Annotated in this window: 62 protein-coding genes and 3 pseudogenes (1 of these 65 only partly in view); 53 read left to right on the forward strand and 12 right to left on the reverse strand. The window is 62.2% G+C overall.

Annotated elements, in window-relative coordinates:
* The 28 genes and pseudogenes from tuf to rplQ all read left to right on the forward strand — a co-directional run.
* Positions 1-297: pseudogene (tuf, locus tag X733_RS150620) on the forward strand (elongation factor Tu); the annotation flags it as partial.
* Positions 298-366: 69 nt separating this feature from the next.
* Positions 367-675, forward strand: coding sequence for a 30S ribosomal protein S10 (gene rpsJ / locus X733_RS150615; RefSeq protein WP_010909272.1), 309 nt, complete (start codon positions 367-369; stop codon positions 673-675).
* 61 nt (positions 676-736) lie between these two features.
* The gene (gene rplC / locus X733_RS150610) at positions 737-1,465 is read left to right on the forward strand and encodes a 50S ribosomal protein L3 (protein WP_023682606.1); all 729 of its coding nucleotides are present in this window, start codon (positions 737-739) and stop codon (positions 1,463-1,465) included.
* Positions 1,465-2,085, forward strand: a complete 621-nt coding sequence (gene rplD, locus X733_RS150605; protein WP_023818852.1) for a 50S ribosomal protein L4 — start codon at positions 1,465-1,467, stop codon at positions 2,083-2,085. Before rplC ends, rplD begins: the two co-directional genes overlap by 1 nt.
* Entirely contained in the window at positions 2,082-2,375 is a 294-nt protein-coding gene (locus X733_RS150600; RefSeq protein ID WP_023672751.1) for a 50S ribosomal protein L23, read from the forward strand. Before rplD ends, X733_RS150600 begins: the two co-directional genes overlap by 4 nt.
* Positions 2,376-2,398: 23 nt before the next feature.
* The gene (rplB, locus tag X733_RS150595; RefSeq protein ID WP_023706515.1) at positions 2,399-3,232 is read left to right on the forward strand and encodes a 50S ribosomal protein L2; all 834 of its coding nucleotides are present in this window, start codon (positions 2,399-2,401) and stop codon (positions 3,230-3,232) included.
* 16 nt (positions 3,233-3,248) lie between these two features.
* Positions 3,249-3,527, forward strand: a complete 279-nt coding sequence (rpsS, locus tag X733_RS150590; protein WP_006205463.1) for a 30S ribosomal protein S19 — start codon at positions 3,249-3,251, stop codon at positions 3,525-3,527.
* Positions 3,528-3,529: 2 nt separating this feature from the next.
* Complete coding sequence (gene rplV / locus X733_RS150585) at positions 3,530-3,919, forward strand: 50S ribosomal protein L22 (protein WP_006205462.1); 390 nt, start codon at positions 3,530-3,532, stop codon at positions 3,917-3,919.
* Positions 3,919-4,644, forward strand: a complete 726-nt coding sequence (gene rpsC, locus X733_RS150580) for a 30S ribosomal protein S3 (protein ID WP_023672753.1) — start codon at positions 3,919-3,921, stop codon at positions 4,642-4,644. Before rplV ends, rpsC begins: the two co-directional genes overlap by 1 nt.
* 26 nt (positions 4,645-4,670) lie before the next feature.
* Positions 4,671-5,084 (forward strand): 50S ribosomal protein L16, encoded by a 414-nt coding sequence (gene rplP / locus X733_RS150575; RefSeq protein WP_006205460.1) that lies wholly within the window; start codon positions 4,671-4,673, stop codon positions 5,082-5,084.
* A gap of 13 nt (positions 5,085-5,097) precedes the next feature.
* Entirely contained in the window at positions 5,098-5,298 is a 201-nt protein-coding gene (gene rpmC / locus X733_RS150570) for a 50S ribosomal protein L29 (protein ID WP_006205459.1), read from the forward strand.
* Positions 5,299-5,309: 11 nt separating this feature from the next.
* Positions 5,310-5,549: a 30S ribosomal protein S17 gene (gene rpsQ, locus X733_RS150565; RefSeq protein ID WP_010909280.1), complete on the forward strand. Its 240-nt coding sequence runs from the start codon at positions 5,310-5,312 to the stop codon at positions 5,547-5,549.
* Between the two features lie 72 nt (positions 5,550-5,621).
* A complete protein-coding gene (gene rplN, locus X733_RS150560; protein WP_006205457.1) occupies positions 5,622-5,990 on the forward strand; it encodes a 50S ribosomal protein L14 in 369 nt (122 codons plus the stop codon).
* Between the two features lie 12 nt (positions 5,991-6,002).
* Positions 6,003-6,317 (forward strand): 50S ribosomal protein L24, encoded by a 315-nt coding sequence (gene rplX / locus X733_RS150555; protein ID WP_013531428.1) that lies wholly within the window; start codon positions 6,003-6,005, stop codon positions 6,315-6,317.
* Positions 6,310-6,909: a 50S ribosomal protein L5 gene (gene rplE, locus X733_RS150550; RefSeq protein ID WP_023672755.1), complete on the forward strand. Its 600-nt coding sequence runs from the start codon at positions 6,310-6,312 to the stop codon at positions 6,907-6,909. Before rplX ends, rplE begins: the two co-directional genes overlap by 8 nt.
* Positions 6,910-6,936: 27 nt before the next feature.
* Positions 6,937-7,242, forward strand: coding sequence for a 30S ribosomal protein S14 (gene rpsN, locus X733_RS150545; protein ID WP_010909282.1), 306 nt, complete (start codon positions 6,937-6,939; stop codon positions 7,240-7,242).
* A 12-nt stretch (positions 7,243-7,254) separates the two neighbouring features.
* Positions 7,255-7,653, forward strand: a complete 399-nt coding sequence (gene rpsH, locus X733_RS150540) for a 30S ribosomal protein S8 (RefSeq protein WP_006205453.1) — start codon at positions 7,255-7,257, stop codon at positions 7,651-7,653.
* 41 nt (positions 7,654-7,694) lie between these two features.
* Complete coding sequence (gene rplF, locus X733_RS150535) at positions 7,695-8,228, forward strand: 50S ribosomal protein L6 (RefSeq protein ID WP_023682603.1); 534 nt, start codon at positions 7,695-7,697, stop codon at positions 8,226-8,228.
* 140 nt (positions 8,229-8,368) lie between these two features.
* Positions 8,369-8,728, forward strand: a complete 360-nt coding sequence (gene rplR / locus X733_RS150530) for a 50S ribosomal protein L18 (RefSeq protein WP_023682602.1) — start codon at positions 8,369-8,371, stop codon at positions 8,726-8,728.
* A gap of 154 nt (positions 8,729-8,882) precedes the next feature.
* Complete coding sequence (gene rpsE / locus X733_RS150525) at positions 8,883-9,446, forward strand: 30S ribosomal protein S5 (RefSeq protein WP_006333394.1); 564 nt, start codon at positions 8,883-8,885, stop codon at positions 9,444-9,446.
* 24 nt (positions 9,447-9,470) lie between these two features.
* A complete protein-coding gene (rpmD, locus tag X733_RS150520; RefSeq protein ID WP_006205449.1) occupies positions 9,471-9,668 on the forward strand; it encodes a 50S ribosomal protein L30 in 198 nt (65 codons plus the stop codon).
* A 22-nt stretch (positions 9,669-9,690) separates the two neighbouring features.
* Entirely contained in the window at positions 9,691-10,161 is a 471-nt protein-coding gene (rplO, locus tag X733_RS150515; RefSeq protein ID WP_023672760.1) for a 50S ribosomal protein L15, read from the forward strand.
* A 257-nt stretch (positions 10,162-10,418) separates the two neighbouring features.
* A complete protein-coding gene (gene secY / locus X733_RS150510; RefSeq protein ID WP_023672761.1) occupies positions 10,419-11,759 on the forward strand; it encodes a preprotein translocase subunit SecY in 1,341 nt (446 codons plus the stop codon).
* The gene (locus tag X733_RS150505) at positions 11,756-12,364 is read left to right on the forward strand and encodes an adenylate kinase (RefSeq protein WP_023818853.1); all 609 of its coding nucleotides are present in this window, start codon (positions 11,756-11,758) and stop codon (positions 12,362-12,364) included. The genes secY and X733_RS150505 overlap by 4 nt, the downstream gene beginning before the upstream one ends.
* Before the next feature lie 211 nt (positions 12,365-12,575).
* Positions 12,576-12,944: a 30S ribosomal protein S13 gene (gene rpsM, locus X733_RS150500; protein WP_006205445.1), complete on the forward strand. Its 369-nt coding sequence runs from the start codon at positions 12,576-12,578 to the stop codon at positions 12,942-12,944.
* A 127-nt stretch (positions 12,945-13,071) separates the two neighbouring features.
* Positions 13,072-13,461 carry a 30S ribosomal protein S11 gene (gene rpsK, locus X733_RS150495; RefSeq protein ID WP_006205444.1) on the forward strand — a complete coding sequence of 130 codons (390 nt, stop codon included), beginning with the start codon at positions 13,072-13,074 and terminating at the stop codon, positions 13,459-13,461.
* 102 nt (positions 13,462-13,563) lie between these two features.
* Positions 13,564-14,574 (forward strand): DNA-directed RNA polymerase subunit alpha, encoded by a 1,011-nt coding sequence (locus X733_RS150490; protein WP_023682599.1) that lies wholly within the window; start codon positions 13,564-13,566, stop codon positions 14,572-14,574.
* Positions 14,575-14,679: 105 nt separating this feature from the next.
* On the forward strand, positions 14,680-15,111 hold the full coding sequence (rplQ, locus tag X733_RS150485; protein WP_023818854.1) for a 50S ribosomal protein L17: 432 nt from the start codon (positions 14,680-14,682) through the stop codon (positions 15,109-15,111).
* A gap of 82 nt (positions 15,112-15,193) precedes the next feature.
* On the opposite strand, the gene X733_RS150480 is transcribed toward rplQ, so the two are convergent.
* A complete protein-coding gene (locus X733_RS150480; RefSeq protein WP_155924208.1) occupies positions 15,194-15,820 on the reverse strand; it encodes a hypothetical protein in 627 nt (208 codons plus the stop codon).
* A 134-nt stretch (positions 15,821-15,954) separates the two neighbouring features.
* On the opposite strand from X733_RS150480, the gene X733_RS150475 reads away from it, so the two are divergent.
* From X733_RS150475 to X733_RS150440, 8 genes are all read left to right on the forward strand, one after another.
* Positions 15,955-17,448 carry a DegQ family serine endoprotease gene (locus X733_RS150475; protein WP_023736687.1) on the forward strand — a complete coding sequence of 498 codons (1,494 nt, stop codon included), beginning with the start codon at positions 15,955-15,957 and terminating at the stop codon, positions 17,446-17,448.
* 47 nt (positions 17,449-17,495) lie between these two features.
* The gene (locus X733_RS150470; protein ID WP_023818856.1) at positions 17,496-18,806 is read left to right on the forward strand and encodes a replication-associated recombination protein A; all 1,311 of its coding nucleotides are present in this window, start codon (positions 17,496-17,498) and stop codon (positions 18,804-18,806) included.
* A gap of 183 nt (positions 18,807-18,989) precedes the next feature.
* On the forward strand, positions 18,990-19,820 hold the full coding sequence (locus X733_RS150465) for an aspartyl/asparaginyl beta-hydroxylase domain-containing protein (protein WP_023818857.1): 831 nt from the start codon (positions 18,990-18,992) through the stop codon (positions 19,818-19,820).
* 53 nt (positions 19,821-19,873) lie between these two features.
* Positions 19,874-20,248 carry a fluoride efflux transporter CrcB gene (gene crcB / locus X733_RS150460; RefSeq protein ID WP_023682593.1) on the forward strand — a complete coding sequence of 125 codons (375 nt, stop codon included), beginning with the start codon at positions 19,874-19,876 and terminating at the stop codon, positions 20,246-20,248.
* Between the two features lie 133 nt (positions 20,249-20,381).
* On the forward strand, positions 20,382-21,362 hold the full coding sequence (locus X733_RS150455; protein ID WP_023818858.1) for an RluA family pseudouridine synthase: 981 nt from the start codon (positions 20,382-20,384) through the stop codon (positions 21,360-21,362).
* A gap of 2 nt (positions 21,363-21,364) precedes the next feature.
* Complete coding sequence (locus tag X733_RS150450; protein WP_023818859.1) at positions 21,365-22,282, forward strand: DMT family transporter; 918 nt, start codon at positions 21,365-21,367, stop codon at positions 22,280-22,282.
* Between the two features lie 11 nt (positions 22,283-22,293).
* Positions 22,294-23,085, forward strand: coding sequence for an ATP12 family chaperone protein (locus tag X733_RS150445; protein ID WP_023818860.1), 792 nt, complete (start codon positions 22,294-22,296; stop codon positions 23,083-23,085).
* 178 nt (positions 23,086-23,263) lie between these two features.
* The gene (locus X733_RS150440) at positions 23,264-25,150 is read left to right on the forward strand and encodes an MFS transporter (protein ID WP_023818861.1); all 1,887 of its coding nucleotides are present in this window, start codon (positions 23,264-23,266) and stop codon (positions 25,148-25,150) included.
* Between the two features lie 93 nt (positions 25,151-25,243).
* Here X733_RS150440 and X733_RS150435 read toward each other — a convergent pair whose 3' ends face one another.
* Entirely contained in the window at positions 25,244-25,441 is a 198-nt protein-coding gene (locus tag X733_RS150435; RefSeq protein WP_023818862.1) for a DUF2735 domain-containing protein, read from the reverse strand.
* A gap of 316 nt (positions 25,442-25,757) precedes the next feature.
* Between X733_RS150435 and X733_RS150430 the strand changes: the two genes are divergently transcribed.
* Positions 25,758-26,798, forward strand: coding sequence for a glutamine synthetase beta-grasp domain-containing protein (locus X733_RS150430; protein WP_023688423.1), 1,041 nt, complete (start codon positions 25,758-25,760; stop codon positions 26,796-26,798).
* A 138-nt stretch (positions 26,799-26,936) separates the two neighbouring features.
* Here X733_RS150430 and glnA read toward each other — a convergent pair whose 3' ends face one another.
* Positions 26,937-28,346 (reverse strand): type I glutamate--ammonia ligase, encoded by a 1,410-nt coding sequence (gene glnA / locus X733_RS150425; protein WP_023672775.1) that lies wholly within the window; start codon positions 28,344-28,346, stop codon positions 26,937-26,939.
* Between the two features lie 58 nt (positions 28,347-28,404).
* Positions 28,405-28,743: a P-II family nitrogen regulator gene (locus tag X733_RS150420; RefSeq protein ID WP_006205430.1), complete on the reverse strand. Its 339-nt coding sequence runs from the start codon at positions 28,741-28,743 to the stop codon at positions 28,405-28,407.
* Positions 28,744-29,128: 385 nt separating this feature from the next.
* On the opposite strand from X733_RS150420, the gene X733_RS150415 reads away from it, so the two are divergent.
* Both X733_RS150415 and X733_RS150410 read left to right on the forward strand, forming a co-directional pair.
* Positions 29,129-30,682, forward strand: a complete 1,554-nt coding sequence (locus X733_RS150415) for a bifunctional ADP-dependent NAD(P)H-hydrate dehydratase/NAD(P)H-hydrate epimerase (RefSeq protein WP_023818863.1) — start codon at positions 29,129-29,131, stop codon at positions 30,680-30,682.
* Positions 30,679-32,679 (forward strand): hypothetical protein, encoded by a 2,001-nt coding sequence (locus X733_RS150410; protein ID WP_023818864.1) that lies wholly within the window; start codon positions 30,679-30,681, stop codon positions 32,677-32,679. Before X733_RS150415 ends, X733_RS150410 begins: the two co-directional genes overlap by 4 nt.
* Before the next feature lie 25 nt (positions 32,680-32,704).
* Here the strand turns inward: X733_RS150410 and X733_RS150405 are convergent, their stop codons facing one another.
* Positions 32,705-33,775 (reverse strand): M48 family metallopeptidase, encoded by a 1,071-nt coding sequence (locus X733_RS150405; RefSeq protein ID WP_023818865.1) that lies wholly within the window; start codon positions 33,773-33,775, stop codon positions 32,705-32,707.
* A 6-nt stretch (positions 33,776-33,781) separates the two neighbouring features.
* On the reverse strand, positions 33,782-35,314 hold the full coding sequence (locus X733_RS150400) for an acyl-CoA carboxylase subunit beta (RefSeq protein WP_023682585.1): 1,533 nt from the start codon (positions 35,312-35,314) through the stop codon (positions 33,782-33,784).
* Between the two features lie 441 nt (positions 35,315-35,755).
* Between X733_RS150400 and X733_RS150395 the strand changes: the two genes are divergently transcribed.
* Positions 35,756-37,159 (forward strand): DEAD/DEAH box helicase, encoded by a 1,404-nt coding sequence (locus X733_RS150395; protein ID WP_023738893.1) that lies wholly within the window; start codon positions 35,756-35,758, stop codon positions 37,157-37,159.
* 93 nt (positions 37,160-37,252) lie between these two features.
* On the opposite strand, the gene X733_RS150390 is transcribed toward X733_RS150395, so the two are convergent.
* Positions 37,253-38,233, reverse strand: coding sequence for an alpha/beta fold hydrolase (locus tag X733_RS150390; RefSeq protein WP_023698794.1), 981 nt, complete (start codon positions 38,231-38,233; stop codon positions 37,253-37,255).
* Between the two features lie 70 nt (positions 38,234-38,303).
* Complete coding sequence (locus tag X733_RS150385; protein WP_023698793.1) at positions 38,304-39,125, reverse strand: SDR family oxidoreductase; 822 nt, start codon at positions 39,123-39,125, stop codon at positions 38,304-38,306.
* Between the two features lie 214 nt (positions 39,126-39,339).
* Between X733_RS150385 and X733_RS150380 the strand changes: the two genes are divergently transcribed.
* The 6 genes and pseudogenes from X733_RS150380 to X733_RS150360 all read left to right on the forward strand — a co-directional run bounded on the left by X733_RS150380 (position 39,340) and on the right by X733_RS150360 (position 43,359).
* The gene (locus X733_RS150380; RefSeq protein WP_023816020.1) at positions 39,340-40,374 is read left to right on the forward strand and encodes a cysteine synthase A; all 1,035 of its coding nucleotides are present in this window, start codon (positions 39,340-39,342) and stop codon (positions 40,372-40,374) included.
* Entirely contained in the window at positions 40,374-41,117 is a 744-nt protein-coding gene (locus X733_RS150375; protein ID WP_023691265.1) for an alanyl-tRNA editing protein, read from the forward strand. Before X733_RS150380 ends, X733_RS150375 begins: the two co-directional genes overlap by 1 nt.
* A 95-nt stretch (positions 41,118-41,212) precedes the next feature.
* Complete coding sequence (sseA, locus tag X733_RS150370) at positions 41,213-42,064, forward strand: 3-mercaptopyruvate sulfurtransferase (protein WP_023818866.1); 852 nt, start codon at positions 41,213-41,215, stop codon at positions 42,062-42,064.
* Between the two features lie 5 nt (positions 42,065-42,069).
* On the forward strand, positions 42,070-42,633 hold the full coding sequence (locus X733_RS150365) for a GNAT family N-acetyltransferase (protein WP_023682574.1): 564 nt from the start codon (positions 42,070-42,072) through the stop codon (positions 42,631-42,633).
* A gap of 31 nt (positions 42,634-42,664) precedes the next feature.
* Positions 42,665-42,757 (forward strand): annotated as a pseudogene (locus X733_RS1000000170820) (OmpA family protein); the annotation flags it as partial.
* Positions 42,758-42,891: 134 nt separating this feature from the next.
* Positions 42,892-43,359 carry a DUF1203 domain-containing protein gene (locus X733_RS150360; RefSeq protein ID WP_023736671.1) on the forward strand — a complete coding sequence of 156 codons (468 nt, stop codon included), beginning with the start codon at positions 42,892-42,894 and terminating at the stop codon, positions 43,357-43,359.
* Positions 43,360-43,749: 390 nt separating this feature from the next.
* Here the strand turns inward: X733_RS150360 and X733_RS01000000166255 are convergent.
* Both X733_RS01000000166255 and ald read right to left on the reverse strand, forming a co-directional pair.
* Positions 43,750-44,968, reverse strand: a pseudogene (locus X733_RS01000000166255) (outer membrane beta-barrel protein).
* A gap of 205 nt (positions 44,969-45,173) precedes the next feature.
* The gene (ald, locus tag X733_RS150355) at positions 45,174-46,298 is read right to left on the reverse strand and encodes an alanine dehydrogenase (RefSeq protein ID WP_023818867.1); all 1,125 of its coding nucleotides are present in this window, start codon (positions 46,296-46,298) and stop codon (positions 45,174-45,176) included.
* A 155-nt stretch (positions 46,299-46,453) separates the two neighbouring features.
* On the opposite strand from ald, the gene X733_RS150350 reads away from it, so the two are divergent.
* Positions 46,454-46,927, forward strand: coding sequence for an Lrp/AsnC family transcriptional regulator (locus X733_RS150350; RefSeq protein WP_023668897.1), 474 nt, complete (start codon positions 46,454-46,456; stop codon positions 46,925-46,927).
* Here X733_RS150350 and X733_RS150345 read toward each other — a convergent pair.
* Positions 46,924-47,589 carry a 5-formyltetrahydrofolate cyclo-ligase gene (locus tag X733_RS150345; RefSeq protein ID WP_023818868.1) on the reverse strand — a complete coding sequence of 222 codons (666 nt, stop codon included), beginning with the start codon at positions 47,587-47,589 and terminating at the stop codon, positions 46,924-46,926. The genes X733_RS150350 and X733_RS150345 overlap by 4 nt on opposite strands.
* Positions 47,590-47,767: 178 nt before the next feature.
* Between X733_RS150345 and X733_RS150340 the strand changes: the two genes are divergently transcribed.
* Positions 47,768-49,033: an NAD(P)/FAD-dependent oxidoreductase gene (locus X733_RS150340; protein WP_023734042.1), complete on the forward strand. Its 1,266-nt coding sequence runs from the start codon at positions 47,768-47,770 to the stop codon at positions 49,031-49,033.
* A 140-nt stretch (positions 49,034-49,173) separates the two neighbouring features.
* Positions 49,174-51,153 carry a bifunctional 2',3'-cyclic-nucleotide 2'-phosphodiesterase/3'-nucleotidase gene (locus X733_RS150335; RefSeq protein WP_023818869.1) on the forward strand — a complete coding sequence of 660 codons (1,980 nt, stop codon included), beginning with the start codon at positions 49,174-49,176 and terminating at the stop codon, positions 51,151-51,153.
* Positions 51,154-51,213: 60 nt separating this feature from the next.
* Here X733_RS150335 and X733_RS150330 read toward each other — a convergent pair whose 3' ends face one another.
* On the reverse strand, positions 51,214-52,464 hold the full coding sequence (locus tag X733_RS150330) for a cyclopropane-fatty-acyl-phospholipid synthase family protein (RefSeq protein ID WP_023696084.1): 1,251 nt from the start codon (positions 52,462-52,464) through the stop codon (positions 51,214-51,216).
* 259 nt (positions 52,465-52,723) lie between these two features.
* Here X733_RS150330 and X733_RS1000000171310 point away from each other — a divergent pair, with 259 nt between their 5' ends.
* The 4 genes from X733_RS1000000171310 to kdsA form a co-directional block, all read left to right on the forward strand.
* A complete protein-coding gene (locus X733_RS1000000171310; RefSeq protein ID WP_023688440.1) occupies positions 52,724-52,858 on the forward strand; it encodes a hypothetical protein in 135 nt (44 codons plus the stop codon).
* A 113-nt stretch (positions 52,859-52,971) separates the two neighbouring features.
* Entirely contained in the window at positions 52,972-53,262 is a 291-nt protein-coding gene (locus tag X733_RS150325; protein WP_023682566.1) for a Dabb family protein, read from the forward strand.
* 55 nt (positions 53,263-53,317) lie between these two features.
* On the forward strand, positions 53,318-54,190 hold the full coding sequence (locus X733_RS150320) for a VOC family protein (protein ID WP_023818870.1): 873 nt from the start codon (positions 53,318-53,320) through the stop codon (positions 54,188-54,190).
* Positions 54,187-54,390, forward strand: partial view of a 3-deoxy-8-phosphooctulonate synthase gene (kdsA, locus tag X733_RS150315; RefSeq protein ID WP_023706540.1) — the 5' end (the start) only. The gene runs 675 nt beyond the window's last position; 204 of the gene's 879 nt are visible here — the first part of the coding sequence; it begins with the start codon at positions 54,187-54,189; its stop codon lies beyond the right edge, outside the window. Before X733_RS150320 ends, kdsA begins: the two co-directional genes overlap by 4 nt.

A 54,390-nucleotide genomic window follows, 5' to 3' on the forward strand; every position in this document is an offset into this window, starting at 1 on the left:
GGTACGGTGAAGCCGCACAAGAAGTTCGTGGCCGAAGCCTACATCCTGACCAAGGACGAAGGTGGCCGTCACACGCCGTTCTTCACCAACTACCGTCCGCAGTTCTACTTCCGCACGACCGACGTGACCGGCATCGTGTCGCTGCCGGAAGGCACGGAAATGGTTATGCCCGGCGACAACATCACGGTCGATGTCGAGCTGATCGTGCCGATCGCCATGGAAGAGAAGCTGCGCTTCGCCATCCGTGAAGGCGGCCGTACCGTCGGTGCCGGCATCGTCGTCACCATCAAAGAGTAATTTAGACTTAAACCGATCTGTCGCGGGCGCAGGATTTGCCCGCGCCGCGCCAGAACAAGGAAGTGACGCATGAACGGACAGAATATCCGCATCCGCCTGAAGGCGTTTGATCACCGCGTGCTTGACGCCTCGACGAAAGAAATCGTGTCGACGGCCAAGCGCACCGGAGCAAACGTCCGCGGCCCCATTCCGCTGCCGACGCGGATCGAAAAGTTCACGGTCAACCGGTCGCCTCACGTCGACAAGAAGAGCCGCGAGCAGTTCGAGATGCGCACGCACAAGCGTCTGCTCGACATCGTCGATCCGACCCCGCAGACGGTCGATGCTTTGATGAAGCTCGATCTGGCCGCCGGTGTCGACGTCGAGATCAAGCTCTAAGGGAATGAGAGCGCGGTAAGGGGCGGTGCCCCTGGCCCGGAACTCTAAAGGAATTGAACCGATGCGTTCAGGTGTGATTGCAAAGAAGGTGGGAATGACCCGCATCTATAATGATGCCGGGGAACATGTTCCCGTCACCGTTCTCCAGATGGAGAACTGCCAGGTCGTGGCTCAGCGCACGCAGGAGAAGAACGGCTATACGGCCGTCCAGCTCGGCGTTGGCCTTGCCAAGGTGAAGAACACGTCGAAGGCGATGCGCGGCCATTTCGCGACCGCTTCCGTCGAGCCGAAGGCGAAGGTCGCCGAGTTCCGCGTCTCCGCCGACAACATGATCGATGTCGGCGCCGAGATCACCGTCGAGCACTTCGTCGCCGGCCAGAAGGTCGATGTGACGGGCACGACGATCGGCAAGGGTTTCCAGGGCGTCATCAAGCGCCATCACATGGGTGGTGGCCGCGCGACGCACGGTAACTCGGTTTCGCACCGTACGCACGGTTCGACCGGCCAGCGTCAGGACCCGGGCAAAGTGTTCAAGGGCAAGCATATGGCTGGCCACATGGGCGACACCCGCGTCACCACACAGAATGTCGAGATCGTTTCGACCGACGCCGATCGCGGCCTGATCCTGATCCGCGGTGCGGTTCCCGGATCGAAGGGCGCCTGGATCCTGGTCCGCGATGCGGCCAAGGTGGCACTGCCGGCCAATGCGCCGAAGCCTGCCGCGATCCGCGCCGTTGCTGCCGAGAGTGGCGCCAAGAACGAGGCTCCGGCCGCAGAGGGAGCAGAATAATGGATCTCAAGATCACAACGCTTGGCGGCAAGGATGCCGGCAAGGTGAAACTCTCCGAGGAGATTTTCGGCCTTGATCCGCGCGAGGACATCCTGCAGCGCGTCGTGCGCTGGCAGCTGGCCAAGCGCCAGCAGGGCACGCACAAGGCCAAGGGCCGCGCCGAAATCGCGCGCACCGGCGCTAAGATGTACAAGCAGAAGGGTACGGGCCGCGCCCGTCACCATTCGGCACGCGCTCCGCAGTTCCGCGGCGGCGGCAAGGCCCACGGCCCGGTCGTTCGCAGCCACGAGCACGATCTGCCGAAGAAGGTGCGCGCTCTGGGCTTGCGGCATGCTCTCTCGGCCAAGGCCAAGAGCACGTCGATCATCATCATCGACGAGCTGAAGCTGACCGAGGCCAAGACGAAGGCGCTGATCGCGAATTTCGCGACACTGGGCCTGACCAACGCCTTGGTGATCGGCGGTGCCGAGCTTGACCAGAACTTCAAGCTGGCGGCGACCAACATCCCGAACATCGACGTGCTGCCCATCCAGGGCATCAACGTCTACGACATTCTGCGCCGCGGCACGCTGGTCCTTTCGAAGGCCGCCGTCGAGGCTCTCGAGGAGCGCTTTAAATGACCGACCTCCGTCATTACGACGTGATCGTCTCGCCGGCGATCACCGAAAAGTCGACCATGGCTTCCGAGAACAACCAGGTTGTTTTCAACGTCGCCAAGAAGGCGTCGAAGCCGGAAATCAAGGCCGCTGTCGAAGCGCTGTTTGGCGTCAAGGTTACGGCCGTGAACACGCTTGTCCGCAAGGGCAAGATCAAGCGCTTCCGCGGCACGATCGGCCGCCAGAGCGACGTCAAGAAGGCGATTGTGACACTGGCCGACGGCCAGTCGATCGACGTCGCGACGGGTCTCTGAGCTAGGCCGCGAGGACAACAAACATGGCACTTAAAAAATTCAACCCGGTAACGCCGAGCACCCGCCAGCTGGTCATCGTCGACCGCTCGGGCCTCTACAAGGGCAAGCCCGTCAAGGGCCTGACCGAAGGCCTGACGAAGTCGGGCGGCCGCAACAATCACGGCCGCATTACGGCCCGCTTCATCGGCGGCGGTCACAAGCGTTCGTACCGCATCATCGACTTCAAGCGCCGCAAGTTCGACGTCGTCGGCACGGTCGAGCGCATTGAATACGATCCGAACCGCACCGCCTTCATCGCGCTGATCAAGTATGACGATGGCGAGCTGTCCTACATCATCGCTCCGCAGCGCCTTGCCGCCGGCGACAAGATCGTGGCCGGTGAATCGGTCGACGTGAAGCCGGGCAATGCGATGCCGCTGGCCTCGATGCCGGTCGGCACGATCGTCCATAACATCGAGCTGAAGCCGGGCAAGGGCGCCCAGGTTGCCCGCTCGGCAGGTGGCTACGGCCAGCTGGTCGGTCGCGATCAGGGCATGGCGATCCTGCGCCTCAACTCGGGCGAGCAGCGTGTCGTTCACGGCTCCTGCATGGCCACCGTCGGCGCCGTGTCGAACCCCGACCACGGCAACATCAACGACGGCAAGGCCGGCCGCACGGTCTGGCGCGGCAAGCGCCCGCACAATCGCGGCGTGACCATGAACCCGGTCGACCATCCGCATGGCGGTGGTGAAGGCCGCACCTCCGGTGGCCGTCATCCGGTCAGCCCGTGGGGCAAGCCGACCAAGGGCAAGAAGACGCGGTCCAACAAGGCGACCGACAAGTTCATCCTGCGCTCGCGCCATCAGCGCAAGAGCTAAGAAGAGGTAACGCCAAGTGACTCGTTCTATTTGGAAAGGCCCCTTCATCGACGGCTACCTTCTCAAGAAGGTGGACAAGGTTCGTGAAGGTGGTCGCAATGAGGTGATCAAGATGTGGAGCCGTCGCTCCACCATCCTGCCGCAGTTCGTCGGCTTCACCTTCGGTGTCTACAACGGCCAGAAGCATGTTCCCGTCTCGGTGAACGAGGACATGGTCGGTCACAAGTTCGGTGAATTCGCTCCGACCCGGACCTATTACGGTCACGGCGCGGATAAGAAGGCGAAGAGGAAATAATCATGGGCAAGGCCAAAGCTCCGCGCAGGCTTGCTGACAACGAAGCGCGCGCCGTTCTGCGCACGATCCGTATCAGCCCGCAGAAGCTGAACCTGGTTGCCGCGCTGATCCGCGGCAAGAAGGTCGCGACAGCGCTTTCCGATCTCGAATTCTCGGCCAAGCGGATTTCCGGCACGGTCAAGAAGACGCTGGAATCGGCGATCGCCAACGCGGAAAACAACCACGACCTCGACGTCGATGCGCTGATCGTGGCGGAAGCCTATGTCGGCAAGTCGATCGTCATGAAGCGGTTCCATGCTCGTGGCCGCGGTCGCGCCAGCCGTATCGAAAAGCCGTTCTCGCACCTCACGATCGTCGTTCGTGAAGTCGAAGAAAAAGGGGAGGCCGCATAATGGGCCAGAAAGTCAATCCGATCGGTCTGCGCCTCGGCATCAACCGCACCTGGGATTCGCGCTGGTTCGCGAACACCGGCGAGTACGGCAAACTGCTGCATGAGGACATCAAGATCCGCAAATATCTTGAAAAGGAACTGAAGCAGGCTGCGATTTCGAAGGTCGTGATCGAGCGCCCGCACAAGAAGTGCCGCGTCACCATCCATGCGGCGCGCCCGGGCCTGATCATCGGCAAGAAGGGCGCCGACATCGAAAAGCTTCGCAAGAAGCTGATGGAGATGACGAAGTCCGAGACGCACTTGAACATCGTTGAAGTGCGCAAGCCGGAAATCGACGCGACCCTGGTCGCCCAGTCGATCGCCCAGCAGCTCGAGCGTCGTATCGCGTTCCGCCGCGCCATGAAGCGCGCCGTTCAGTCGGCGATGCGCCTGGGCGCCGAAGGCATCCGCATCAACTGCGCCGGCCGTCTCGGCGGCGCCGAGATTGCGCGCATGGAATGGTACCGAGAAGGCCGCGTGCCGCTGCATACGCTGCGCGCCGATGTCGACTACGGCACGGCCGAAGCGCATACGGCTTACGGCATCTGCGGCGTCAAGGTCTGGGTGTTCAAGGGCGAAATCCTCGAGCACGATCCGATGGCTTCGGAGCGTCGCGCGACCGAGGGTGATGCTGCGCATGGCGGTGGTGGCGATCGCGAACGCGGTCGTCGTCGCGAAAACGCCTGATTATTTAGGAATTTGGAGTTAGAACGATGCTGCAGCCAAAGCGCACAAAGTTCCGCAAGCAGTTCAAGGGCCGTATCCATGGTACCGCAAAGGGCGGCACCAACCTGGATTTTGGTGGTTTCGGGCTGAAGGCGCTTGAGCCGAACCGCGTCACCGCGCGTGAGATCGAGGCGGCCCGCCGCGCGATCACTCGTGAGATGAAGCGTGCCGGCCGCGTGTGGATCCGTATTTTCCCTGATGTGCCGGTGACGTCGAAGCCGACCGAAGTGCGCATGGGCAAGGGCAAGGGCGCTGTCGATTACTGGGCGGCGCGCGTCAAGCCGGGCCGCATCATGTTCGAGATCGACGGCGTCAACGAAGAAACCGCCCGTGAGGCGCTGCGTCTCGGCGCGGCCAAGCTCTCGGTCAGGACGCGCTTCGTACAGCGCATCGCAGAATAAGGACGGGCTGATCATGAAAGCCGAAGACATCCGGACGAAGACCCAGGACCAGCTGACCGACGATCTGGCCAGCCTGAAGAAGGAGCAGTTCAACCTGCGCTTCCAGAAGGCCACCGGCCAGCTCGAGAAGACCGCCCGCGTGCGGCAGGTTCGCAAGGACATTGCGCGTATCAAGACCATCGCTGCGGAAAAGTCCGCGGCCAAGAAGGCTTAAGGACGAAAATCATGCCAAAGCGCATTCTGCAGGGCACTGTCGTCAGCGACAAGAACGAGAAGACGGTAGTCGTCAAGGTCGAACGGCGCTTCACGCATCCCGTGATGAAGAAGACCGTGCGCATGACCAAGAAGTACAAGGCGCACGACGAGAACAACGCCCACAAGGTCGGCGATCAGGTGTTCATCCAGGAATCGAAGCCGATTTCCAAGGACAAGCGCTGGATCGTCGTGTCTTCGGACCAGGCGTAACAAACCGAATTTTGGACAGACCGGGGAGGGGCTTTGAGCCCGTCCCGTTAGAAGAGAAGAAGGCGGCCAGTCATGATTCAGATGCAAACAAACCTCGACGTCGCGGATAATTCCGGCGCCCGTCGTGTCATGTGCATCAAGGTGCTGGGCGGCTCGAAGCGGAAATACGCTTCCGTAGGCGACATCATCGTGGTGTCGATCAAGGAAGCCATTCCGCGCGGCCGCGTTAAGAAGGGCGATGTGATGAAGGCGGTCGTGGTTCGCACGGCCAAGGACATCCGCCGCCCGGACGGCAGCGTGATCCGTTTCGACAAGAACGCGGCCGTTCTCGTCGACAACAAGAAAGAGCCGATCGGCACGCGTATCTTCGGACCGGTTCCGCGCGAACTCCGCGCCAAGAACCACATGAAGATCATCTCGCTCGCGCCTGAAGTGCTGTAAGGAGCCGGACCAATGCAAAAGATTAGAAAAGGCGACAAGGTCGTCGTGCTGGCCGGCAAGGACAAGGGCCGTTCGGGCGAAGTCCTCTCGGTTCAGCCGAAGGAAGACACCGCGCTGGTGCGCGGCGTCAACATGATCCGTCGTCACCAGAAGCAGTCCCAGTCCCAAGAGGGCGGGATCATCACCAAGGAAGCGCCGATCCAGCTGTCGAACATCGCGCTCGCCGACCCCAAGGATGGCAAGCCGACCCGCGTCGGCTTCATCTTCCAGAAGGACGGCAAGAAGGTGCGCGTCGCCAAGCGCTCGGGAGAAGTCATCAATGGCTAAGGCTCAAACCACGAAGCCCAAGGCTGAAAGCAAACAGTCCAAGGCCCAGAACACGCCGCGCCTCAAGCAGGTCTACAACGAGACCATCCGCAAGGCGCTGCAGGAGCAGTTCGGCTACGAGAACGAGATGCAGGTTCCGCGCATCGACAAGATCGTGCTGAACATGGGCGTCGGCGAAGCGACCGCGGATTCGAAGAAGCCTTCGATCGCGGCCGAAGACCTGGCGATGATCGCCGGCCAGAAGGCCGTCGTCACCCGCGCCCGTAATTCGATCGCCGGCTTCAAGGTCCGCGAGAAGATGCCGATCGGCGCCAAGGTCACGCTGCGCAAGGAACGCATGTACGAGTTCCTCGACCGTCTCGTGAACATCGCACTGCCGCGCGTCCGCGACTTTCGCGGACTGAATCCGAAGAGCTTCGATGGCCGTGGCAACTACGCCATGGGCATCAAGGAACACATCGTGTTCCCGGAGATCAACTACGACAAGGTTGATCAGATCTGGGGCATGGACGTCATCGTTTGTACGACTGCGAAGACGGACGACGAAGCCAGGGCATTGCTCAAGGCCTTCAACTTCCCCTTCCGCCAGTAACGGCAGCGAGAAAAGGAAAAATCTGAAATGGCAAAGACCAGCTCAGTCGAGAAGAACAACAGGCGCCGCAAGCTTGCCGACCAGTACGGTCCCAAGCGCGCAGCGCTCAAGGCGATCATCATGGACCAGTCCAAGCCGATGGAAGAGCGTTTCCGCGCTCAGCTGAAGCTTGCTGCCCTGCCGCGCAACTCGGCCAAGATCCGCATCCGCAACCGCTGCGAAGTTACCGGCCGTCCGCGCGCCTATTATCGCAAGCTCAAAGTATCGCGCATCGCGCTTCGTGATCTCGGCAATAACGGCCAGATCCCGGGCCTGGTCAAGTCGAGCTGGTAAGGAGGACATAACATGTCATTGAGCGATCCTCTCGGCGATATGCTGACCCGCATCCGCAACGCGTATGGCCGTAAGAAGTCGAGCGTTTCGACGCCGGCGTCGCGCCTGCGTACCCGCGTCCTCGACGTGCTGAAGGCTGAAGGCTATATCCGCGACTACAGCCAGACCGACTTCGACAACGGCAAGTCCGAAATCGAAATCGAGCTGAAGTATTTCGACGGTGCTCCGGTCGTGCGCGAAATCGCCCGCGTCTCGAAGCCTGGCCGCCGCGTTTACGTTTCGGCCAAGTCGATCCCGCACGTCGCCAACGGCCTCGGCATCGCCATCCTTTCGACGCCGAAGGGCGTGATGGCCGATCACGAAGCACGCGAACAGAATGTCGGCGGCGAAATCCTCTGCCAGATTTTCTAATTCGGCAGACCTGAAACAAGAGAAGTGACGAGGACAACCAAATGTCTCGTATTGGAAAGAAACCCGTTTCGCTGCCGCAGGGCGTGACCGCGACCGTCAACGGCCAGACCGTGACGGCGAAGGGCCCCAAGGGCGAGCTGAAGTTCGTGGTGAACGACGAAGTGCTGGTCAAGATGGAAGGCAGCGAAATCGCTGTCCAGCCGCGCGACCAGACCAAGACCGCCCGCTCCAAGTGGGGCATGTCGCGCACGCAGATCGTCAACATCCTGCAGGGCGTCAAGGACGGTTTCGAGAAGAAGCTCGAGATCACCGGCGTCGGCTATCGCGCGGCACTTCAGGGCAAGAACCTGCAGCTGGCGCTTGGCTTCAGCCACGACGTCGTTTACGAGACGCCGGCCGGCATCACGATCACTGTGCCGAAGCCGACGGAAATCACCGTGACCGGCATCGACAAGCAGCAGGTCGGCCAGGTTGCAGCCGAGATCCGCGAGTATCGCGGTCCCGAGCCCTACAAGGGCAAGGGTGTCCGCTATGCCGGCGAGAAGATCGTCCGCAAGGAAGGCAAGAAGAAGTAGTAGGCCTGGCCCCGAAAAGTTGCAGACTTTTCGGAAAAGGCCAAGCCAAAGAAGTGCAACGCCGCGGGGAGCGGTCGCGGGAGGCGCTTTCGCCTACCGCACATGGCGGCCCCCGTTTTTTGAAGGCAAGGAAGATTATCATGGCTACCAAGGAATCCATCCAGCGCCGCGCGCAGCGCGTCCGCCGCCAGATCAAGAAGGTCGCCGGCGAACGTCCGCGTCTCTCGGTTCACCGCACGTCGAAGAACATCTACGTGCAGGTCATCGACGACGCCAAGGGCCATACCATCGCGGCTGCATCGACACTCGAGAAGGACCTCAAGGGTTCGCTCAAGACCGGCGCCGACACCGAGGCAGCAGCCGCTGTTGGCAAGCTGATCGCCGAGCGTGCTTCGAAGGCCGGCGTCAAGGAAGTCGTCTTCGACCGCGGCGCCTATATCTATCACGGCCGCGTCAAGGCGCTGGCCGAGGCTGCCCGTGAAGGCGGTCTGAGCTTCTAATTGCCTGATCCCGAACCGAAGGTCAGCGCAGCAAAAAGTTGCAGACTTTTCGGACAAGATCATGCAAGGAAAAATAATTCGCCCCCGGTGACCCAAAGAGGCGCACCGGATCTTATCAGCAACCGTGCTTCCGGAAAAAAACAAGGAACAGGATATGGCACAGGAACGTAGGGATGGCGGCCGCGGCCGCGATCGTGAAGAACGCGATGACGGCATGGTGGACAAGCTCGTCCACATCAACCGTGTCGCCAAGGTCGTCAAGGGCGGCCGTCGCTTCGGTTTTGCAGCACTCGTCGTCGTCGGCGACCAGAAGGGCCGCGTCGGCTTCGGTCACGGCAAGGCGCGCGAAGTGCCGGAAGCGATCCGCAAGGCAACCGAGTCGGCCAAGCGCGACATGATTTTCGTGCCGCTGCGCTCGGGCCGCACGCTGCACCACGACGTCGAAGGACGCTGGGGCGCCGGACGCGTGCTGCTGCGCGCTGCCAAGCAGGGTACCGGCATCATCGCCGGCGGCCCGATGCGCGCTGTCTTCGAGACGCTCGGCATGCATGACGTGGTCGCCAAGTCGATGGGTTCGTCGAACCCCTACAACATGGTTCGTGCCACATTCGACGCGCTGAAGAGCCAGATGCATCCCAAGGATGTGGCTGCTGCGCGCGGCATCAAGTATTCGACCCTTCAGGCCCGCCGCGGCACCGCCGTTGCGGCTGAAGAATAGTCGATCTGACCAGGGATTTTGACCATGGCCAAGAAAGCAACCAAGACCATCACCGTTGAGCAGATCGGTTCGCCGATCCGCCGCCCGAAGGAACAGCGCGCAACGCTGGTCGGCCTCGGCCTCAACAAGATGCACAAGCAGCGCACGCTGGAGGACACTCCCTCGGTGCGCGGCATGATCGCTGCCGTCCAGCATCTCGTCCGCGTCGTGGACGAGGGCTGAGCAAAAGCGCAGGAGAACCCAGATGAAACTCAACGATCTGCGTGACAAGGACGGCGCGACGCACTCCAAGAAGCGTCTCGGCCGTGGCATCGGCTCCGGCTCCGGCAAGACCGGCGGTCGCGGCGTCAAGGGCCAGAAGGCGCGCTCCGGCGTTGCCATCAACGGCTTCGAGGGCGGCCAGATGCCGCTCTATCGGCGCCTGCCGAAGCGTGGCTTCAATAACATCTTCGCCAAGAGCTTTGTCGTCGTGTCGCTGGCTCGTATCCAGACGGCGCTCGATGCCAAGAAGCTCGACGCCAAGGCGACCGTGACGGCCGAGGCACTCGTCGCCGCCGGCGTCATCCGCCGCGTCAAGGACGGCGTGCGCATCCTCTCGGACGGCGAGCTCAAGGCAAAGCTTGCCTTCGACGTCGCCGGCGCCTCCAAGGCCGCGATCGAGAAGATCGAAAAGGCCGGCGGTTCGGTCAAGCTGCCGGAAGCGGCAGCGGAGTAACGGCAATTTGAAGCGCGGTCGGCAGGAACGGTATCCGTTTTTGTTCACGATTGCGCTTTGATCCGATCAATTAGGCGGCCGCGTCAACGCGGCCGCTTGCATGTTTAGAGCCCGGAGCTTATCTCGTGAGCTTCGGTGCCACGCGCCGCCTGAGCTGCGGGCATCGAGCGTGACATACAAATCAAAGAAGTAGCGCATGACGTTGTCCGAAAACCGCTTCACACTTTTCGGCATCATGCTCTAGCGGAGAATCAGGCATGGCTTCGGCTGCTGAACAACTAGCCTCGAATCTGAATTTTGCGGCTTTCGCCAAGGCGGAGGACCTGAAGAAGCGAATCTGGTTCACCGTCGGCGCGCTGCTCGTCTATCGCCTCGGCACCTATATCCCGCTGCCCGGCATCAATCCGGATGCATTCGCGCAGGCCTTCTCTTCGCAGGCCAAGGGCGTGCTCGGCATGTTCAACATGTTCGCCGGCGGCGCCGTGCAGCGCATGGCGATCTTCGCGCTCGGCATCATGCCTTACATCTCAGCCTCCATCATCATGCAGCTGATGACCTCGGTCATTCCGTCGCTGGAAGCGCTGAAAAAGGAAGGAGAGCAGGGCCGCAAGGTCATCAACCAGTACACGCGCTACGGCACGGTACTCCTGGCGCTGGTGCAGGCCTACGGCATTTCGGTGGGCCTGGAAGGCGGCAACGGCATCGTCAACGATCCCGGCATGTTCTTCCGCATCTCGACCGTCGTCACGCTGGTTGGCGGCACCATGTTCCTGATGTGGCTGGGCGAGCAGATCACCGCCCGCGGCATCGGCAACGGCATTTCGCTGATCATTTTCTCCGGCATCGTCGCCGGCCTGCCGCGCGCCATCTCCGGCACGCTGGAGCTCGGCCGCACCGGCGCCCTATCGACCGGGCTGATACTCGCGATCATCGTGCTGGCCATCATCGTCATCGCGCTGATCGTGTTCTTCGAGCGCGCGCAGCGCCGCCTGCTGATCCAGTATCCGAAGCGCCAGGTCGGCAACCGCATGTTCCAGGGCGATACCTCGCATCTGCCGCTGAAGCTCAACACGTCGGGCGTCATTCCGCCGATCTTCGCGTCGTCGCTGCTTTTGCTGCCGGCAACGGTCGCTGGCTTCTCGCAGACGACAAACCTGCCGGCATGGGCAAGCACCGTGCTCGCTTCGCTCGGCCACGGCCAGCCGCTTTACATGCTGTTCTATGCGGCAATGATCGTGTTCTTCGCCTTCTTCTACACGGCCATCGTGTTCAATCCGAAGGATACCGCCGACCAGCTCAAGAAGCATTCCGGCTTCATTCCGGGCTACCGTCCGGGTGAGCGCACCGCCGATTACATCGACTATGTCCTGACGCGCATCACCGTCGTTGGCGCCATCTATCTGGTGCTGGTGTGCCTGCTGCCCGAGTTCCTGATTTCGGCGACTGGTGTACCATTCTACCTCGGTGGCACATCGCTTCTCATCGTGGTCAGTGTAACCCTCGATACGGTGGCGCAGATCCAAGGTCACCTGATCGCGCACCAGTATGAGGGCCTGATCAAGAAGTCGAAGCTGCGCGGGGGGAAGAAGGCCAGATGAGATTGATATTGCTTGGGCCGCCAGGAGCGGGCAAGGGGACGCAAGCACAAAGACTGGTAGAAAAATATGGCATACCGCAGCTGTCGACGGGCGACATGCTGCGGGCCGCCGTACAGGCCGGCACTGAAGTCGGCAAGCGCGCCAAGGCGGTGATGGATGCCGGCGAGCTGGTTTCCGACGCAATCGTCAACGCCATCGTGGCCGAGCGCATCGATCAGCCCGATTGCACCTACGGTTTCATCCTCGACGGATATCCGCGCACGCTGGTGCAAGCCGATGCGGTTGAATCGATGCTCGCCGAGCGCGGCATTGGCCTCGATGCCGTGATCGAGTTCGTCGTCGACGACAAAGCGTTGGTCGGCCGCATCGTCAAGCGCGCCGACGACGCCAAGGCCGCCGGACAGCCGGTGCGCAAGGACGACAATCCGGTGGTGTTCGAAGAGCGCCTGCGAGAATATTACAAGAAGACGGCGCCGCTGATCGGCTATTATTATGCCAAACGCTCGCTTAGGAGTGTCGACGGCATGGCTCCTGTCGACACCGTGACGGCGGAGATTGAAGCGCTGCTCGCGGCGGTGACGCGGGAGACCGTTACGGTAAAGTAAAGATTGCGCTTGACTGGAACGGTTCGCTGGGTTATGGCGGCCCGTCTTCCTATCAGGCATGAGGCTTGCTTGTCCGCAAGGGCAAGGCAGCCGCATTGAAACTAGGGAACTCCCGCAAGGGCCGGCCTCCACCGGACGCGGGGTAATTTGAACAGCGCCGCGCATGCCTTGTTTTGAAGGCCGGCCGGTCCCACATGGAGAAGAGAAGAATATGGCTCGTATAGCCGGCGTCAACATTCCGACCAACAAGCGCGTCGTCATTGCGCTTCAGTACATTCACGGCATTGGCAAGAAGTTCGCCCAGGAGATCGTCGACAAGGTCGGCATCCCGGCCGAGCGCCGCGTCAACCAACTGACCGACGCAGAAGTGCTGCAGATCCGCGAGACCATCGACCGCGACTACCAGGTCGAAGGCGACCTGCGCCGCGAAGTGTCGATGAACATCAAGCGTCTCATGGACCTCGGCTGCTACCGCGGCCTGCGTCACCGCCGTTCGCTGCCGGTTCGCGGCCAGCGCACGCACACCAATGCACGCACCCGCAAGGGCCCGGCCAAGTCGATCGCCGGCAAGAAGAAGTAAGTGAGCGAATAGCGAGTAGCCATTAGCGAGTAGGGGTCCCCTATTCGCTGGTCCCTGCTCACTACTCGCTTTCAAAGGTGGAGCCGCTGGCATTACGGCGGTGTAGAGATCAACTGAAAGGACTATCATGGCCAAGGAAGCCGCTCGTGTTCGCCGTCGCGAACGCAAGAACATCTCGTCGGGCGTTGCCCACGTCAATTCGACCTTCAACAACACGATGATCACCATCACCGACGCGCAGGGCAATTCCATTGCCTGGTCGTCGGCCGGTGCCCAGGGCTTCAAGGGTTCGCGCAAGTCGACCCCGTTCGCCGCCCAGATGGCTGCCGAAGACGTCGCCAAGAAGGCCCAGGAACACGGCATGCGCATGCTCGAAGTCGAGGTCTGCGGACCCGGCTCCGGTCGTGAATCGGCGCTTCGCGCCCTGCAGGCGGCCGGCTTCACCATCACCTCGATCCGTGATGTGACGCCGATCCCGCACAATGGCTGCCGCCCGCGCAAGAAGCGCCGCGTCTAAGACATTACCGAACGCCGCGTGAGCGCCTCAAGGCGCTCCTCCACGGCACTCCAGGTCGCCCGCCACGATTGGATGGTGGCGGGTCAACGGAAGGAAAGCATCATGATCCAGAAAAATTGGCAGGAACTGATCAAGCCGAACAAGATCGAGTTCTCGTCGAAGAAGAAGACGCTGACCACGCTGGTCGCCGAGCCGCTCGAGCGTGGCTTCGGCCTGACGCTCGGCAACGCGCTGCGCCGCGTGCTTTTGTCTTCGCTGCGCGGTGCGGCTGTCACCGCCGTGCAGATCGACGGCGTTCTGCATGAATTCTCGTCGATTGCCGGCGTGCGTGAGGACGTGACCGACATCGTCCTCAACATCAAGGAAATCGCCATCCGCATGGAAGGCGATGGTCCCAAGCGCATGGTCGTTCGCAAGCAGGGCCCGGGTGCGGTTCTGGCTGGCGACATCCAGACGGTTGGCGACGTCGAGATCCTCAACCCCGACCACGTCATCTGCACGCTGGACGAGGGCGCTGAAATCCGCATGGAATTCACCGTCGACACCGGCAAGGGTTACGTGCCGGCCGACCGCAACCGCGCCGAAGACGCGCCGATCGGCCTGATCCCGGTCGACAGCCTGTATTCGCCGGTCAAGAAGGTCTCTTACAAGGTCGAGAACACCCGCGAGGGCCAGGTTCTCGACTATGACAAGCTGACCATGACTATCGAGACCGACGGTTCGATCTCGGGCGAGGACGCGGTGGCTTTCGCTGCCCGCATCCTGCAGGACCAGCTTGGCCTGTTCGTCAATTTCGACGAGCCGCAGAAGGAAGTCGCCACCGAGGCCGTCACCGAGCTCGCCTTCAACCCGGCGCTGCTCAAGAAGGTGGACGAACTCGAGCTTTCGGTGCGTTCGGCCAACTGCCTGAAGAACGACAACATCGTCTACATCGGCGATCTCATCCAGAAGACCGAAGCCGAGATGCTGCGCACCCCGAACTTCGGCCGCAAGTCGCTGAACGAGATCAAGGAAGTGCTCGCGGCGATGGGCCTGCACCTCGGCATGGAAGTGCCGGACTGGCCGCCGGAAAACATCGAAGACCTCGCCAAGCGTTACGAAGACCAATATTGAGCATGAATTTCCAAGGATCGGCGGCGTGGGCCGCTCGATCCGACGGTCATGCGGAAAACCATCAGAGGCCACGGCCTCTTGAACAACTGAAGAAGGAAAAGAGCCATGCGCCACGGTTTTAAAGGCCGCCGCTTCGCCCGAAGCATTAGCCATCGCAAGTCGATGTTCGCCAACCTCGCCGTGTCGCTGCTCGAGCACGAACAGATCGTCACCACCCTGCCGAAGGCGAAGGATTTGCGTCCGATCGTCGAGAAGCTGGTGACGCTCGGCAAGCGCGGCGACCTGCATGCGCGCCGCCAGGTCATTGCCCAGATCGGCAATGAAGGCGTCGTCAAGCGTCTGTTCGACACCATCGCGCCGCGCTACGCCACCCGCAATGGCGGCTATCTGCGCATCATGAAGGCCGGCTTCCGCCACGGCGACAATGCCGCCATGGCAGTCATCGAGTTCGTCGACCGTGACACCGACGTCAAGGGCGCCGGTGACCGCGCTCGCCTCGAAGCTGAAGGCACCAATGAGGAAACCGCGGCCGCATAAGGCTGGGGGTTTCTGGATGAATTCAAAGGGGCCTTCGGGCCCCTTTTTGTTACCAGCGTCCTACGTTTAGCGAGCCTTACGTTTAGCGAGCAAGCGTCAGGTAGTCGCGACCGCTAAGCAGATTCCATTTGAAGGCGCCGGGGATCTCTTCGAACGCCGGTTGGGGATAGGAATAGATACTGTCGAGGGTGGCGCGGGAATCTATATCGCTGACCACTCGCGACACGGTGGAATTGGTCAGGTATTTTTGGGCGTCCCCATCTTCGATGAAGTCTGTATCGACTCGGAAATGAATCTGAACGGGACCCGCGCAGATGTTCAGCAATATTTCGTCGCTCAAGGCGGCGTAGAACACCGCTGCCTCTTCTGGAGCCCAAAGGCCGGCAGTCAAGAATTCCGAAGGTGTCGTCTCTCCACTGAACCCATCCAATGAGAGCACAAGGCGATCGGTGAGAACCTCAAAATCACCTTCGAGATAGCCCGCTTCTTCGATCTGAAACCAGTTCATCCAATGAGGTGCTTCTTCATCAAAGGAAATTTCGAGCTTTCCGAAAGTCCAATAGACCGGAATCGTCTCTGCATGTTCCGTGATCCAGCCGTCAGGCGGACCTAGCATACTGGCGATGTCGATCATTTTCAGAGAAGGGAAAACAGGCCCAAAAGTGCCGGTCTTCAAAAAGTCACGGAATGACAGGAGTTGTTTTTTCATGAAGGTCGACGCAGGTTTTCAGTTTCAAGCCGACCTATAGCTGCTTTGCGGGCCAGAATAATCAGATTTCAGGGGCTTAGCCTTTCATTTTGCACAATCGTCGGGACAATGGCGCCCGACCTGGAGGATTCGGAATGCACTTCAAACGGCTGTTTCTTGTTGCCCTTTGCGCGCTGGCCGCCTTTGCCGCGGCACCGGCCGTGAAAGACGCCCTGGCCGAGGACGCCGCCAAGCCAGCCGACCCGGGGCTCTCCGATGTGCTGACCGACCTCCTGCATGGCGTCGAAGGCGAGAACGGCACCTCCGGTCCCGACAAGCGCGTGCCGTTCGGCCGCGAAGAGGTGCAGCTGTCGTTTGCCCCCCTGGTCAAGCAGACGGCGCCGGCCGTGGTCAATGTCTATGCTTCGCAGACGGCCAAGGTCACGTCGCCCTTTGACGGCGATCCTTTCTTCGAGGAATTCTTCGGCCGCGCGCAGCCGCGCGCACAATCCTCGCTCGGCTCGGGCGTGCTGGTCGACCCGAGCGGCGTCGTCGTCACCAATTTCCACGTGATCAAGGATGCCGACGAGGTCAAGGTCGCGACCGCCGACGGGCGCGAATTCACCTCGAAGGTCATGCTCAAGGACGAGACGCTTGACCTCGCCGTGCTCAAGATCACCTCCGACAAGCCGTTTCCGGTGATCGCCATCGGCGATTCCGACGCGCTCGAGGTCGGCGACCTGGTGCTGGCCATCGGCAATCCGTTCGGCGTCGGCCAGACCACCACCAGCGGCATCGTGTCGGCGCTTGCCCGCAGCCATATCGGCGTTTCGGATTCGGGCTACTTCATCCAGACCGACGCCGCCATCAATCCCGGCAATTCCGGCGGCGCGCTGATCAACATGGGCGGCCAGCTGGTCGGCATCAACACCGCCATCTACAGCCGCAGCGGCGGCTCGATCGGCATCGGCTTTGCCATCCCGGCCAACATGGTGCGCGCCTTCGCCGATGCGGCCAAGGCCGGGCTCGATTTCTTCGAGCGGCCCTATATAGGCGCCGAGTTCGAAGCGGTCACACCTCAGATCGCCGAATCGCTCGGCATGGAGAAGCCGACCGGCGCGCTGGTGTCGTCGGTCGAGGAAGCCGGACCGGCGGCCAAGGCAGGGCTGAAGCCCGGCGATGTCGTGCTGCAGCTCAATGGCACGACCGTCGAGGGCATCGAGGCGCTGGACTACCGCATGGCGACCCTGTCGATCGGCACCAAGGCGACCTTCGCCATCCTGAGCAAGGGCCAGCAGGCGACGATGGAGATTGCACTGGAGCGCGCGCCGGAAGGCGCCAAGGCGTCGGAAGTGACCCTGCATGGCCGCAGCCCGTTCTCCGGCGCCAAGGTCGCGGAACTGTCGCCCAGGCTCGCCCAGCGGCTCGGCCTGCGCACCGACCTCAAGGGGGTCACCGTGGTCGACATCAACCGCGATTCGCCGGCCGCCGATTTCGGCTTCCAGCCGGGCGACATCGTGCGCGAGGTTAACGGCACGACGGTCGATACGGCGGCGACACTGGCGCAGCTTGCCCAGCAGGATACGCGCTGGTGGCGCTTTACCGTCGAGCGCGGCGGGCAGATACTGCGCCAGGTGTTGCGTTACTGAGGCGATCTTCCCATTTCTGAGGATCGTGCTCCAACCAGAAGACCTAGATGGCCGATCTGTTCAGCGTCGATGAACCGGAAAGAGCGCCGCCCGGCCGGCCTTTGGCCGATCGGCTGCGCCCGAAAAACCTTGGCGAGGTCGTCGGCCAGGAGCATCTGACCGGCCCCGACGGCGCACTGACGCGGCTCATCAACTCCGGTTCGCTCGGCTCGATGATTTTCTGGGGGCCACCCGGCACCGGCAAGACCACCGTGGCGCGGCTGCTGGCCGGCGAGACCAGCCTTGCCTTCGAGCAGATCTCAGCGGTGTTTTCCGGCGTTGCCGATTTGAAGAAAGTGTTCGAGGCGGCAAAGCTGCGTCGCACCAATGGCCGCCAGACGCTGCTGTTCGTCGACGAGATCCATCGCTTCAACCGCGCCCAGCAGGATTCGTTTCTCCCGGTCATGGAGGACGGCACCGTCGTGCTGGTTGGCGCCACGACCGAAAATCCGTCCTTCGAGCTGAACGCCGCGCTTTTGTCGCGCGCGCGGGTACTGGTGTTTCACTCGCTGGGCGAGGAGAGCATCGCCAAGCTGATGACGCGGGCCGAGGAGACGGAGGGCAGGGCGCTGCCGCTCGACGCCGAGGCGCGGGCGATGCTCATCCGCATGAGCGATGGCGACGGCCGGGCCTCGCTGACGCTGGCCGAGGAAGTCTGGCGCGCCGCCAAACCCGGCGAGGTCTTTGATCCCGAAGGGCTGCAGCGCATCGTCCAGCGCCGCGCGCCGATCTACGACAAGGGCCAGGACGGCCACTACAATCTGATCTCGGCGCTGCACAAATCGGTGCGCGGGTCCGATCCGGACGCTGCCCTTTATTATCTCGCCCGCATGTTCGACGCCGGCGAGGATCCGCTCTATCTCGGCCGCCGGCTGGTGCGCATGGCAATGGAGGATATCGGGCTCGCCGACCCGCAGGCGCTGGTCGTCGCCAACGCCGCCAAGGACGCCTACGACTATCTCGGCTCGCCCGAAGGCGAGCTCGCGTTCGCCGAGGCGACCGTCTATCTCGCCACCGCGCCCAAATCCAACGCCGTCTACACCGCCTTCAAGGCCGCCACGCGGGCGGCGAAGGAGTTCGGTTCGCTGCTGCCGCCCAAGCACATCCTCAACGCGCCGACCAAGCTGATGAAAGAGGAGGATTACGGCGCCGGCTACCGCTACGATCACGACCAGCCCGATGCCTTTTCCGGCCAGGACTATTTCCCCGAAAAGATGGGCCGGCAGACCTTTTACGATCCGCCCGAACGCGGCTTCGAGCGCGATATCAAGAAACGGCTGGACTATTGGGCAAAGCTGCGCAGCGAGCGGGAAAAATAGGTGCGCGGGACAAACGGGACGAACTCGGCCTGCCCGCGATGAACTGAAATTCTGTCCCCGCCAGTCACAGCAGTGTGATTGTACCGCATGACAAAAAGCCCTATCACGTCGCATGACTCGGCCGGGAGGCTGCCAGGACGGGCGATAATTCGGAACGGGGACAGCGCGCCGCGCGAACAGAAAATGACAAAATCCTTTCGCAAAATGCTTCGCCAGGCTGTGATTGCTGTCCCGCTGCTCGCGCTCGGATTCTATTTCATTCCGATCCTGACCACGATCTGGATCGTCTGCGGCCTGATCGATGTGCTGCGCAACGCCAACAAGGATCTGTCGCTGTTGCGCGGCTATTTCCTCGGCAATGGCATCTTCACCTGGCTGCTGTCGCCCTTCAATCTGCTGGTGGACCTCGTTTGCTACAGGAACCCGGGCGTGTGGAAGCTGGAGCAGTTTCCCGCCGATTATCAGCGCGAGGTCAACGAGGTTCTTGACGTCTTCAAGGCGCGCAAGGACGAGATCATCGCCGATATCGACGCCAATTTCGGCACCGGTCGTCGCGGCATGTATGTCTATCAGTGGTACGGCAAGCACCGGATCGACAATGTCGCGGAATTCAACAAGGATTTCAAATACATCAAGACCATTGCCGTATCTGTCTTCAGAGGCAAGGAATCGACTTCCTGGCATTTCGGACCGCTCCGGCTCAGCCTGCGCATCCTCTACAATCTCTTGCCGGTGAAGGCAGAGGTTTTCGTCGAATGCAACGGCGCCAGGAATTACTGGCACGACAACCCGCTCTATATTTTCGACGACACGCTGCTGCACCGCTCGGTCAACGAGTATGACGGACGCCGCTACTGCGTGTTCATGGACATAATCCGCCCGTCGCCGTTCCCCGGCTTCATCGCCGGACTTCTCGCCATCGTTTCGGTCACCGTCGAGCGCATCAATTCCATGTTCTACAAGAACTGGAAGATGATCGGCTCGAGCAAGGCAAAGAAGGTCGAGACGACCTGAGGCGTTAGCCTGAAGGGATTGACCGCACTGCCTTGGCCGGGCAGTAAACAGGCATGTTCAATCTGCTTCTTGTTGTGGTCGGCGGCGGCATCGGCGCCGGCATCCGCCACCTGACCAACATCGGCGCCTTGCGCCTCGTCGGCCCCAACTACCCCTGGGGGACAATGGCGATCAACATCCTCGGCTCCTTTGTTATGGGGCTGTTCGTCGCCGCGCTGATGCGGCGCGGCGGTTCCAATGAGCTCCGGCTGTTCGTCGCCACAGGCATCCTTGGCGGCTTCACCACCTTCTCCGCCTTTTCGCTCGATTTCGCGACCCTGTGGGAGCGCGGAGCGACGCTGACGGCGTTGGGATATGCGCTTGCCAGCGTCGTTGGCGCCATTATCGCCCTGTTTCTGGGACTTTGGCTCGCAAGAACCGTTTCATAGTGTTATTGCCCCGACCTGGAGCACGCCGCATCCTCTGGACGCGCTGCAGAAACTTTGATCTTGCGCATGATCCTTTCCGAAAGCCGGAGTAGATTTTCGGGGTCACGCGTTAGAAACGGATAAAGCGAAAATCATGGCAGGCGTAGAACAGATCACGGTGGAGGCCGGCGAGGCGGGCATGCGGCTCGATCGCTGGTTCAAGACCCATTTCCCCGGCCTCGGCTTTGGCCATCTGCAGAAGCTGCTGCGCTCGGGCCAGATCCGCGTCGATGGCGGCCGGGTCAAGGCCGACAGCCGTGTCGAGGCCGGTCAGGTGGTGCGTGTGCCGCCGCTCGAGGTCGACAAGAAGGGCGAGAGTGCGCTTACGGGCTACTCGATCCGCAACCAGGGCGACGCGGATGTGCTGGCCAAGATGCTGATCCACGAAGATCCAAAAGTCTTCGTCTTCAACAAGCCGGCGGGCCTGGCGGTGCAAGGCGGCTCGGGCGTCACCCGCAATGTCGACGACATGCTGGAGGCCTGGCGCAGCCAGAAGGGCGAGAAGCCGCGCCTGGTGCACCGGCTCGACCGCGACACATCGGGCGTGCTGGTGGTTGCCCGCACCAGGCTTGCGGCGATGAAGCTTTCCGAGTCATTCCGGGCGCGTGAGACCAAGAAGACCTATTGGGCGCTGGTCAAGGGTGTCCCGCCCAAGCGCGAGGACAAGATCTCGACCTGGCTGATCAAGGAGCCGACCGAGGACGGCGACCGCGTGCGCGTGGCAGCCCATGGCGAAAAGGGCGCCGACCACGCCGTGTCCTACTATCGCATCATCGAGCAGGCGGCTCAGACGATGACCTGGCTGGAAATGGAGCCGTACACTGGCCGCACCCACCAGCTGCGCGTTCATGCCGCCTATATCGGCTGCCCGATCCTCGGCGATCCCAAATATTTCGAGGCCGACACCAACTGGGACTTTCCGGGCGGCATTCAGAACCGCCTGCATCTGCATGCGCGCCGCATCGTCATTCCGCACCCGGATAAGGGCGTCATCGACGTCACCGCACCGATGCCGCCGCATATGCGCCAGAGCTGGAACCTGATCGGCTTCGACGACGCCAGCGCGGAGGACTGACATTGGCCGTTGCCTCGGCATTGGATCGCCGCGATGCGGTCGATCTGGCGGCTGCTTCCATCATGGTCGGGCTGACCTTTTCCTGGGGACTGAACTACGTCGCTGCCAAGATCTCCTATGCCGGCTTCGATCCGGTTTTCGTCTCGATCGCACGTTCGATCATCGGCGGGCTCTGTGTGCTCGGCTGGTGCTGGCTGCGCGGCATCAGGCTGTTTAAGGCCGACGGGTCGCTTGTCGCCGGCATCATCGTCGGCGTGCTGTTCGGCGTCGAGTTCCTGTGCCTCTATATCGGGCTGGAATACACGACCGTTGCCCGCAACACACTGCTGGTCAACACCATGCCGTTCTGGGTCCTGGTCGGCGGCCATTTCCTGCTCGGTGAGCGTATCAACGCGCGCAAGCTTGGCGGGCTCGTTCTCGCCTTCTGCGGCCTGGTGGCGGTGTTTTCCGACGGGATTGCCGGCGGCACCGACGTGACCTTGATGGGCGATCTGCTCAGCCTCGGCTCCGGTATCCTGTGGGCGGCGACCAGTATCGTCATCAAGCGTTCGAAACTGGTCGAGACCAGTGCCGAGAAATTGCTGCTTTATCAGCTGGCCGGTGCGGCCATTGTCGGTGTCCTGGTTCTGCCTTTCGCCGGCCCGCCGATCCGCGCGGTCAGTGCCTTGCCGGCATTGGCGCTGCTGTTCCAGTCGCTCTATATAGTTGCCTTCACCTATGTGCTGTGGTTCTGGCTGCTCAGGCGCTATCCGGCATCGGCCCTGTCGAGCTTCGCTTTCCTGTCGCCGGTGTTCGGCGTCCTCTGCGGCGCTATCATTCTGGGCGAGGCGCCGACGACCAGGATCTTTGTGGCGCTTGGGCTGATCGCTGTCGGCCTGATCATCGTCAACCGGCCGGCGCGCAAGCAGGTACCTGGATAGAAAGTTCGACCATGCGTGACATCCTCAACGACCTCGAAGCGGGAAAGCATCTGTCCGATCCGGATCCGGTCCGCCGCGCGCAGATCCAGATGAAGACGCACCTGCCGAAGCGCTTCTACAAGGACGTGTCGGTCGTAGCTGTGGAGGACGGTTTTGCCGTCCACCTCGATGGCAAGCCGGTGCGCACGCCGGGCAAGGCGCTGCTGGCGCTGCCGACCGAAAAGGCCGCCGCCCTGGTCGCCAATGAGTTCGCTGCACAGGGCGAGACCATCGACCCGGTCACGATGCCGGTGCTGCGTCTGGTCAACACCGCCATCGACGGCGTCGCCAGCGACCCGCAGGCGGTGCTGGAGGACGTCTTGCGCTTCGCCTCGTCCGATCTGACCTGCTACCGCGCCGACGCGCCGCAGGGGCTGGTCGAGCGGCAGAACCAGCATTGGGATCCGGTGATCGACTGGGCGAGGGCGACATTAGGGGCTCGGTTCAACCTCGCCGAGGGCATCATCCATGTCGAGCAGCCGCGCGAAAGCCTCGCCGTCCTCGGCGCCCATCTTGCCCAGCGTGCCGAGCCGCTGCGGCTGGCCGCAATCCATGTCATGACTTCGCTGACCGGGTCGGCGCTGCTGGCGCTGGCGGTCGATTACGGCGCGCTCGACGGCGACGCGGCCTGGGCCGCCGGCCATGTCGACGAGGACTGGCAGGTCGAGCACTGGGGCCAGGACGCCGAGGCTGTCGCACGCCGCTCGGCCCGCAAACGCGACATGATGGCGGCCATCGGCCTGCTCGATGCGCTGAAGACCTGATCCTCGGCCTTTTGCCGCACTGCACCTAATACCAAAGTCATAAATCCAAGGTCTGTCTGCCTCCGGCGATCGCTTTCTGTCATTTTTTACGCTGATGGCTGGTTTGAGTCGGGTTCAGAGGGAACGCCGACGATGACGCCCAGCGTCGAAGGCAGACGATTCACGGGAGGACAGTTCAATGGCATTGGCATCGACCGCCGGCGGAGCCAGCCGCAGCATGACACGAGAGGAGAAGAAGGTCATCTTCGCCTCCTCGCTGGGCGCGGTTTTCGAATGGTATGATTTCTATCTCTACGGAGCGTTGGCCGGCGCGATCGGCTTGACCTTCTTCAACTCGTTTCCCGAAAGCACCCGCTATATCTTCACGCTGCTGGTCTTCGCCGCCGGCTTCATCGTGCGCCCATTCGGCGCGCTGGTGTTCGGCCGCATCGGCGATCTCGTCGGCCGCAAATATACATTCCTTGTCACCATCATGATCATGGGTCTGTCGACTTTCCTTGTCGGCCTGCTTCCGGGCTCAGAGACACTGGGCATTCTTGCGCCGATCCTGTTGATCGCGCTGCGCATGCTGCAGGGCCTGGCGCTTGGCGGTGAGTACGGCGGCGCCGCGACCTATGTCGCGGAACATGCGCCGGATGACCGTCGCGGCTTCTACACGTCATGGATCCAGACGACGGCGACGCTCGGCCTGTTCCTGTCGCTGATCGTCATCCTGCTGGTGCAGAATTCTGTAAGCAAGGACGCCTTCAACGCCTGGGGATGGCGCATTCCTTTCCTGGTCTCGGCTATCCTGCTCGGCATTTCGGTCTGGATCCGGCTGTCGCTTTCGGAATCGCCGACCTTCCTGCGCATGAAGGAGGAGGGCAAGAGTTCCAAGGCGCCGCTGTCGGAAGCCTTCGGCCAGTGGAAAAACGCCAAGATCGCCATCCTGGCGCTGTTCGGCCTCACCGCCGGTCAGGCCGTGGTCTGGTACAATGGGCAGTTCTATGCACTGTTCTTCCTGGCCAATGTGCTCAAGGTCGACGCGCAGTCGGTCAACATCATGATCGCCATTGCGCTGGCACTCGGCACGGGCTTCTTCGTCTTCTTCGGCTGGCTGTCCGACAAGATCGGCCGCAAGCCGATCATCATGGCCGGTCTTGCGCTGGCGGTCGTCACCACCTTCCCGCTGTTCAAGGCGTTGACCTGGGCCGCCAATCCGGCGCTCGCCACCGCACAGCAGAACACGCGCGCCACGGTGACGGCGGCTCCGGGAGACTGCAACTTCCAGTTCAACCCGACCGGCACGCGCGTACCGGTCAGTTCGTGCGATATCGCGACCGATTTCCTTGCCAAGAACTCGGTGCCTTACGACATCGTCTCTACCGCGGCGGCGGGGACCCCGGCGAGTGTCATGATCGGCAGCGAAACCGTGGCGTCTTATGATGCCAAGGCCGCGGGCGACAAGAAGGCTGCAAGCGACGCTGCCTTCAAGAAGGGTATCAACCTCGCGCTTCAGGGTGGCGGTTACCCGTTGAAGCGCGCTGCCGCCAAGGTTGCCGACCAGAAGCTCGACGCCTTTGTTGCGGCCAATCCTGAACTGAAGCTCGATGCGGCAGCCATCCGCGCCGGCGAAAAGACCGCGGTCCCGACCGAACAGGCGATCAAGGACAAGGTGCTGACCAAGGATGAGGCCGCGGGCGCCACCGAGGTGACCGTCTACAGCGTTCCGGCAGCGGGCGCGTTCGCGATGTTTGCCGACCCCGCACAGGTCAACTGGGCCAAGGTCATCGGCATCCTGTTCATCCTGGTCCTCTATGTGACCATGGTCTACGGGCCGATCGCCGCGATCCTTGTCGAGATGTTCCCGACCCGCATCCGCTACAGCGGCATGTCGCTGCCCTATCACATCGGCAATGGCTGGTTCGGCGGCCTGCTGCCCGCGATCGTTTTCGCGTTCAGCGCCTACAAGGGCGATATCTATTACGGCCTTTGGTATCCGGTGGTGATCGCGGCGGTGACGCTGATCATCGGCATGATCTTCGTCAGGGATACGCTCGGCACCGACCTGCATACCAAGCAGTAGCCGACGGCTCTGTATCAAACAAAAAACCCGGCGCGAGCGATCGCGCCGGGTTTTTCATTTGTGGCCTGTTCGATCTATCAGCGCGAAAGACGCCTAGCTCTTGCGAGGCTGTTCGGCGTCCGCAATGGCGGCCTCATGATACCAGGCCTCGCCATGGGCAAGCGGGTAATCGCGCAGCGAAGCAAGCTCTGCCGCAAACTTGGCCTTTACGCCTAAATTTGAGGCAGATGCACGCGATGCCGCCGGGAACATCAGGATTTTGGCCGACGGACGGGCTGAGGTGATTTCCATGGTCGGTCTCCTTTCTTCTGGAGAGGCTCTTCGATTCATCTTTCCATCAAGGTAGGTCCTGCAATCCTTTTAGGCAAGATGCCTAAAGAAAGATCGCCATTTGCCTGTTATTTAAGCAAATTCTGCCTTTGATTGATCCGGGCGCATTGCTTAGGCGGCTTGCCATCACCGGCGGGATAAAAGGGCATTTTTGCCGCACCCTGACCAACTGAAGTGGCACACGATTTGCATTTTATCGACCGGCAGCTGGGCTGCTGGATGGCTCGGCGCGCCGGCGTCATCCAGGTTCGGTGATCAAGCAACGAGAGGCTCTAGAATGACGAAATACAAGCTCGAGTATATCTGGCTCGATGGTTACACGCCGGTCCCCAACCTTCGCGGCAAGACCCAGGTCAAGGAGTTCGCCGAGTTCCCGACGCTCGAGCAGCTGCCGCTGTGGGGCTTCGACGGTTCTTCGACGCAGCAGGCCGAAGGCCACAGCTCCGACTGCGTGCTGAAGCCGGTGGCCGTATTCCCGGACCCGGCCCGCAGCAATGGCGTGCTGGTGATGTGCGAAGTGATGATGCCCGATGGCGTGACGCCGCATGTGTCCAACAAGCGCGCCACCATCCTCGACGACGAGGGCGCCTGGTTCGGCTTCGAGCAGGAGTATTTCTTCTACAAGGACGGCCGTCCGCTCGGCTTCCCCGAGAGCGGCTATCCGGCGCCGCAGGGCCCGTACTACACCGGCGTCGGCTATTCGAATGTCGGCCCGATCGCGCGCCAGATCGTCGAGGAGCATCTCGACCTCTGCCTCGCAGCAGGCATCAACCATGAAGGCATCAACGCCGAAGTGGCGAAGGGCCAGTGGGAATTCCAGATTTTCGGCAAGGGCTCCAAGAAGGCCGCCGACCAGATGTGGATGGCCCGCTATCTCTTGCAGCGCCTGACCGAAAAATACGAGATCGACATCGAGTATCACTGCAAGCCGCTCGGCGACACCGACTGGAACGGCTCGGGCATGCACGCCAACTTCTCGACCGCCTATATGCGCGAAGTCGGCGGCAAGGCCTATTTTGAAGCGCTGATGGCTCAATTCGACAAGAACCTGATGGACCACATCGCCGTCTACGGCCCGGACAACGACAAGCGCCTGACCGGCAAGCATGAGACCGCTCCGTGGAACCGCTTCAGCTACGGCATCGCCGACCGAGGCGCCTCGATCCGCGTGCCGCATTCCTTCGTCAACAATGACTACAAGGGTTACCTGGAAGACCGCCGTCCGAACTCGCAAGGCGACCCCTACCAGATCGCTTCGCAGATCCTGAAGACCATCGCGGAGGTTTCGACCAGCGCGCAGGTTTCGGCGGCTGCCTAAGCATCTATAGCGGCGCAGGCTTCGTAAGCCTGCGCCGTAGCCTGCTGCTACCACGTCTACGGTCTGCTATTGGTCAAACAAAAACCCCGGCGTCTGAACTGACGACCGGGGTTTTTCCTTGTCGCTGAGGCTTATCGTTCAGACCGAATAGTACATGTCGTATTCGACCGGATGCGGGGTCATTTCGAAGCGCATCACTTCGGCCATCTTGAGCTCGATATAGCTGTCGATCTGGTCGTCGTCGAAGACGCCGCCGGCTTTCAGGAAGCCGCGGTCCTTGTCCAAGCTTTGCAGCGCTTCGCGCAGCGAACCGCAGACGGTCGGAATCTTCTTCAGTTCCTTCGGCGGCAGATCGTAAAGATCCTTGTCCATCGGCTGTCCCGGGTGGATCTTGTTCTTGATGCCGTCGAGGCCGGCCATCAGCATGGCGGCGAAAGCGAGGTAGGGGTTCGCGCCCGGATCGGGGAAGCGGACCTCGACGCGCTTGGCTTTCGGCGACGAGCCGAACGGAATGCGGCAGGAGGCCGAACGGTTGCGCGCGGAGTAGGCGAGCAGCACCGGGGCTTCATAGCCAGGCACAAGGCGCTTGTAGGAGTTGGTCAGCGGGTTGGTGAAGGCGTTGATGGCCTTGGCGTGCTTGATGATGCCGCCGATGTAGAACAGGCACGACTCCGACAGGCCGGCATATTCATTGCCGGCGAAGGTCGGCTTGCCGTTCTTCCAGATCGACTGGTGGACGTGCATGCCCGAGCCGTTGTCGCCGAAAATCGGCTTCGGCATGAAGGTGGCCGTCTTGCCATAGGCGTTGGCGACCTGGTGCACGACATATTTGTAGATCAGCATCTTGTCGGCGTTGCGGACCAGCGTGTCGAACTTGATGCCGAGCTCGTGCTGGGCAGCGGCAACCTCGTGATGGTGTTTTTCGACGCGCACGCCCATTTCGGCGAGCACGGTCAGCATTTCGGAGCGCATGTCCTGCGCGCTGTCGATCGGCGGCACAGGGAAGTAGCCGCCCTTGACGCGCGGGCGGTGGCCGAGATTGCCGGTCTCGTAGTCGGTGTCGTCATTGGACGGAAGTTCGGTCGAGTCCAGCTTGAACCCGGTGTTGTAGGGATCGGCCTTGTACTTGACGTCGTCGAAGACGAAGAACTCGGCTTCGGGGCCGACATAGATGGTGTCGCCGATGCCTTCGGCCTTCATGTAGGCCTCGGCCTTCTTGGCAGTGCCGCGCGGATCGCGGTTGTAGGATTCGCCGGAGACCGGATCGAGAATGTCGCACAGGATGACCATGGTCGACTGGGCGAAGAACGGATCCATGTGGACGGTGTCCGCATCGGGCATCAGCACCATGTCGGACTCGTTGATCGCCTTCCAGCCGGCGATCGAGGAGCCGTCGAACATGACGCCGTCGGCGAACATGTCTTCCTCGACCTCGATGACATCCATCGTCACGTGCTGCAGCTTGCCCTTCGGATCGGTGAAGCGCAGGTCGACGAATTTCACGTCGTTGTCCTTGATCTGCTTCATGATGTCTTTGGCTGTCGTCATGTCGTTTCTTCCCTGTGTGATGACGTTTCGAGGAGACGTTAATCTGAAATCAGAAAGCTCAGACGGCGTCCATCCCCGTTTCGCCGGTGCGGATGCGAACGACCTCCTCGATGTTGGAGACGAAGATCTTGCCGTCGCCGATGCGGCCGGTCTGCGCCGCCTTGCGGATGGCTTCGATGGCGCCTTCGACGGCGTCGTCGCCCAGCACGACTTCGATCTTCACCTTGGGCAGGAAGTCGACGACATATTCGGCGCCGCGATAGAGTTCGGTATGGCCTTTCTGGCGGCCAAAGCCCTTGGCCTCGGTCACGGTAATGCCTTGCAGACCGGCCTCCTGAAGCGCTTCCTTCACTTCGTCTAGCTTGAACGGCTTGATGATCGCTTCGATCTTTTTCATGTAAAAAGTGGCCTCCACTGCCAAAAAAACGGGTTGTGCGCCCCGCTTGCGCCTCCATCAAGCACGAACCGTGCCAATTTCAGCCCACGCGAAGCGGTTTCGCGCAATTCCAATGCCGCGCCGCGCCGGGATGCACATTCGCGTCATCCTCTGCTTCGGCTGCGGCAAAGCTGCCCGAAGCCTACACATTGCCGCTTCGGGCGTCTGCACGATAATTAGGCAGATTGCGCATTTTGCAGGCCCGCGCGGATCCGTGGCACCAGTCTGCGAAAGGATTGGCCGCACGCCAACGCAGCACCTGGCCGTTTGCTTCGAATCCGAAACTGGACAATGCTCGATAGGGACAAAGGGGTCGGCCTTGAACGAAATGCGGGATCGGCAATCCATGAGCAATGAAGTCCTGTCGCCGGCCGAGATGGGCGAGGCCGACCGGCTGGCGATCGCGGCCGGTCCGCTCGACGGCTATGGCCTGATGCAGCGCGCCGGCGAAGCGGTCGCTGCTGTGGTCCTGGCACGCTATCCCGCAGCAAGCCGCGTGCACGTGCTGTGCGGCCCCGGCAACAATGGTGGCGACGGCTATGTTGTAGCGCGGTTGCTGGCCGAGGCTGGTGTGAATGTGGCGCTCTGGGCCGAAGGCAAGCAGAAGCCCGGGAGTGATGCGGCGCGAGCTTCCGAGGCCTGCAATCTGCCGGTCGAGCACATCGGACACTGCTACCCGGAACCGGGTGAAGTCGTCGTGGACGCGCTCTATGGTGCGGGATTGTCGAAGAAGATATCCCTGCATGCCTCTGCCGTCTCAGGATTGGCCGCGGCGGAGCGCGTGCCTGTGGTGTCAATCGATCTGCCTTCTGGTGTGTCGGGCGAGACCGGCTTGAGCAACGCTTATTTCAAGGCCGACGTGACGGTGACGTTCGTGCGGAAAAAGCCCGGCCATCTGCTGATGCCGGGGCGCAGCCTCTGCGGCGAGATCATCATCGCCGATATCGGCATTCCGGATGCGATCGTCGATGAGTTCAAGATCAAGACGTTCGAGAACACGCCTGACTTCTGGCTATACAGTTTTCCGAAAACGGCGGTCGATACACATAAGTATAAGCGCGGCCACGTCAGCGTCTTTTCCGGCGGGCCGAGCGCGACAGGTGCGGCGCGGCTGTCGGCGATGGCTGCAGCCAGAGCCGGGGCAGGGGCGGTGACCGTGCTCTCGCCTGAAAATGCCATGCAGGTAAACGCCGCGCATCTGACATCGATCATGCTGCGCGAGGCCGGTTCGATGGAGGAAGTGCAGGAATTTTTGTCGGCGAGGCACCCCGAAGTACTTGTGTTCGGACCAGGGCTCGGGCCGAAACCCAAAGTGGGGGATTTCGCGTTGCAATTGATCGCGACGGTCGCTGACCTAAACCGCACGTCGACGAGTTCATTCGGAATTCAGCGCCCTGCCATTGTCTTGGATGCTGACGCCATCACGTCATTGGCGCATCAGCCTCAGGCCCTGTTCGACGCCGCGCTGCTCCCGTTGGGGCCGGTATTGGTGCTGACGCCGCATGAAGGCGAATTCGCCAGACTTTTTCCCGACATCGCGAAGGACAAGAAGCAGTCGAAACTCGCCAAGGCGCGCGCAGCCGCTGAACGAGCCAACGCCATCATGGTCTACAAGGGCGACGACACCGTCATCGCGGCGCCGGACGGCCGCGCGGTGATCAACGCCAATGGTGCACCATGGCTCGCCACCGCTGGTTCCGGCGACGTGCTGGCGGGCATTGTCGCCGCGCTGCTGGCGCAGGGCATGCAGGCATTCGAGGCCGCCTGCGCAGCGGTCTGGATACACGCCGAGGCCGGCAGCCGCTTTGGACCGGGTCTTATCGCCGAGGATCTCCCGCTGGCACTGGTGCCGGTGCTGCGTGAACTGGTCGATGCACGGCAGAAGGTGGCGATCAGATGAAGCATTTCGCGTTCGTCGTTGCGGCCATCATCGCGCTGTTCGCGTCACATGGCGTGCGTGCTCAAGAGCCCGTGACCATCGTCGACGATCCGGCGGTGCTCGCCGCCCTCGATGCCAAGGGTTTTGGCTTCGCCCGCATTTTCGCCGTCGACGGCGCGGACGATCTGAAGACGCTCTACAGTGAGGCGCCGGCCTATCGTGCTGTTGTCGACATGGTTGCGGCCGATATTGCCGCGCTGCGGGCCGAGATAAAGGCCGGCGGGCGCACGCTCTACGAGGTGACCGACGGCAATGTCGGCCGCATCATGGATATGCGCTGGCTGAAGACCGAGGCCGCGCGCTTCCGCCTGGTCGGCGTCGTCAACCGGCTCGACCGGCGCGATTTCAATGTTTTGGCTGGCGACAAGAGCTGTGGCGAGGTGCGCTTCATCTATCGCCTGGCCTACAGTTTCCGCAAGAACGGCAAGGTTTTGGCATCGCGGCTGCCATTCAATTTCAACGCCGTCTACAGCGTGGCGCCGGATGCCGATGGCGGCTGCGTCGGCGTTGCCGGGCGCTGGACACCGCAGATCGACGAAAACGTCGATGCCGGCTGGCTGGCCGGCGGTTCGCTGGCACCGGAGGAACTGACGTTCAAGCAGCTTGAACTCAATGCGCAGGTGGTGCGTTTTCCCTCGGGACAGGAGACCGAATTCGGCGGGCAGGCGGCCTATCTGATGCGGATCTTCGGTATCGATGGCGCTGCCATCAGCGAGAAGCCGCTGGAGAATACGCCTGACGTTGCGCGGCTCTCGGATGATGCCGCACTGAAGAAAGGGCTCGCCGACTACGTCAGCGCCAATGTCGCGGCCGTCGATCTCGGCGTCTACGAAATCCCCGACGAATTCCTGGCCAAGAAAATCATCTCGTGGTCGACCTTCGGCAGCGCGAGACGGGCCAACCATCCGTTCACGCCGCTGTTCCAGCCAGCGGATTTCGCCGGCTTGGACTATGCGGCGCTAAAGCTGGTGCGGACACCGGAGGCGCTGGTCGAGCGGCTGGACAATGGCGCCTGCCAGGGGTGCCACCAGGCGGGCTCGACGGCCGGCTTTCACTTCATCGGCCTCGACGACAAAACGACGTCGCCTCTCAACCGGATCGAGGTCGGCATCTCGCCGCATCTCCATGCCGAGATTGCGCGACGTGAGGCCTGGCTGCGCGCGACGGAAGAAGGCAAGGAGCCGAACCGCTACCGGCCGCTGTCCTTCGCGCCGCCGGCGACATGGACCGATGCCGGCGATGTCGACTACGCCCCGGCCGAGATCGCGATGCCGTGCCTGATGCCGGATGATGCAAAACGCTTCGGCGCGACCTGGCAATGCGGTGGCGGCACCGTCTGCACGCCGCTCGCGACGGCTTCAGGCGTGCATACCGCGTTGGCGCAATGTCTGTTGCCCACGGACAGTCCAAAGATGTTTTCGGGCCATCCCTGCCTGACCGGGTCGATCGCCAGCAACCCGTCTCAGCCGTTCAACGACCGCTACAAGATCACCGGCCAGTTCGCTGCTTTTGCGCCGACCTTTTCGCGGACCGCCTACACCTGCCGGCCACCGAAAATCGGCGTACCGGCAGGCATCGCTTATCGCGCCTGCGACGACAAGGACCGCAGCTTCGCCGCATTCAAGACGGGCAAGCCGATGCCATCGGAAATTTGCGGCATGGTCGGCGGCAAGAAATTCGACACCTGCGTCGCCACCAACAATTTCGACCAGTGCCTCGGCGGCGCGGTCAACCGCGGCAACCGTCCCGCATGTTCGGCCGATCATTTCTGCCGCGAGGACTATATGTGCCAGTCGCTGCCGCCGGACACGCCGGGTGCTGCCAAGGTGAAAGGCATCGGCTACTGCTCGCCGACCTATTTCATCTTCCAGATGCGCATCGATAATCACGCGACGCCCTGGGCGAGCGCGACCAGCGCCCCCAGGGATGCGGGGTTCGGGGCGGCGGAAGAGGAGTGAGCCTGCGAGTTGGGCGACCACCAGTTCAGCGCTGGAGATAGTCTTCCATCCGCGCAGTCCATTTGGTGTCGAATTCCGAAATGTGGCGCTGTGCTACGCTCGAGTTCAGCAGCGTCGAGAGCGCGGTCACGGCGATCGGGTCCAGGTCGGGCGGCTCCGTGTAGCCAAGCGCCGCCAGCCGTTGAGCCAATGATGGATGGGTGGACTTTGCGTCATCCGGGCTTGCCCACGCCTTGCGGGCGCAAACATTGAGGCAAATGGGTTCTCGCAGCTGGCCGGCAGCTTCCAGCATGCGCTCGAGCGGCGGTCGCGGCGGACGCAAAGCACCTCGCAATTCATGCTGCAAAGGGTCATAGACCGTCTCCGCGAAATGCACGTCTGCCGTGGCAAGAAGCAACAGCGCGCGTGCGGCGTGCTCGGCGTCGCCGGAGGATGCCGCGTGTCGATCTGCCTTGATCTCCGCTTCGCGCGAAAGCCGGATTTCTTCCCGCTCGAACGATTGCGACAGCCAGCCGATAGCGGCGTGGAGCAGGCTGCCTGTGATCGTGGTTCCGGGCGGGGCATACTCGAAGACAAATCCGAAACCGTTTTCGAACTCAGCGAGATTGAGGCTGCCATTGGTATCCTTGTTGCGCACATGCGCGTCCTCATGGGCAAGGATCGCGGCAAGCGCTCTTTCATCGGTCACTGCGAGGAGAGGGATGCCAATGGTTAGAAACAGCCGATTGCCGAGAAGGCCGAGAAGCGTGCGCTCCTCGCGCACGCTGGCGTTCAGGTTGCCCTCTAGTATGACAACCGTGCGCGCAGCACGGCGCGGTCCGGCGACGCTCCGCCACAGCGCCCACAGGCCGGGCGCTTCTGCTTCACTGACGCCTTTGATCTTGCTGCGTCGGAAGCCCGCAAACAATGTGCCGAACAGAAATGCCAAGGCCGTGGTGGCGATCGGCATGACGACGAAGCCGCTGGCGATAAACCAGATTGGTTGGTTGTCGAGCAGGGACATCCAGACGCAGAAGACGATGAGAGCGGGAACAACGAAAAACAGGACCGTGAACCTGCCAAACCGCCGACCGGCGCTGATGATCAGTCGCGACATTGGATGTTACAACGGGATGTTGTCGTGCTTCTTCCAAGGGTTCTGCATGTCCTTGTTGCGCAGCATGCGCAGTGCCCGGGCAATGCGGCGGCGGGTCGAATGCGGCATGATCACCTCGTCGACATAGCCGCGTTCGGCGGCGACGAAGGGCGACAGGAAACGGTCCTCGTAAGCCTTTGTGTGAGCTGCGATCTTTTCGGCGTCGCCAATATCCTTGCGGTAGATGATCTCGACCGCGCCTCTCGCCCCCATCACCGCGATCTGCGCCGTCGGCCAGGCATAGTTCATATCGCCGCGCAGGTGCTTTGAGGCCATCACGTCATAGGCGCCGCCATAGGCTTTGCGGGTGATGACCGTGATTTTCGGCACGGTCGCCTCGGCGTAGGCAAACAGGAGTTTCGCGCCATGCTTGATCAGGCCGCCATATTCCTGCGCGGTGCCGGGCAGGAAGCCGGGTACGTCGACGAAGGTGACGATGGGAATGGAAAAACAGTCGCAGAAGCGCACGAAGCGCGCCGCCTTGCGGCTTGCGTCGGAATCGAGCACGCCGGCCAGCACCATCGGCTGGTTGGCGACGAAGCCGACGGTGCGGCCTTCGACGCGGCCGAAACCGGTGACGATGTTCTTGGCAAAGTTCTGCTGGATCTCGAAGAAATCGCCTTCATCGGCAACTTTGAGGATCAGCTCCTTGATGTCGTAAGGCTTGTTGGCGTTGTCTGGGATCAGCCGGTCGAGCGACAGATCATGGTCGGTGACCGACTGGTAGCACTCGATCTCAGGAAGCTCCGACGTATTTGACGCGGGCAAAAGGTCTACCAGCCGGCGCATCTGCAACAGCGCCTCGACGTCATTGTCGTAGGCGCCGTCGGCAATCGACGATTTGGTCGTGTGGACGGACGCGCCGCCAAGGCTCTCGGCCGTCACCGTCTCGTTGGTGACCGTTTTGACCACATCCGGCCCGGTGACGAACATGTAAGAGGTGTCGCGGACCATGAAGATGAAGTCGGTCATGGCCGGCGAATAGACGTCGCCGCCGGCGCACGGGCCCATGATCACGGAAATCTGAGGAATGACGCCGGATGCGAGCACGTTGCGCTGAAAAATCTCGGCATAGCCGCCTAGCGCCGCCACGCCTTCCTGGATGCGGGCGCCGCCGGCGTCGTAGATGCCGATGATCGGCGCGCGGTTGCGTAGCGCCATCTCCTGCACCTTGATGACCTTTTCGGCGTGAGCCTCCGACAGCGAGCCGCCGAAGACGGTAAAGTCCTTGGCGAACAGATAGACCGGACGGCCATTGACGGTGCCCCAGCCGGTGACGACACCATCGCCGGCGATCTTGGTTTTCTCCATGCCGAAGTCGGTCGAGCGATGCTCGACATACATGTCGAACTCCTCGAACGAGCCTTCGTCGAGAAAGACATCGATGCGCTCGCGCGCGGTGAGCTTGCCCTTCTTGTGCTGGGCGTCGATGCGGGCCTGGCCGCCGCCCATGCGGGCGATCTCGCGGCGGCGCTCGAGTTCCTTCAGCACGTCCTTCATCGCTCGGTCCCCAGAAATGGCAGCTGCCTTTGTGGTAATGATGGCTGCGGGCGTGCGCAAGCGCCGCTTTCGGCCTCGATTATTGCGCTGCAACATGTCGCCCCTTGCATTCCGGGGCGAACTCAGCCATATGCAGCCCATAGGCGCTTGGGCCGGGAGATTCCGGCCTTCTCGACAAATGAGACTGGTTGCGTCTGTTTTCCCTCTTTCCGGTATATCGGCCCCTCTTTCCGATACATCACGAAGTGGCGAAAGAGCCCCGTGGCATGACGCCTGCGGGCACGACAGCGCAGCCGAGTGGACGTTTCCGTCCGCCCGCCTTGTCGTTTCATATCAAATTTCTCGACGGCAGGTTGCGCCCTGCCGCCATCGATGTTTGCGGCCAAGACCGCGTGAAAGAAGACTATTTTGACCAACGAAAACACCTCAGCCGGTAACGCGATCTCGACCGGCAACACTGCGGACCTCACCGGTTTCGCAGCTCTTGGGATCACGGGCGCGCTGCTCAAGGCGACGCATGGCGCCGGCTTCACCGAGCCGAAGCCGATCCAGACGCAGGCGATCCCGCCGCAGATGGAAGGCCGTGATATCTTCGGCATCGCCCAGACCGGCTCGGGCAAGACCGCTGCCTTCGCGCTGCCGATCCTGTCGAAGATCATCGCGCTCGGCACCAAGCGCCGGGCCAAGACCACCCGTGCGCTGATCCTGGCGCCGACGCGCGAACTCGCCGTCCAGATCGAGGACACCATCAAGATCCTCGCCAAGGGCGCGCATGTCTCAACCGCTCTCGTGCTTGGCGGCGTCTCGCGCTTCAGCCAGGTGAAGAAGGTTGCGCCCGGCGTCGACATCCTGATCGCCACGCCCGGCCGCCTGACCGACCTGGTGCGCGAGGGCGACCTCATTCTCTCCGACACCAAATGGCTGGTGCTGGACGAGGGTGACCGCATGCTCGACATGGGCTTCATCAACGACGTCAAGCGGATCGCCAAGGCGACCGCGCCCGACCGTCAGACGGTGCTGTTCTCGGCCACCATGCCCAACGAAATCGCCGAGCTGGCGAAGGGCCTGTTGAAGAACCCGATCCGCGTCGAAGTCGCGCCGCAGAGCACCGCGGCCGCCGAGATCGTGCAGGGCGTCGTCTTTGCCCGCACCAAGCAGAAGCGCCAGGTGCTGTCGACGATGCTCGCCGACGAGGCAATGAAGTCCGTCATCATCTTCTCGCGCACCAAGCATGGCGCCGACCGGGTGACCAAGGACCTCGAGCGCGACGGCTTCAAGGCCGCCGTCATCCACGGCAACAAGTCGCAGAACGCCCGCCAGAAGGCGCTCAACGATTTCCGCGAGGGTTCGGTGCGCATTCTCGTCGCGACCGACATCGCGGCGCGCGGCATCGACGTTCCCGGCATCAGCCATGTGGTGAATTTCGACCTGCCGGATGAGGCCGAAAGCTATGTCCACCGCATCGGACGTACCGGCCGTAACGGCATGGACGGCATCGCCATCACGCTTTGCGATCCTTCCGAAAACAGCAAGCTGCGTCAGGTCGAGCGCATCATCCGCAGCAAGCTGCCGATCGTTGCCGACCATCTCGGCAGCCCGGATCCGGTGCGCAATCCGGCCGAAAAGAACGAGCGCTTCGAGCCCGCCAATGATCGCAACGACCGCAATGGCCGTCGCGACGGCAGGCGGCCCGGTGGCCAGAACAACGGCTTCGCCAAGAAGCGTTTTGGTGACAAGCCGGCCTTTGCGGGTGCAAGCGAGCGCAAGCCGGAAGGCGCCAAGGCCTTCAAGGGCAACAACAAGCGCCGCTTCGGCGGCAAGCGGCCCGCTGCGCGGGCTGCCTGATCAGACGAACCGGTCAGGCTCGTCGAGCCTGGCTTGATTGCTGACGATTGAATATGAGGACGGCCGGGGCAATGCTTCGGCCGTCCTTTTCGTTTAGGGCTGCCCGGTAATTGCCTTCACCCACACGACGATCCGCTGCGCCAGGAAAGCCGTGGTCGAGGGCGACAGCGCGTCGCCGGCAATGACGTGGTCGTCGGGATCGCCATTGTCGTCGACGGGCACCAGTTCATGCGGTGCGCCCCAGCGGCCGGCGATTTCGCGGGTGCGATCCTGGCGCACCACCTTGTCGGAATCCGAGAAGATGAACAGCGCCGGTATGGTTGCCTTCTCCACAGGCGCTGCGTAGGCAAGGTTGGTCAGCGCCGCCATCGGTAGCACAGCTGCCATTGGATATGTGTGCGTCCAGAGTTTCTCGTGCAGCGCGTTGCGGGTCGGAAAGCTGCGCTCCTTGCCGCCGACGAAATCGGCGATCTGCCTGCCCCAGGGCATGGTCAGCAGCTCGGCGCCTGAAGCCCTGATGCCAAAATTCGGCGAGATGAATGCGATTGCAGCGACGCCGTCCGATGCGCCAGGCTCAGTCGCCGCCCATGCCGCCAGCGATCCACCGGTCGAGGTGCCGATGACGATCACCTTGTCGCCGATGGCTCGGCCGATGGCGAGCGCCTCCTCATAGTCGTTGATCCAGGCATTGACGCTGCCTTGCGCCATAGCAGCGCCGTCCTGCCCATGACCGGTGAGGCGGGTGTAGAAAAGGTTGGCGTCGAGTTGGTCGGCGACCTCGTCGGCCAGCGGGCGAACCTCGCCCTTCGATGCCGAAAAGCCATGGATATAGACGATCGCCAATGGCGTCCTGGCGTGAACCATCGGATCGGCCCAGATGATTTCTTTCTCGAGCCCGTCGCGAACGTTGGGCACGGCAGCCTCTTCGCGCGCAATATACGCTTGCGGATCGTCGCCGATCACTTTGGGGTCGAAGCTGATTGTTGTGTCGACGGGAACGCGCGGACCAAGCAGGAGGGCCAAGACAAGGATGATGACGACGCCCAGCACCGCAAGCACGATCCGTCGCCCCATCTCAGACTCCACAACAATTCTAAAGCCTATGGCGGCCGGTGCAGTCAGGCAACAGCCGGACTGTGGACAGCTATTGGTTCGGCGGCTTGCGGTCGAAATTCAGCGGCCGCCCTGTCCAGCGGGTCGCCGTGCTGATGAACCACCGGCAGACTGGCCTTGGCAGCAGTGCCAGCACCTTCAGCCCCCAGCTCAGCCGGTGAGGGAAGGTAACCTCGAAGCCGCCATGCTCGATGCCGCGCAGCATGCGGCGCGAGGCGCGGTTGACCGGCATCAGTCCCGGCATCGGCAGCATGTTCTTTTCGGTCAGCGGCGTGTCGATGAAGCCCGGATTCATCACCTGGATCCGGACATTCATCTTGTCGAAATCGTATTTCAGCGACTCGGCCAAGATGTTGATCGCCGCCTTCGAGCCGCCATAGGCCGCCGTGGTCGGCCAGCCGAAATAGGCGGTAACCGATCCGACAAGCACAATATGGCCGCGCGCACGGATGCGCATGCGCTCCATGAGCGGGACGAGGCCATTGATGATACCGAAATAGTTGACCTCGAAGGTCTGGCGAAAGTCGCGGACCCTGAGGTCTTCGCCGGGCGTGGCGATGTAGTTGCCGGCGTTGAAGACGGCGAGCACGATCGGCCCGAGCTCCTTTTCAATCGCCGCCACCGTGCTTGCCATGCGCGGCTCATCGGTGACGTCGCAAGGGTAGGCGACGACACGTCCCGGCATCTGCGCCGTCTCGACGATGAGCGCGTCGAGTGGGTCGCCGTCGAGTGCGGTGACCGCGACGACAAAGCCCTTTGCCGCGAGGTCCTTGGCCAGCGCACGGCCGATGCCGCTGCTGCCGCCGGTTATCCAGGCGACGCCGTGCTTCGGGTTCGCCCGGTAAAGTGTCATTCTGCGCCCTGCCGATCTGTCATTAGTGCTCTAGCGGTGAAAAAATCGAATGAAAAGAGCGCTTTTCCGTAATGGTTGAAATGATCGTCATCGCGCGTTGTCCGGCCGCGGGAGATTGCAGTGCCCGAAATGCGACTGGACCAGGCGAATTCTTGCCTTGAAACGCTAGCTTCGGGTTTCTAGGGTCTCGCCGCAGCTACATAAGGAATCCCGGATGCCCCGTTCTGTGATCGAAGCGATCGGCAACACGCCCCTGATCCGCCTCAACAAGGCCTCGGAGCAGACCGGCTGCGAGATCCTGGGCAAGGCCGAGTTCATGAACCCCGGCCAGTCGGTCAAGGATCGCGCCGGCCTGTTCATCATCCGCGACGCCGAACAGCGCGGGCTGTTGAAGCCGGGCGGGGTCATCGTCGAAGGCACGGCAGGCAATACCGGCATTGGCCTGACGCTGGTTGCCAAGGCGCTGGGCTATCGCACAGTGATCGTTATTCCCGACACCCAGAGCCAGGAAAAGAAGGACACGATCAAGCTGCTTGGTGCCGAGCTGATCGAAGTGCCGGCGGTGCCTTACAAGAACCCCAACAATTACGTGAAACTCTCGGGGCGGTTGGCCGAGCAGATGGCGAGGTCGGAGCCGAACGGCGCGATCTGGGCCAACCAGTTCGACAACGTTGCCAATCGCGACGGCCATATCCGCACCACGGCGGAAGAAATCTGGATGCAGACCGGCGGCAAGGTCGACGGTTTCGTCTCGGCGGTGGGTTCGGGCGGAACGCTGGCCGGCGTCGCCTTCGGGCTGAAGGCCAAGAGCAGCAACGTCAAGATCGCGCTCGCCGATCCGCTGGGTGCGGCGCTCTATTCCTTCTACACCAGTGGCGAATTGAAGTCCGACGGCAGCTCGATCACCGAAGGGATAGGGCAGGGGCGCATCACGGCAAATCTCGATGGGTTCACGCCGGACTTCTCGTTCCAGGTGCCGGACGAAGAGGCGCTGCCGATCGTCTTCGACCTGATCCAGGAAGAAGGCCTGTGCGTCGGCGGTTCGACCGGCATCAACATTGCCGGCGCGATCCGGCTGGCGCGCGAGCTTGGCCCCGGCCACACCATCGTGACCATCCTTGCCGACTATGGCACGCGCTACCAGTCGAAGCTGTTCAACCCGGAATTCCTGCGTGAGAAGAACCTGCCGGTGCCGGGCTGGATGGATGAGCGCAGCACAATTTCGGTGCCGTATGAGAAGGTCGCCTGATGGCGCACAGAACAGAAGCGCTGTTTCGCGACGACGCCTATCTCAGAGAGGCTGACGCCACCGTTGTCGCCATCAACGAGCGCGGCGGCATCATTCTCGACCGGACCATCTTCTATGCCACATCGGGCGGCCAGCCTGGCGATACCGGCACATTAGAGCGCGCGGACGGCAGCCGCATCGCCATTGCCGCCACCATCACCGGCGAGACCAAGGACGAGATCATCCATGTGCCGGCGCCGGAGCAGCCGGCACCCGAGGTGGGCGAGCGGGTGAAACTCGCCATCGACTGGGAGCGGCGGCATCTCCTGATGCGCATGCACGCAGCTTGCCATTTGCTCACCGTCGTCTGTCCGTTTCCGATTACCGGTGCTGCGGTTTCCGAAGATGACAGCCGCGTCGACTTCGACGCTCCCGATGCCGGCTTCACCAGGGAAGACGTCACCGCCGGGCTGATGGAGCTGGTGCGGGCCGATCATCCGATCTTCGTCAGGCTGATCACCGACGAGGAACTGGCAGCCAATCCTGGCCTGGTGAAATCCAAGACTGTCCGGCCGCCCGCCGGCACCGGCAAGATCCGCCTGGTCTGCATCGGCGACAACGCTTCGATCGACAGCCAGCCCTGCGGCGGCACCCATGTCAAAAGCACCGGCGAAGTCGGTGAAATCCATATCGGCAAGATCGAGAAGAAGGGCCGCGAAAACCGGCGTTTTCGCATTCGCTTCGGACCAATGCCGGTAGCTTGAACGAACCATGATCCCGAAAAGTGGAAGCGGGTTTTCGGGGAAGATCATGGTCAACAGGAAGCAATGCTTCGCCAAGGCGGAGCAGGAGAAGAACAATGGCCGATGACAGCCCTTTCACCGTCGATGCGGACTGGTTGCAGAGCCGTCTTGGCGAGCCCGGCCTGACGATCGTCGATGCATCCTGGTATCTGCCGGCGCAGAAGCGCGATGCGCGCGCCGAGTATGAGGCTGCGCATATTCCGGGTGCGCGATTCTTCGATCATGATGCGGCCTCCGATCCTGATGCCAAGCTGCCGCACACGCTGCCCTCGCCACAGCATTTCGCGCAATATGTAGGCGCCATGGGAATTTCGGCCGACGACACCATTGTCGTCTATGACGGTCCGGGTTTCTTCTCGGCGCCGCGCGCCTGGTGGATGTTCCGCGTCATGGGCGTGTTCCAGGTCTATGTGCTCGACGGCGGCTTCGACCGCTGGAAGGCGGCGGGCCGGCCGGTGACGGCGGAGCCGACCAAGATCGCGCCGAATGTGTTTCATGCCGATTTCGATGCCGCTCGCGTCGCCAGCCTTGCCGACATGCGCCGCATCGTCGAGACTGGCGAGAGCCAGATTGCGGACGCCCGAGGCGCGGGCCGCTTCACCGGCGCCGACCCAGAGCCCCGCGCGGGTGTTCGCTCCGGCCACATGCCCGGCGCGCACAATTTGCCTTATTCGGCGCTGTCACAGGATGGCGCGCTGTTGTCGAAGGACCAGTTGCGCAAGGCCGTTGAGGATGCCGGTATCGATCTGTCGAAACCGGTCGTCACCTCTTGCGGTTCCGGCATCACGGCGGCTGTCGTCACTCTGGCGCTGGAGACGCTCGGCCACACCGACAACCGGCTCTACGACGGCTCATGGACGGAATGGGGCGGGCTGGCAGACACGCCCGTGGTGACGGGCAAGGAATGATGGCGATGGAAAATGGCGCGCTGGACGACATCGAGGTCACGGTCACGTTTCTGGAAATGCATGTGCCGCCGGCCTATTCGCCGCCCTTGCCCTACAACAGGCAGATCGCGCTGCTCAGGACCAAGGACATTCCGCTGCATTTCTATCGCTATCTGATGGATCGGGTCGGGCGCAAATGGCATTGGGTCAATGTGCTGAGGCTGGACGATGACGAGCTTGCCGCCGGGATCCACCGCGAGGACCGCGACATCAGGGTGCTTTATCTCGACGGCGCGCCGGCCGGTTTCTTCGACCTCAAGCCGCATTTGCCAGAGGAAGTCGAGCTCGCCTATTTCGGCATGATGGAACATGCGACCGGGCAAGGCATCGGCCGTTGGTTCCTCGGTGCGGCGATTGCCGCAGCATGGTCGTATGGGCCGAAACGGGTAACGGTGCAGACCTGCACGCTCGACCATCCGGCTGCCTTGCCGCTCTACCAGAAGCTCGGTTTTGCGCCGGTGGCGCAAAAGAAGGAGACCGTGCATCCGCTGTCGTTCGCCGAGCGCTCGGCCAGCGTCATGCGGCCGTGACTTTCTCCGACTGAAGGCCGAACCGACCGTTCATGGCGAGGAATTCCTGCTCGTGCGGACCCAGGACGAGAACTGGCGCAGGCGCCGGGTGATGCTGCGCCGCTTCGACGATTTCATCCGCTGAGCCGGCGCGGGACCTGCCCAATGCCGAAGCAGTCCGGCCTGAGACTGGCCGGGCTGCTGACAGTTGACAGGAATCGGGTGGGAAGCACCTCGGCGGGGGCATAATTTCCGGTCAACCACACCGGAGATTTAGCCATGACCGTCCAGTTCAAAGCCTTGCCGACAGAAGATGTGAGAGCGCTGCAGCGCGGCGGGCCGGACGCCTACGGGCAAACGCCGGAGCGGAAGGTTTCAGATGGCGACGGGGTGCCGTGCCGGCATTGCCTGAGAAACGTCGCCGAAGGCGATGGCTATCTGATCATGGCCTATCGGCCGTTTCCGGCGTTGCAGCCTTACGCCGAGACAGGACCGATCTTCCTGCATGCGCAGGAATGCGAACGCGCAGCCGAGACAGAAGCGCTTCCAGAGATGCTTGAGAGCAGCGACTATATCGTGCGCGGCTATGGTGCGGATGACCGCATCGTCTATGGCAGCGGCGGCGTCATTCCGACTGGCGGCATTGCGGCGCGGGCAGAGACGCTGTTTGAGCGCGCTGACATCGCCTATGTCCACGTCCGCTCGGCGCGCAACAATTGTTATCAGTGCCGCATCGAGCGTTTCTGACAAAAAGATGCCCGCCGGTGGTCTGGCGGGCAGTTGGGAACCGTGTGACGTCTCGATCCGTCAAGTTGGCATCCCTGTCTGCGCATGCTTTTCGAATTGCGGATGTGAAGCACTTCACACAGCATCGCGATCCTCGCCGGCATGGCGACGCACGCCGATGGCGGTTGGGACTTGTCGTACTCCCGTCGCATTCTCTCGGTAAAAGACCAGCGTCGATGGATTGCCGACCGCGGATGAACCGGCGGGGATCTCGATGACCGAGGAAGCGGGGCTTTGGCTCCGCTTTTTTGATGTCCGCCAGCCTGTTCAATTCCGGCGCCAGGAATTTTGCGCAAAGAAAAAGCCCGCCGGAATTGACCGACGGGCCTTCGCCGTGTGTGTGTGCGGCGTTTAGTTGAATTTATACTTCGCGCCGACGCGAACGGTCTGGAAGGAAGGCTCGTCGGTGAGGAAGCCGCCCGAGCCGAAATCTTCTTTCTCATACTGCGAATAGCGGTATTCGAGACCAAGCGTCATGTTGCTGGAAACGGCCGTTTCCAGGCCGCCACCGACCGAGAAGCCGCTCGATCCCCAGTCGACGATGTCGCCAACGGGCGAGGAGGCATGCAGGTCGAAATGCTGCCAGCTGTAACCGCCGAGGACATAGGCCAGCGTCGATTCGTTGACCTTGGCGCCGATGCGGGCCAGGGCATCGAAGCCATAGTCGGCATCGCCCTTGATCGACCCACCCGGAATGTCCAGCTTCGAGCGTATGCCGGAATAGCGGGCGTCGACCAGAACGCCGGCGACCCAGCCGCCGAAATCATGGTCGTAACCGATGCTCGCCTCGCCGAACACGCCTTCGNCCAAGCGCGCCGCCGACATAGAAGCCGGTCCAGTTGTAGGTCGGAGCAGCAAACGAGGCCCCGCCGCCATTCTGGGCGCCGAAGCGGTAATTGGCCGCGATGTGGAAGGTGTGGCTGGACGGCTCGACATCCAGAGAGGTTCCCGGGCCGCCGATAATGCCGAGGTCAGCCACCGAGTCGTCGCCATAGTTGGCGTAGCGGTACTCGGTCTTAATCGTCCAGTTGCCGCGCAGCACGGTTTCCATGCCAACGCCGACGACATAGCCGCCACGGTTCTCCGTGAAATCAAGACCGTCGGCAAAGCCCGAACCCTCGAGCTTGAAATGGTTCCAAGTGTAGCCGCCGAGCACATAGCCGAGCGTACTGGGGTTCAAGAGATAGCCGGCGCGCAAGCCGACGTCGAAGCCATAAGCGTTCGTCAGGTCGATATCAGCGCCCGGAAGGCTGATCGACGGACCGATATTCCCGATGTTGGCGTCGATGAAGCCGCCGAGCAGGAAGCGTTCAGAGACCATGTAGTCGTAGCCGGCGGTCACTTCGCCAAACACGCCGTTGCCGCCGATGCCATTGAAGTCGAGAAACGGGTCGACGCTGATGCGGTGCACGGTGGCGCCGAAGCCGCCGCCGATGCCGACATAGGCGCCGCTCCAGTTGAAACCGGCAGGTTCTTCCACCGGCTGCACAACGTCGGCGGCATGCGCTACCGATATCAAAGCCATTGCCGAAACGGCGCCGAGAAGAACGGATTTAGCAGAAATAAACATTTTAGCCCCTTAGCATAGAACAAACCCGTCCGTGTTCTAACAGGATGCTCGTTAATATTGGAATGACAAAAATGTCACATCGACAGGCAAAAGCGCTGTCGAGAGGGGCTGCACCTTGCCCTGGAGCGGGCGTTTTGCGGTCTTGTAGCCAAGAAAAACCCGCCGGTACAACCGGCGGGTAAGGGAGGCAAAATGCCAGGTCAGGTCAGGCAGCCAGAACCACTTTCGGTTCGACCAGCTCATAGCCGAGTGCTTCGGCCACGGCGCGATTGGTGATCTTGCCCCTGTGGACATTGAGGCCGTTGCGCAAATGGTGGTCGTCGACCAGCGCCTTCAGGCCCTTGTCGGCCAGCTGCAGGCCATAATGCAGCGTCGCGTTGTTGAGCGCGTGCGCCGAGGTCACCGGCACGGCGCCCGGCATGTTGGCGACGCAGTAATGGATCACGCCGTCGACCTCATAGGTCGGCTCGGCATGGGTGGTGGCGTGCGAAGTCTCGAAGCAGCCGCCCTGGTCGATAGCGACGTCGACCAGCACCGAGCCCTTCTTCATGCCCGACAGCATTTCGCGGGTCACCAGCTTGGGTGCAGCAGCACCCGGGATGAGCACGGCGCCGACGACGATGTCGGCCGAGAAGCATTCTTCCTCAAGCGCCTCGACTGTGGAGTAGCGGGTGTGGACGCGGCCGGTAAAGAGGTCGTCCAGCTGGCGCAGGCGCGGGATCGAGCGGTCGATGATGGTGACGTCGGCGCCGAGGCCGACCGCCATGCGGGCGGCATGCAGGCCGACGACGCCGCCGCCGAGCACGGTGACCTTGCCGGGCAGCACGCCGGGCACGCCGCCGAGCAGCACGCCGCGGCCACCATTGGCCTTCTGCAGCGCGGTCGCGCCGGCCTGGATCGACAGGCGGCCGGCAACTTCCGACATCGGCGCCAAGAGCGGCAGGGCGCCNAGGCCGCCGCGGTCGTCGGTTACGGTCTCATAGGCGATTGCGGTGACGCCGGACGCGAGCAGGCCCTTGGTCTGCTCCGGATCCGGGGCCAGGTGCAGATAGGTGTAGAGGATCTGGCCGTCGCGCAGCTGCGCCCATTCGTTGGGCTGCGGCTCCTTGACCTTGACGATCATGTCGGACTTGGCGAACACGTCGGCGGCGGTCCTGGCGATGGTGGCGCCGGCGGCGCGGTAGGCATTGTCATCGGCGCCGATGCCGGCGCCGGCGCCGCTTTCGACCAGCACTTCATGACCATGCGCGACATATTCGCGGACGGAGCCCGGCGTCAGGCCGACGCGGTATTCGTGGTTCTTGATTTCCTTGGGGCAACCGACGCGCATAGTCTTCTCCTGATCCGGCCCTTCGGGCTCGTTCCCTGTATCAACCGAGTGAACCACAAATCGTTGCGCAGGTGTTTGCGAATGCGCTTGCGCGGGGTCACGCGTTTCGATAATCGTTGCGCGAAATCAAGGAAATTTCGCAGGAATCACGAGAAATGCCGCTCGACAGGATCGATATCGCCATTCTCGAGGCACTGCAGAAGGATGGCCGCATACCCAATGCGGCGCTCGCCGAAAGGGTCGGCCTGTCGCAGTCGGCCTGTTCGCGCCGGCTCGACAATCTGGAGAAATCCGGCACCATCCGCGGCTATCACGCCCGGCTTTCGAATGCAGCGCTCGGTCACCAGATGACGGCGATCGTGCACATATCGCTGTCGGGACAGTTCGAAAAGACGCTGTCGGATTTCGAGGCGGCGATCAAGCGCTGCCCGAATGTGCTGTCGTGCCACCTGATGTCGGGCGAATACGACTATATCCTGCGCATCGCCGCCAAGGATCTGGTCGACTATGAGCGCATCCACAAGGAGTGGCTGTCGGCGATGCCGCATGTGACCAAGATCAACTCATCCTTTGCCCTGCGCGAGATCGTCGATCGCACGGCGATGGGGATGAAGCCGGAACTGGCCTAGCCCTGAGCAGCCTCGGTGACGAGCCGGTCCATCGGGATGTCGTGTGGCTGCGGGTAGATGGTGGCTATGCGCTGCAGTTCGTAGCCGACGCCGATGACCAATGGCTTGAACGGCATGGCAGCCAGCGTGCGGTCGAAGAAGCCACCGCCATAGCCCAGGCGGTAGTTTCGCGGGTCGATGCCGACGATCGGCGAGATGACGATGTCGGGCAGCACCGGCTCGCCTTCGGCCGGGATCGGGATGTTCCAGATGCCTTTTTCCAGCCGGTCGCCGGGTACATAAGCGCGGAAGATCAGCGGCTGGCCTTTCTCGATCACGATGGGCAGCGCCGTGCGGCCGCCGCGTTCGTTGATCGACGCCATCCACGGCCGCAGGTCCGGCTCGCCGCGAAACGGCCAATAGAGGCTGACCATGCGGCCGGCAATGTCGCCGATTGCCGCGTCGAGCCCTTCGGCGATAGCCCGCGACATCGCCACCCGCGCATCGGCGGAAACCGCCAACCGTGCCGCGATCAGACGCTCGCGCTCGGCCTTGCGCCAACGGCGCACATCGGTCCAGTCGGTCAATGGCGCGCGAAATTCCGGATCGAGTTCGTGCATGAAGCAAGGCGGCGAAGAATATTGCGCCCGCCCTTTGCCATCTTTGTCATCGTCGTTGGCCATGCTTCACTCCCGTGGTTCCAGCCCTGCAAGGCTATACCCGTCCATGCTTGCCGACATAGGCATTCGCGACATCCGGCGACGAGTCCTGGGCAGCCTTAAGCGGCAATCTAGCTCGCCGCGACATTGTTGCGGTGCACAAAAATCACTAGATAAAGGGAGACAAACAGGGGTGAATGCGATGAGTGAAACCAGCCATCATGTCGTTGTCGTCGGCGCAGGGTTCGGCGGTCTCGAACTCACCCGGGCGCTGGCCGGCGCACCCGTGCGCATCACCATGATCGACAAGCGCAACCATCACCTTTTCCAGCCGCTGCTCTACCAGGTGGCGACCACCTCGCTGGCGACCTCGGAAGTCGCCTGGCCGATCCGTCATCTGCTGCGCAAGCGCGAGGACGTGACGACCCTGCTCGGCAACGTCACCGGCGTCGACCGTCCAGGCAAACGCGTGCTGCTTGAGGACGGCAGTTCTGTTCCCTACGACACGCTGGTGCTCGCCACCGGCGCGCGTCATGCTTATTTCGGCCACGACGAATGGGAGCCTTTCGCGCCTGGGCTGAAGACGCTTGAAGACGCAACCACCATTCGCCGGCGCATCCTGCTCGCCTTCGAGCAGGCCGAGCGCGAGACCGATCCGGCCAAGCGCCAGGCACTGCTGACACTGGTCATCGTCGGCGGCGGCCCGACCGGCGTGGAGCTTGCCGGCACCATTGTCGAACTCGCGCACGAAACGCTGCGCGGCGAATTCCGCAACATCGACACGCGTGAGGCGCGTGTGGTGCTGGTCGAGGCCGGAGACAGGATCCTCGCCAATTTCGCGCCAAAGCTGTCCGACTATGCGCGCAAGGCGCTGGAGCGGCGGGGCGTCACGGTCGAGCTTGGCCGCGCCGTCACGCGCCTCGATGCCGAAGGCGTCGTCTTTGGCGATACGCATCTGCCGGCGCGAACCATCCTGTGGGCCGCCGGCGTAGCGGCTTCGCCCGCGGGAGAGTGGCTGGGCGCGCCGGTGGACCGGGCGGGCAGGGTTATGGTCGAGCCCGATCTGACCGTGCCGAACAGTCCGGAGATCTTCGTCATCGGCGACACAGCGCATGTCTTGCGGCCGGACGGCAAGCCGGTGCCAGGCGTGGCGCCCTCGGCCAAGCAGGAGGGCAAGCATGTTGCCGCGACGATCAGGGCGCGGCTGGCCGGCGATAGCGCGCCGCGCCCTTTCCGCTACAAACATGCCGGTGACCTGGCGACGATCGGAAAGTGGGCAGCCGCGATCGATTTCGGCCGGATCAAGCTCACGGGATGGCTTGCCTGGTGGCTGTGGGGCGTGGCGCATATCTACTTCCTGATCGGTTTTCGCAACCGGCTCTCGGTGTCGCTTAGCTGGCTATGGATCTATTTCACCGGCCAGCGCAGCGCGCGGCTGATCACCCAGGGCGATGATAACAAGGGCTGAGTTCTCAACCGCGGCCAAGGATATTCATCCAGCCGTCACCTTTTGCTGATCGACTGACTTCCCGATGGACATGGCCGGTTTTCGGCGCGAAGCTTCCGCCCGGGGCTGGGATCTTGTCACGTCGCTGGGAAGGAAAACCAATGCCGCATCTCAACTACCCCGTCTCCCGCCGTAGTTTGCTTGCCGGTGCGGCCGCCAGCGGGGCGCTGATCATGCTGCATCCGTTTTCCGCCCGCGCGCAGGCCAATCAGGCGCATCTGAGGATCATGGAGACCACCGACATCCATGTGAATGTGCTGCCTTACGACTACTACGCAGACAAAGCCAACGACACGATGGGCCTGTCGCGGACGGCCTCACTGATCGCGGCGGTGCGCAAGGAAGCCACCAATGCGATGCTGATCGACAATGGCGATCTTTTGCAGGGCAATCCGATGGGCGATTACATCGCCTATGAGAAGGGCCTCAAGGAAGGCGATCTGCATCCGATCATGAAGGGCATGAACCTGCTGGGCTATGAATGCTCGACGCTCGGCAATCACGAGTTCAATTACGGCCTGTCGTTCCTCGACAAGGTGCTGGCCGGGGCCAATTTCCCGTTCGTCTGCGCCAATCTGATCCGCGGCACCGAGCTTGCCGCCAACCCGCGCGACGACAAGCTCTACCTCAAGCCCTATGTCATCCTCGACAAGAAGATCAAGGACGGGTCGGGCGTCGAGCAGCCGATCAAGATCGGCATCATCGGCTTCGTGCCGCCGCAGATCATGGTCTGGGACCTGAAGAACCTGGAAGGCAATGTCAGGACGCGCGACATCGTCGAGGCGGCCAGGGCATGGGTGCCGCAGATCAAGGAGGAGGGCGCCGACATCGTCATCGCGCTCTCGCATTCCGGCATCGATATCAAGCAGGGCGACGGCATGGAGAACGCCTCCTTCTTCGTCGCCGGCGTCGAAGGCATCGATGCGGTGTTCACCGGCCATCAGCATTTGGTCTTCCCCGGCAAGAAGGATTTTCAGGCGCTCGATGGCGTCGACACCGAGAAAGGCACGCTGCAGGGCAAGCCCGCCGTGATGGGCGGTTTCTGGGGCTCGCATATGGGACTGATCGATCTGCTTCTGGAACGGGACGGATCGAAATGGCGCGTAGCCTCGGCCACATCTGAGGCAAGGCCGATCTACGAGCGCGTCGACAAGGCAAACAAGCCGACGGTGGCGGACGACCAGCGCGTCGTCGATGCGCTGAAGGCGGACCATGAGGCGACACTTGCCTATGTCCGCCGACCGGTCGGCAAGACCTCGGCGCCGCTCTATTCCTATTTCGCGCTGGTCGCCGACGATCCGTCGGTGCAGATCGTCAACCAGGCGCAGAGCTGGTACCTCAAGGACATATTAAAAAGCACGCAGTGGAAGGACGTGCCGCTGCTGTCGGCGGCGGCGCCCTTCAAGGCCGGCGGGCGCAACGGCGCCGACTACTATACCGACGTGCCGGTGGGCGACATCGCCATCAAGAACGTCGCCGACCTCTATCTCTATCCGAACACGGTTCGTGCCGTCGAAATCACCGGCGCGCAAGTGAAGGAATGGCTGGAAATGTCGGCCGGCATTTTCAGGAAGATCGAGCCGGGCAAAGCCGACCAGGCGCTCATCGACACCGAATTCCCGTCCTACAATTTCGATGTGATCGATGGCGTCAGCTACGGAATAGACCTGTCGCAGCTGCCGAAATACGATGCCAAGGGTGGCGTCGCCAATGCCGGCTCGAACCGCATCGTCGGCCTCAGCTTCGACGGCAAGCCGATTGATCCGGCAGCGAAATTCGTCGTCGCCACCAACAATTACCGCGCCGGCGGTGGCGGCAATTTCCCCGACATCAATGCCTCGAAGATCATCTACGAGGCGCCGGACACCAACCGCGACGTGATCGTGCGCTACGTCGTCAGCGAAGGCACGATCAACCCCTCGGCCGACGACAATTGGTCGTTCACGCCGCTGCCCGGCACCAGCGTCGTGTTCGAGACCGGCCCCAAAGCGAAGGATTTCATATCGGGAGTGAAATCGCTCAAGATCGAGCCGGCCGGCGAGGGCGAATCCGGGTTTGCGAAGTATCGCATCCTGCTTTGAGGCAACGTGCAGCTAACAGGGAAAACGAGCGGGCATACGCCCGCTCAATCACGCTTCGGATCAGGCTTTGTAGACCACTTGGCGCACGTCGATGTAGCTGGCTCTAAAGCCGGCTTCGCAATAGTGGAGATAAAATTCCCAAAGCTTCTTGAAGCGGTCGTCGAAGCCGAGCGGGACGATCTTTTCCCACGACGCCCAGAAGCGGTTGCGCCATTCGGCAAGCGTGCGGGCATAGTCGTCCGGAAAGACGCGCTCGCGCAGATGGGCAAGGCCATGGTCGCTGCCCAGCGTCTTCAGGATCGACGGCGTCGGCAGCATGCCGCCTGGAAAGACATAGCGCTGGATGAAATCCGGCCGCGCCCGATAGGTGTCGTAAGCGGCCTCGTTGATGGTGATGATCTGCAGGCCGGCGGTGCCGCCGGGCCTCAGGCATGCCTTCATCTTGCCGAAAAATACCGGCCAATATTTTTCGCCGACCGCCTCGAACATCTCGATCGAGGCGATGCGGTCGTAAGTGCCCGTTTCGTCTCGGTAATCCTGCAGCTTGATGTCGACCTTGTCAGACAGTCCCGCCTTCTGGATGCGCGCCTTGGCGAAATCGTGCTGTTCGCGGCTGATGGTCAGGCCGGTGACGCGGCAGCCGATCTCGCGCGCGGCAAATTCGGCAAAACCGCCCCAGCCGCAGCCGATCTCGAGCACATGGTCCTTCTTGCCGATACCCGTATCCTTGGCCAGCGCGCGGTATTTGGCGGCCTGAGCGCTTTCCAGGTCGTTGGCGCCGGTCGCATAGAGCGCCGACGAATAGGTCATGCTGGGATCGAGCCATTGCTTGTAGAAGGCGTTGCCGAGATCGTAATGCGCCGAGATGTTGCGCTTCGAGCCTGTGCGGGTGTTTTCGTTGAACCAGTGGCGGATGCGCTGGACCGTGTTGATGAGCCAGCTGGCGCCGCCGGCAATGCGTTCGCCAACGGCCGAGTTGACAACGAACAATTCGAGGAAGCTGGTTACATCAGGGCTTTCCCAGTCGCCGTCCATGTAGGATTCGGCAACGCCGATGGTGCCGCCGGAAAAGGCACGGCCGGGCAGGCGCCAGTTCTTCAACACCAGTTCGGCATCCGGCCCGGGTCCATTGCCGCCGACAAGCACCGCCCGGCCATCCGGCATCCTCACCTTCAGCGAACCGCGCGGCAATTTCATCGCCGCCGACAGCACCATGCGCGCCTTGGCCGGCAGGCCCTTGACGATCTCGGCGAAATTGAGTTCGTCCAGCCTGATGGCGTCGCCGATGCCTTTGTATTCCCTGACAGCCATCTCACACCCCCCTGGACTTCCGCGGGGCGGCGCAAGATCTGCCGGCCCCCACATCCTCCACTTTTCATTCGCCAGGCGCGAATGCCGCTGCCTGCGTGAATTTTCGCCACAATCTTCCATGGCATTGGCCGAAACTTCAAGAGGCAAGCTTCGCGCGGCGCTGGCCCAGCTTGCCGGCCTGAGGCCAGAATCCGCGGGAGAGCGCGGCCCTCGGTGAAATCGCTATGGTTACGAACAGCCACATACGTTAGTTTCAGCCATGCGTTATGTCATCGTCATCGTCGCCATCGCCTTTTTCCTGATCTGGGACGGCCTCTATAATCAGGGCCGCTATCTCGACACGACGGTCAGGGAGATGTCGCGCGTCGTGCGCTACGTCACCGGCAAAGCCTAGCTTTTTGCGCCTCTGCAAAGTCGCTGCCGGCATTGCCGGGCGCGACATCGTGGCGGTTGACGCGACGGTCCCGCTCACACAAAACATGCCGCAAATCGAACGTGGAGGCAGGCGTGATCCGGCATATCGTTTTCTTCAGCGCGCGGCGCAAGGACGATGTCGAGGCCGTGCGCACGGGCTTGCTCGCGCTGGGCAAGATCCCGCATTCAAGCCTCTTCGAGGTGACGCTCAACACCAAGGTCGATCCGCTGTCGGATGCGATCGACGTGGTCGTCTATGCCGAGTTCGAGGATGATGCCGCGCTTGCCGCCTACAAGGCGCACCCGCTCTATGCCGAGACGACCAGCCGGGTCAAACCATTGCGCGAATTGCGCTATTCGGCCGATGTCGTGGCGATGGCCTGATCGGGCTGGCAAGAGGCCTTGAACAGATTTCCGGAATGATGCACACCGCGCCGGCATGACCAGCACGATCCATCCGCTTGACCATCTTGTGTTGCCGACGGCGAGCCTCGCCGTGGCGCGGGCGCGGCTGACATCGCTTGGCTTCATCGTCGCACCAACCGGCATCCACCCTTTCGGCACCGAAAATTGCTGCGTCTTCCTTGCCGACGGCACCTATCTCGAACCGCTGGCGGTTGGGAACGAACAGCTGGCAGCGAGTGCGATCGCCGGCGGCAATGTCTTGGTCGCGCGCGACCGGCTCTATCGCGCCAGGCTGGGCGATGAGGGCTTTTCCGCCGTGGTGCTGGCCACCGACGATGCCGATGCGGACCATGCGCGCTTTATCAAAGCCGGCCTGTCGGCGGGAGACGTACTGAGCTTTTCCCGCGCCTTCACCGACACGGCCGGAAAGAGCGACATGGCCTCGTTCAAACTGGCTTTCGCCGCCGGCGCCGAGACGATGGACGCCTTTCTGTTCGCTTGCGAGCGGATCAACGCCCCTCAAATCGACCGTACGGCGCTGCAGGCTCATGCCAATGGCGTGACCGGCATTGCCGAAGTCGTTGCGGTCAGCGATGTGCCTTCCACACAGATCAGCCTGATCTCGACAGTGGTTGGCTCGGAGCAGCAGAGCAGCGCGGTCTTCGCCCTGCCGAATGCGCGTCTGACCGTTCTGGATCCTGCGGCTTTCACCGCGCGCTTCGACATTCCGGCCGGTGCGCCGACAAGAGTTCGCTTCGCCGCGATTGTCTTTTCAGTCCGCAGTGTCGGCGCTGTCGCGAGGCTGCTTGCAGACAACGCCGTCGGGCACGATATAGCGGGCAACGAAATCGTCGTGCAGCCGGCATCCGGACAGGGCGCGGCTTTCATCTTCCGGGAGACCCCATGAGCAAGCCGCAAGGGCCTAATTCGATGGCGCCGAATTCGTCGGTAACCGTCGGCAACGTCGTCTTCGACAACAGCGGGCCCTTGGCGTTGATCGCCGGCCCGTGCCAGTTCGAATCGCGCCAGCACGCTTTCGACATGGCCGGCGCGCTGAAGGAACTGACCGGCAAGCTCGGCATCGGCCTCGTCTACAAGACCAGCTAC

This window comes from Mesorhizobium sp. L2C066B000 (assembly GCF_000502335.1).
Taxonomy (GTDB): Bacteria; Pseudomonadota; Alphaproteobacteria; order Rhizobiales; family Rhizobiaceae; genus Mesorhizobium.

Excerpts from the sequence above, each read along its gene's own strand:
- rpsJ (WP_010909272.1), top strand. The coding sequence starts at position 367 with ATGAACGGACAGAATATCCGCATCCGCCTGAAGGCGTTTGATCACCGC.
- rplC (WP_023682606.1), top strand. The coding sequence starts at position 737 with ATGCGTTCAGGTGTGATTGCAAAGAAGGTGGGAATGACCCGCATCTAT.
- rplD (WP_023818852.1), top strand. The coding sequence starts at position 1,465 with ATGGATCTCAAGATCACAACGCTTGGCGGCAAGGATGCCGGCAAGGTG.
- X733_RS150600 (WP_023672751.1), top strand. The coding sequence starts at position 2,082 with ATGACCGACCTCCGTCATTACGACGTGATCGTCTCGCCGGCGATCACC.
- rplB (WP_023706515.1), top strand. The coding sequence starts at position 2,399 with ATGGCACTTAAAAAATTCAACCCGGTAACGCCGAGCACCCGCCAGCTG.
- rplV (WP_006205462.1), top strand. The coding sequence starts at position 3,530 with ATGGGCAAGGCCAAAGCTCCGCGCAGGCTTGCTGACAACGAAGCGCGC.
- rpsC (WP_023672753.1), top strand. The coding sequence starts at position 3,919 with ATGGGCCAGAAAGTCAATCCGATCGGTCTGCGCCTCGGCATCAACCGC.
- rplP (WP_006205460.1), top strand. The coding sequence starts at position 4,671 with ATGCTGCAGCCAAAGCGCACAAAGTTCCGCAAGCAGTTCAAGGGCCGT.
- rpmC (WP_006205459.1), top strand. The coding sequence starts at position 5,098 with ATGAAAGCCGAAGACATCCGGACGAAGACCCAGGACCAGCTGACCGAC.
- rpsQ (WP_010909280.1), top strand. The coding sequence starts at position 5,310 with ATGCCAAAGCGCATTCTGCAGGGCACTGTCGTCAGCGACAAGAACGAG.
- rplN (WP_006205457.1), top strand. The coding sequence starts at position 5,622 with ATGATTCAGATGCAAACAAACCTCGACGTCGCGGATAATTCCGGCGCC.
- rplX (WP_013531428.1), top strand. The coding sequence starts at position 6,003 with ATGCAAAAGATTAGAAAAGGCGACAAGGTCGTCGTGCTGGCCGGCAAG.
- rplE (WP_023672755.1), top strand. The coding sequence starts at position 6,310 with ATGGCTAAGGCTCAAACCACGAAGCCCAAGGCTGAAAGCAAACAGTCC.
- rpsN (WP_010909282.1), top strand. The coding sequence starts at position 6,937 with ATGGCAAAGACCAGCTCAGTCGAGAAGAACAACAGGCGCCGCAAGCTT.
- rpsH (WP_006205453.1), top strand. The coding sequence starts at position 7,255 with ATGTCATTGAGCGATCCTCTCGGCGATATGCTGACCCGCATCCGCAAC.
- rplF (WP_023682603.1), top strand. The coding sequence starts at position 7,695 with ATGTCTCGTATTGGAAAGAAACCCGTTTCGCTGCCGCAGGGCGTGACC.
- rplR (WP_023682602.1), top strand. The coding sequence starts at position 8,369 with ATGGCTACCAAGGAATCCATCCAGCGCCGCGCGCAGCGCGTCCGCCGC.
- rpsE (WP_006333394.1), top strand. The coding sequence starts at position 8,883 with ATGGCACAGGAACGTAGGGATGGCGGCCGCGGCCGCGATCGTGAAGAA.
- rpmD (WP_006205449.1), top strand. The coding sequence starts at position 9,471 with ATGGCCAAGAAAGCAACCAAGACCATCACCGTTGAGCAGATCGGTTCG.
- rplO (WP_023672760.1), top strand. The coding sequence starts at position 9,691 with ATGAAACTCAACGATCTGCGTGACAAGGACGGCGCGACGCACTCCAAG.
- secY (WP_023672761.1), top strand. The coding sequence starts at position 10,419 with ATGGCTTCGGCTGCTGAACAACTAGCCTCGAATCTGAATTTTGCGGCT.
- X733_RS150505 (WP_023818853.1), top strand. The coding sequence starts at position 11,756 with ATGAGATTGATATTGCTTGGGCCGCCAGGAGCGGGCAAGGGGACGCAA.
- rpsM (WP_006205445.1), top strand. The coding sequence starts at position 12,576 with ATGGCTCGTATAGCCGGCGTCAACATTCCGACCAACAAGCGCGTCGTC.
- rpsK (WP_006205444.1), top strand. The coding sequence starts at position 13,072 with ATGGCCAAGGAAGCCGCTCGTGTTCGCCGTCGCGAACGCAAGAACATC.
- X733_RS150490 (WP_023682599.1), top strand. The coding sequence starts at position 13,564 with ATGATCCAGAAAAATTGGCAGGAACTGATCAAGCCGAACAAGATCGAG.
- rplQ (WP_023818854.1), top strand. The coding sequence starts at position 14,680 with ATGCGCCACGGTTTTAAAGGCCGCCGCTTCGCCCGAAGCATTAGCCAT.
- X733_RS150480 (WP_155924208.1), bottom strand. The coding sequence starts at position 15,820 with ATGAAAAAACAACTCCTGTCATTCCGTGACTTTTTGAAGACCGGCACT.
- X733_RS150475 (WP_023736687.1), top strand. The coding sequence starts at position 15,955 with ATGCACTTCAAACGGCTGTTTCTTGTTGCCCTTTGCGCGCTGGCCGCC.
- X733_RS150470 (WP_023818856.1), top strand. The coding sequence starts at position 17,496 with ATGGCCGATCTGTTCAGCGTCGATGAACCGGAAAGAGCGCCGCCCGGC.
- X733_RS150465 (WP_023818857.1), top strand. The coding sequence starts at position 18,990 with ATGACAAAATCCTTTCGCAAAATGCTTCGCCAGGCTGTGATTGCTGTC.
- crcB (WP_023682593.1), top strand. The coding sequence starts at position 19,874 with ATGTTCAATCTGCTTCTTGTTGTGGTCGGCGGCGGCATCGGCGCCGGC.
- X733_RS150455 (WP_023818858.1), top strand. The coding sequence starts at position 20,382 with ATGGCAGGCGTAGAACAGATCACGGTGGAGGCCGGCGAGGCGGGCATG.
- X733_RS150445 (WP_023818860.1), top strand. The coding sequence starts at position 22,294 with ATGCGTGACATCCTCAACGACCTCGAAGCGGGAAAGCATCTGTCCGAT.
- X733_RS150440 (WP_023818861.1), top strand. The coding sequence starts at position 23,264 with ATGGCATTGGCATCGACCGCCGGCGGAGCCAGCCGCAGCATGACACGA.
- X733_RS150435 (WP_023818862.1), bottom strand. The coding sequence starts at position 25,441 with ATGGAAATCACCTCAGCCCGTCCGTCGGCCAAAATCCTGATGTTCCCG.
- X733_RS150430 (WP_023688423.1), top strand. The coding sequence starts at position 25,758 with ATGACGAAATACAAGCTCGAGTATATCTGGCTCGATGGTTACACGCCG.
- glnA (WP_023672775.1), bottom strand. The coding sequence starts at position 28,346 with ATGACGACAGCCAAAGACATCATGAAGCAGATCAAGGACAACGACGTG.
- X733_RS150420 (WP_006205430.1), bottom strand. The coding sequence starts at position 28,743 with ATGAAAAAGATCGAAGCGATCATCAAGCCGTTCAAGCTAGACGAAGTG.
- X733_RS150415 (WP_023818863.1), top strand. The coding sequence starts at position 29,129 with ATGAGCAATGAAGTCCTGTCGCCGGCCGAGATGGGCGAGGCCGACCGG.
- X733_RS150410 (WP_023818864.1), top strand. The coding sequence starts at position 30,679 with ATGAAGCATTTCGCGTTCGTCGTTGCGGCCATCATCGCGCTGTTCGCG.
- X733_RS150405 (WP_023818865.1), bottom strand. The coding sequence starts at position 33,775 with ATGTCGCGACTGATCATCAGCGCCGGTCGGCGGTTTGGCAGGTTCACG.
- X733_RS150400 (WP_023682585.1), bottom strand. The coding sequence starts at position 35,314 with ATGAAGGACGTGCTGAAGGAACTCGAGCGCCGCCGCGAGATCGCCCGC.
- X733_RS150390 (WP_023698794.1), bottom strand. The coding sequence starts at position 38,233 with ATGGGGCGACGGATCGTGCTTGCGGTGCTGGGCGTCGTCATCATCCTT.
- X733_RS150385 (WP_023698793.1), bottom strand. The coding sequence starts at position 39,125 with ATGACACTTTACCGGGCGAACCCGAAGCACGGCGTCGCCTGGATAACC.
- X733_RS150380 (WP_023816020.1), top strand. The coding sequence starts at position 39,340 with ATGCCCCGTTCTGTGATCGAAGCGATCGGCAACACGCCCCTGATCCGC.
- X733_RS150375 (WP_023691265.1), top strand. The coding sequence starts at position 40,374 with ATGGCGCACAGAACAGAAGCGCTGTTTCGCGACGACGCCTATCTCAGA.
- sseA (WP_023818866.1), top strand. The coding sequence starts at position 41,213 with ATGGCCGATGACAGCCCTTTCACCGTCGATGCGGACTGGTTGCAGAGC.
- X733_RS150365 (WP_023682574.1), top strand. The coding sequence starts at position 42,070 with ATGGAAAATGGCGCGCTGGACGACATCGAGGTCACGGTCACGTTTCTG.
- X733_RS150360 (WP_023736671.1), top strand. The coding sequence starts at position 42,892 with ATGACCGTCCAGTTCAAAGCCTTGCCGACAGAAGATGTGAGAGCGCTG.
- X733_RS150350 (WP_023668897.1), top strand. The coding sequence starts at position 46,454 with ATGCCGCTCGACAGGATCGATATCGCCATTCTCGAGGCACTGCAGAAG.
- X733_RS150345 (WP_023818868.1), bottom strand. The coding sequence starts at position 47,589 with ATGGCCAACGACGATGACAAAGATGGCAAAGGGCGGGCGCAATATTCT.
- X733_RS150340 (WP_023734042.1), top strand. The coding sequence starts at position 47,768 with ATGAGTGAAACCAGCCATCATGTCGTTGTCGTCGGCGCAGGGTTCGGC.
- X733_RS150335 (WP_023818869.1), top strand. The coding sequence starts at position 49,174 with ATGCCGCATCTCAACTACCCCGTCTCCCGCCGTAGTTTGCTTGCCGGT.
- X733_RS150330 (WP_023696084.1), bottom strand. The coding sequence starts at position 52,464 with ATGGCTGTCAGGGAATACAAAGGCATCGGCGACGCCATCAGGCTGGAC.
- X733_RS1000000171310 (WP_023688440.1), top strand. The coding sequence starts at position 52,724 with ATGCGTTATGTCATCGTCATCGTCGCCATCGCCTTTTTCCTGATCTGG.
- X733_RS150320 (WP_023818870.1), top strand. The coding sequence starts at position 53,318 with ATGACCAGCACGATCCATCCGCTTGACCATCTTGTGTTGCCGACGGCG.